The organism is Vibrio sp. 1167 (assembly GCF_033340375.1).
In the GTDB taxonomy this organism is placed as follows: Bacteria; Pseudomonadota; Gammaproteobacteria; order Enterobacterales; family Vibrionaceae; genus Vibrio; species Vibrio alginolyticus.
In genome coordinates, this window is the sequence record NZ_JAWOWK010000001.1 from 472,013 (window position 1) to 529,683 (window position 57,671).

Below are 57,671 nucleotides of genomic sequence, written 5' to 3' on the forward strand. Positions count from 1 at the left end.
CAACAGCAACAGCAACAGCAACAGCAACAGCAACAGCAACAGCAACAGCAACAGCAACAGCAACAGCAACAGCAACAGCAACAAAAGTCTCAAAACGAAGGGAAAGAAGCGCAAGGACAACAGTCACAAAATCAGCAAGATTCTGAAAATAAAAAAGAAAAACAAAAAACGGAACAACATCAACCGCAACGAGATGACAAGCAAGTGAAGGATCAAGGTGAACCAATACAGGCTAAAGCGCATCCCGAAAAAATGCATCAGGATGATCCTGAGTTTCGTCGACTAGAAGCAGTAGAAAGTGCTCGCGACCCAAGCTTTTTGATCCGTGCGCAAATGCAACTTCAAGCGCAACAAAAACAACCTCCACAACAATCTCAAAAGGAGTGGTAAGCCTGTGATGAACAAAGGCGTAAAACTGGTCTTTATTTTTGTGGCCAGCCTAATATCCAGTTTCTCGGTGATGGCACAGACACTTCAAGCTAGTGTGAATAAAACACAAGTAGCCAAGAATGAAGTGATTAACCTCAGAATCATTTCAGATACTGAGCTCAGCTCAGACTCAATCGACTTCAATGTTCTAGAGAAAGACTTCTTCTTAGGTCAACCTCGTTATGGCCGCTCTAGCAATAACATTAACGGAAGAAAATCAGTGCGTACCGAGTGGAGTATCTCAATTGCACCAATGAAAGAAGGTGTTCTGACTATTCCAAGTTTTTCCGCTGATGGTATGAGAACGGAGCCGATCAAACTGCGTGTCAACGCGAGCCAAACAGACCCCAATCTTGATGATCTATTTAGCTTCAATATTACGGTCGACAACAGTACGCTCTACCCTCAGCAATCTGCAACATTACGTATACAACTTCTAATTAAAGCGGACACTCGACGCCTAGATAACCCGCAAATAGTACCTCCGCAGATTAAAGGCATGAAGCTTGAGGCACTGGGTGGCTTACAACAAAGACAGAAGATCTTAAATGGGTTAGAAGTAGCGGTCATAGAGCAGTCGTTTCGCTTAACGGCCAATCAATCAGGCACTTATACCTTGATAGGTCCTAAACTGACCGGTTCTTATATTTATGGCGACAGCTTGACGGGCTCAACCAAAATAATGCCTATCAACACCAAAGCGGAACGCATGCCAATCACGGTCAAACCGATTCCGAGCGAATTTAAAGGTGAATGGCTTCCTGCTTCAGCGTTAGAAATGACACAGAGCTGGCAAGACGATCAAGGTAATCTACTGTCGACTAACGCGATCAACACAGTAAAACAAGGCTCTTCACTCACTCGAACCATTCAAGTTAAGGCTCGCGGTACACAAGCCGAATATCTGCCACGAGTCAATATTAGTTACCCGAGTTCACTGCGCGTGTATCCCGAACAACCTAAGTTCGATAGCGCGAGAGATGGCACCGTTACCATGACGGTGAAGCAAGTCATTATTCCTACAGAGGCCGGGAAATATACCTTACCAGGATACGACTTGAACTGGTGGGACAGTCAAAATGATGAAGCGAAGAAAACAACGTTACCAGAGCTAACATTAGACGTAGAGAAAAATGACACTGGGCTAATCACGTTGCCGGAATCGCCTCTTTCAGCGCCTTTAGTGTCAGCCCCTAGTCCTGAATCAAGCGGCGATGTAAACAGTCTCTGGCGAACATTAACCTTTGTTTTCCTAGGGCTTTGGATAATGACATTGGGAATCGCTATTTGGGCATGGAAAAAGCGGTCAATAACAGCGAGTGGAACGGTTTCAAATACTGAACAACCACTTTGCATCGACGCGCTAAAAAAAGTCATCGAAGAGGGCGATGCTGCGAAAATTGAACGCTCTGTAAATGAGTATTTAACCACTCATCAAGACAGGCTAAACCCTGGCGACGTACAAGCAATTAAGCAAGAGCTTAATGCCATGAATCAAGCGTATTTTAGTGCTAACCAACAACCTTGGAGCCCTGATTCGCTGCTAGCGAAAATTCAAAACCTTGGCAAAGCAAACGTAACAAAAACCGACCACCAGCTCGAAAAGCTATAAATAACTAGATAACAATGGCAGCTCTCATGAGCTGCCAATTCTCTTATCCGGCCAAATTTGCTTTAGCGGTTTTATCTAGAGCACCAACCGCCGCCCCCTTCCCTATCAAGTTGCTCTTATGAACATCACTCACTCAACAAACACTTGGGGCTCGTATTCGTATCGCCTTACACAATTTCGCCCATGATTCTTCGCTTGATAGAGTGCCTTATCCGACAACTGATATAAATGGTCGAAATTAAAGTCTTTGCCTTTCGCTTTATAACAGGAGTAACCGACTGAAACGGTAAGTAACTCCCCTTCTGGGTTATGTCGATGCTTTATCCCCTCGCCCTCGATGCACTGACGAATGCACTCTGCTCTCAGTCGAACCTCCTCTTGCTCAGAACCAATCATGAGCAATGCAAACTCCTCACCTCCGATACGGCAAAAAACTTCATCTTCACCTTTGGTATGATGATCCAAGATATAGCCAATTCGCATCAATGCGATATCGCCTTCGAGATGACCATAGTGATTATTGAATAAGCCAAAATGGTCAATATCAATCAGGATCAGGCCAAACGACATGTCGTCTTCATACTCTAGGGCACAATATTTTTGCATCACATGTTCTAACATGCGGCGATTACCAAGACGCGTCAAAGGATCGAGCTTAGAAAGTACCTCAAGCTGTCGATTGGCTTCCTCTAACTCTTTTGTTCGGTTCTGAACCTCCAGCTCTAAGTTTTCGTTTAGTTCGCGAATCGCCTCTTGAGCTTGAGTACGTTGCAATACTTCAGCTAAGCTGGACGCGAACATACGAATCACTTCACGTAACTGAGAAGTTAAGGGCGCACGTGTCAGCAAATTATCAACAGCGATAAAGGCGATAGGACCACTGCTATTTGAAGTCAATACCGTCATCGCAGCCCAACCAAAGCCAACAATATTACAGTCATGATAAATAGGCACTGATTCTTCAAATGCGACTTCGTTTGGCATTGAGCGAGCCAGATTTATAAGAGAGAAATCTTGGGTTTCGCCAAAGAAGTAAGATTCATCCACCACATTACCTTGAATATCGGTACCCCACGTTCCTTGCATGTAAGAGCAATTTTCATCAGTTAAAAACACCGCCATTCGATCAATACCAAGATTTTTAATGGCGAAAGTGACGGCCGATTTGCATACTCCACTGACAGTAGTGCAACGTGATAACTCAACCATGCTTGAATGCAGCATGCGTACGTTTTGTTCTTGGCGCTTACGAATGTAAATTTGAGAGAAGAGTGAACCAAACGAGTCCAACATCTGTTTTTGATATGCCGTTATCGGCTTACGATGAATAAAGTTATCTAGCGCGAACCACCCAAACGGTTCATTGCCATCGCGTAAAATCAACATCGCATTCCAGCCCTGCCCGATGACCTTGCCTGCTGTGTATATTGGCGCGTCTTCTACAATAACTAAGTTGCTCTCGAGGCTAGATAACGCGGTGATATACTCCTCGCTAAGTTGGTGTAAATCGTATTGTGTGTGAAATTCATCAATCGTAATTCCTGACTCATCCGTACCGTATGTACCACTGAAGCTGCGCTTTTTCATATCGAGAAGCATCAGTGTAGAGCGATCAAACCCAAGTCGTTCACGTAACGCTTCGACGGCTTTGTAGTACAAGTCCTTTAAAGAATCAGGGTTAGAGATTTCGAGTGCAACTTGCTGAACTAACTTCATATTTTCGATAAAGCGCTCGCGTTGGCTAATCTCATCAACATATTGCGCTTCACGAATATCTCTGTGCCTGATCTCTTTCGAGGCATTTTTTTCAGCACGAATACATTGCCAACGCGCCGCTGCGAGCTGCATTGCGTCGTAACTTTCTTCATAGATATTATGTGCTGTGCGAGCATGTACAGATTGAATCAGTAGGTAGGTACGTTTGATAGGCGTGTTGTCGAGCATCATGATGTAACTATCACCGCCTAAATCTCGGGTGTGATTCCAGTTACAAGTGTTGATCGCCAGAGGTATGATGCTTTCAGAGGTGTCAAACTGACTTGCCCACTCCCAGAATGTCTCAGGATAGTTTTGGGTTGGGTAAAGCTCTCCGCGAGAGAAGCTCATCGAATGACGAGGGTTAATTGAAGGATCTTCAAAAATAGCGAGGGCTTGAGGGGAGAACAGACTCTCTAAATGATCAAAGATTGCCTCCGCTAGCAACCGATGGTCCCTCGTTGAAGACACTTTTCTTGTAAAACTTCTTAAACTCACCCTACCAACCTAATCTACTTTTTTATCCTCGATAAAAAACTACTTAGGCCATGATATGCAATCAATACGTTCAAATTTGAGCTGTTAAGTCATTCGCAAAATTATCAGACTTAGTGTTACATTCGAGAGCTCTTCAGCACTTTTAAAGCCATGTTTCACATAAGTTACATGCTTTATAAACTGGGGAGGAAAGTTGTACTTATTTACAAGATTTTTGTGTTGGTAGATGTTTTAAGCCTACGACTTAAAAAGAAAAAGGCCCCTCATCAAGAGGGGCAAAGTTACCATCGCTTATAGTTATTTAGTTATGCTTGTAAATACGGTGGATTAACCGAAATCACCATTTACGTAGCCTTGAGTACGGTCGTCTTGAGGGTTGCTAAAGATCACTTGCGTATCGTTGTGCTCAACCAGTTCACCCATTAGGAAAAACGCAGTGCGGTCAGAGATACGACGCGCCTGTTGCATTGAGTGAGTCACGATAACGATGGTGTAGTTCTTCTTTAGCTCTTCCATCAGTTCTTCGATTTTGTGTGTCGCAATTGGGTCAAGTGCCGACGTTGGCTCATCCATCAGAATCACATCCGGCTCCATCGCGATTGTACGTGCAATACATAAACGTTGCTGCTGACCACCAGAAAGACCGAATGCGTGTGATTTAAGGCGATCTTTCACCTCATCCCAAAGTGCAGCACCGCGCAGCGAACGCTCTACCACTTCATCAATTGTCTTTTTGTCTTTGATACCTTGAGCACGTAAGCCGTAAGCCACGTTCTCGTAAATGCTCATCGGGAATGGGTTTGGCTTTTGGAATACCATGCCGACTTTGATGCGAAGGTCAGCAACATCAATGTTGCCGTAAATATCTTCGCCGTCCATCGCCAATTTACCTGTAATTTTCACGCCTTCGATTAGATCATTCATTCGGTTCAAACAGCGTAGAAGCGTTGATTTTCCGCAACCTGACGGGCCGATAAGTGCAGTTACTTGGCGAACTGGAATTGGTAAGTTGATCGATTTCAGTGCTTGGTTGTCACCGTAGAATAGGTCTAGGTTTTCAATATCAAATTTGTTCATTGTCTTAATCTCTTAATTCTTGAATTCGTGTCTTTTAACGTGCGTTCTTAATTAGTGTTGTTAGTAAGTTGCGGTGTTAAAACGTCTAGCAATCAGTTTCGTTACCATGTTGATCAAGAGAACAACTACGATAAGCACTGTTGCCGTACCGTAAGCCTGATTCCATTCTTCAACGGTAAACAGTTCGGTAGTCAGTTTGTATAGGTGAACGGTTAGCGTACGACCTGAATCCAATAAAGAGTCCGGAATACGTGCAACCATACCTGCTGTCAGGAATACTGGAGCAGACTCACCAATGACACGACCAATACTTAGAATGACCGAGGTTAAGATACCTGGCATTGCACTCGGAAGAATCAAACGCCAGATAGTGTAAATCTTAGAAGCACCGAGGCCATAAGAGCCTTCACGGTAAGTTTGTGGCACTGCCATCAGCGCTTCTTCCGTTGTACGGATGATCACTGGCAGGATTAGGATACTTAGCGTCAATGCACCCGACAGAATCGAGAAGCCAAGGCCAAGAATCGCCACGAAGAAAGTCATACCAAACAGGCCGAAAATGATCGACGGGATACCCGCCAATGACTCGGTACAGAATCGGATGATTTTCACCAAACGACTGCCCACTTTCGCGTATTCGGTCAAGTAGATTGCCGTCATGATACCGAGTGGCGCTGCCACTGCGATAGAAGCGATAACCATGTAAATGGTCGCCACAATCATTGGGAAGATACCATGCTCTTCACCTGTACGCGTATAGTTATCAGTAATGAAGTTCCAATCTACGTGTTGTAGACCGTTTGATAGGATGTACCAGATAATCCAGAACAAAAAACCTACCGTTAGTGCTGCCGAGATCCAGACAAATGCGTTAAAGACATTATCTTTGAACTGGCGTGCTTTTTTCAGTTTTGCGCGATCCATAATAGTCACCTTTAACGAGCGATTACTTCGCTTTTTCTCGGTTTAGGTACAGTAGTACAGCGTTCAACGACATGATGAAGACCAGAAGTACTACACCTGTAGCGTAAAGTGCGTTCGCGTGAACACCACTTGCGTAAGACATTTCAATAGCGATGTTTGCAGTTAGTGTACGAGCCGAATCCAAGATGCCTTCTGGCATTGCCGGCGCGTTACCCATAACCATGATAATCGCCATGGTCTCACCCAACGCACGACCGATACCCAGTATCACACCTGTCATGATGCCTGAGCGAGCCGCTGGAACGAGCAACTTAAAGATGGTGTAGATTTTCGATGCGCCCAGTGCCAAAGAACCTTCTTTATAAGTACGAGGGACAGCGCGAATAGACGTTTCAGAAACCGTAATTACTGTTGGTAGAATCATCACACCAAGAACAATAATACCGGCCAAGATAGTGTTACCTGCAGGTACATCAAATACTTTCTGAATCAATGGAACGATAATAACCAGACCGAAGAAACCGTAGACCACTGAAGGAATACCGGCTAGCAGCTCAACCGCTGGACGGATGATGTCTGCTAATCGCTTTGGTGCGATTTCAGCGATAAAAATGGCGGTCAGAACACCAATTGGAACCCCAACAATGACAGCACCAGCCGTCGATACGATAGATGCCACAATCATGGTGGCGACACCGTAAAGCGCAGGTGGTAACCAGTTTTGTCCTAAGACAATGCCCGATACGCCTGCTTCTTGGAATGCCGGAATACTCTCTCGAACGATGAAGTATGCAATAACGGCCAATGAAACAATGCCGATTACGGCACTCGTTAGGAACAAGCCGTGGAAGATGCGCTCTTTCCAGTCTACACGACGCTTCTCGCGTAGGCCTGACTTGCTGATAGCTCTAGCGTCAGTATTCATAAGCTTTTCACTATTTGTTGCGATGGTCATTTAAAAATCTCACGGTTCTGGGCAATGCCGTTGAACACAATGGATAGAAAAGGCTCAGCCCGAAACGTTGGGCTGAGCAAACTTTAGAGTCCCGATGGGATTAGTTAACTGAGATGTAACCTTTTTGGTCAACTAGCGCTTGCGCTTCATCAGTTAGCATCCAGTCTAGGAATTTTTGCGTTTCTGTTGATGGCTTGCCTTCTTTGTAAAGAACAAGGAATGGACGCGCTACTTTGTAAGAACCGTTTTTAACGTTAGCTACCGTTGCATCAACGCCGTCGATTGCTAGCGCATTAACAGTGTTGTCTACAGTACCAAGAGAAATGTAGCCGATTGCGTATGGGTTAGATGCAACCATTGTTTTCAGTGCGCCGTTACCGTTTGCAACTTGAGCACGTTGAGAGATAGCTGATACCTTCTTACCAGAAATCTTCATTTTTAGAGACATGATGTCTTCAAATGCGCCACGAGTACCAGAAGCTGTGTCACGAGTAATGGCTACGATTGGCTTGTCTGCACCACCGACTTCTTTCCAGTTTGATACTTCGCCTTTGTAGATTGCAGTCACTTGCTCGGCTGTTAGACCTGGCAGTTTGTTTTGTGGGTTGACAACCACTGCGATACCATCACGAGCAACCACTTCTTCGATTAGTGTTGATTCTTTTTCAGAGTCTTTTAGATTACGAGAAGACATACCAAGGTCTGCTGAACCATTTTTCGCTGCTTTTACACCAGCTGAAGAACCAGGACCTTGAACTTCGATAAATACGTTAGGGTTCTTCTTCATGTACGTTTCAGAGAAAACTTCCATCAGTGGAGTTACGCTGCTAGAACCCACTGCAGAGATAGTTTCTTTAGCAGAAACAGGAGTCACTGCCATTGCGCCTAGAAGTGCGATTGCACCGATTACTGTCTTTTTCATCACAATTTCCTTAAGTGGCTTTATTGCCGTTGTGTTTCACTTGAACGGTGCTCACTTTAGAATTTGAATATGACAGTTGTGTTTCACTTAGTTGAACCCTCTATGACACGTTGTCATTTCTAACTATTAATTCCGCGACTTATCCCTCTCTCAATTTGAACGTAACGTTTTTATAAGTTGCCTCATGTTCAAGATGATAACCCCATCGATTTTGGTACATTTCATAACAATTAGATATGAGTAACTCATTGATTTGGCAAATATAACAATTAAAATCGAAATACTTATTTATAAAAAAGATAATAATTAAACCGATAGAGGGTCAATCTCATGCGTCAATTTCTTAGTACGCTTTCTATTAAACTTCAGGTTTTTCTGCCTGTTCTATTCACAGTTATATTACTCATCATTGGACTGAGTGTCGGAATCGGTAAACTCGATCAAGCATTCAATAAGGTTTCGGCTTCCACCCATAAGCTAATCATTCACAAAGAGGAACTTAGCGGCATCGTAGACAACACTTACGCCATGCGCATCAAAGCCATTTATAGTCTATTTAGAGCCGAAGATGTTCAGTCTCTCAACCAAGAGCTTTCTGAGCGACAAAACAAAAACCGCGATTTTCTTAACTCCATCGACAATCTCCCTGGCATTCAAAATGAAGTCAATGCTATGCGTAAGGCCATGAATCACTATGTTGATTTCACTCGCGTTACCATGACACCTCTGCTCACCACTAAACACTCTTCTGATTACACCACCTCTGATTTCAATCAAAAGTACGAATCTGCAATGGCTGAGTATCGATTAGCTGGCGAAGCGATGATCAACGCCATCGACAAACTATCTAAACAATTGAATCAAATCGTCACCGATGAAGTCGAAACGAATGGCGAACAACATTCAACCACGCTCACTTACAGCACCGTCTCGCTTGCGGTGATCTTGAGTGCTGCTTCACTTATTAGTTGGGTACTCGCCAGCTACATCGTTGCGCCGATTCGTAACCTTCAAGTAACGATGCAGGAAGTCGCGAAGGGAAACCTACTAGTTAAGGCCGAAGCCATCGGGAAAAACGAAGTGTCTCAGTTGGCTCGAGATGTAAACCAGACCATAGAAAAACTGCGTGAAACTGTAAGCGCATTGGTTCGCATTAGTGAAGATGTGGCATCAGCATCAACCGAGTTAGCAACTGTTATGACTCAAAGCAGCGTCAACTCGGATCAAGAAAAGCAAGAAGTTGAGCAAGTAGCCTCGGCGATCAATCAGCTAGAGTCGACCGCAGCTGAAGTATCGACCAATGCACAAGAAGCAGATAGTGCATCAAATCAAGCACGTACGTTAACCTCACAAAGTATAAGCATGTTTGGGGAAAGTACTCGCGCAAGTGAAAAGATGGCGGAACAACTTAACGAAGCCGCTGCCGTCGTGACTTCGCTAAAAGATCAATCAGAACACATTGGTCGCGTGATCGAAGTGATTGAAGGTATTTCTGAGCAAACGAATCTCCTTGCACTGAATGCAGCGATTGAAGCTGCACGAGCGGGCGAAAGTGGCAGAGGCTTTGCGGTAGTGGCCGATGAAGTACGTATGCTGGCAGCGCGAACTCAGGAGTCCACCAAAGAGATCCAAACCATTATAGAAGAGCTACAGCAACAATCTGGTCACGCAAATGAAAGTATGCATTCCAGCTTAGCCATGTTGTCAGACAACCAAGCTCTGACACAAGAAGTTAGCCAATCACTTGCTAATATCAGTAATGCTATCGCCGATCTGAACTCAATCAACACTCAAGTTGCGACCGCATCAGAAGAGCAGAAACAGGTCACGGCTGATATCAACAACAACTTAACGAACATCTATGAACTAGTGAGCCAGAACGTCACTGGTATCACTCAATCAGCCGCGGCAGCGCAAGAGTTGTCTGGTTTAGCAGAAAACCAAAAACATCAGCTTAAGCAGTTCCAAGTTTAAATTCTCTGCTCAACACGATAAGTTCCAAAGGTTAGAAAAGAAAAAGCTCCGCACTGGCGGAGCTTATTATAAAGGCAAAGCTATCAACCCTTATTAACGTAATAATTATTATTCATCTGTCACTAACAAGAGAGAACTTTTGAAACTTGAGTTTAACGGATCTCTATTGAAAACCTCACCATTAGTCGTATCAAAAGTTGCAACATGCTTACCGTCGCCATTAGGTGTGTTGCTCCAGACATAACGCCCTAGAACATCATCTCCATCTGTCAGACTATAGCCGCTAGCAAACCCTGTACTATTTATGGCTGGGCTGTGGCAAGCTCGCTCAGTTAGAGATACTAGCTCTTTGATATTTGCTAGTCGCCAATTTTTTTTGTCAGCAAAATTGTGAAGAGGATGGTTGCCGTCCTTATTACGAATTTGTTTGGCTGTGGAGAGAGCGAGTTGCCATGACATTGTAGATCGCGTCCCCTGGCATTCTTGGTTTCCTACATTCCATGTCATACCAACTGGACAGCGCATCCATGTTAGACCTGTTTTCAGGTCAGTTACGGTACCGCTCTCAGAATATGTATAACGCGTGTTAGGTGCCGTTTTAGCAAAGTCAGTAGAACACTCTTGTGCAGCTATTGCAGTTTGAGAAGCCAAAGTAAGAGATAGTACAGTTATTAATTTCTTCATCTTATTGCCCCTTAACTGCGACTAGACGGATTGGGAATTGGTAAGAATCATCGGCACCCGCACTTGTGTTGCTTGATCGAATCTCGACGTATGAAATAGTGCCTCTATCTTTGCCCCGGGAGACAATCGCAGGGAAATAAATCTCGCCATCAATAAGTTGTGATGATGCATTCGTAAACTTAAAGTCGCTATGCCAAAACGCACCATATCCTAAATAAGGGCTACCTATGGTTTGCTGTGGAAAGTATTTAACATTAAAACCATAGACGTTGTATTTTGCATATTCATCGTTCGGAGCAAACAGTGTTTGTTCACCAAAGTCTAGTAAGTCATAAGTCTCACGGTAAGTAGGCAAGCGCCAACCAGTGATTCCACATAACGATTGTTTGTTTATGTACTCAACATATTGGCTAGTGGTACAAACTTCATCACCAGCGTCTTTACAGCCTGCAAGCTCTACATCTTTGCTAAATGGCTTAAATGCTTCAGACTCAAACGCAAACAGGCGATCTTTAAATTGAACCGAGCTCGCATCCGCACTCTTATTTTCCCAAACAAGACCAGTACGTTCGTCCATAGTACAAGCCCACTCAGTCGCATCTGCAGCTAAAGCTGCACCTTGTGAATCTAGCTTAACGAACTTAAAGCCAGCGCCTGTCGACGTTTGCTTGTCCTCTTTGTCGAAGCCGTATTCCGCATCTTGACCAGGGTAAGACGCTTGAACCTCTGCTACGTCTGCTGCTCCTTCAGCAAAATAAAGAACGGCGCCCGTATCGTTACTACCAACCGTTTGTTCAGCAACCGCTACAATTTCTTCAGCAAATGCACTCACTTCCACTTCAGACAGAAGATCAGAGGCCAATGATTTACCCTGGAAGCTAAGGCTTTGAGCAAGCAGCGCTACGCCTTGGGTCATTTGTTGTGGCTGCATTGCAGCTAATAGTGCAACCGTGTTTTGCTCTAGCTTGTCTAGCTCGCTGGCTTCTGCGTTAGACATCACCGTACCAGAAAGAGAAACGCCAGCATCGGCGAGTTGCGCTTTCACAATCTCTTCAGCTTGAGCAACGGTTTTACCGTCAACCACAAGACCCGCGAGCAACGTTGTTACACCATTGATTGTGTTACCCGTTGCTAAATTTTGGCCTGGAGCCGCAAGACGCAACGTTTGGTTTGAACCTTGCTCAACTTGAGCAAGAATGGTGCTAGTTAGTATGTTTTTGTCGCTTGAAGTCAGGCTAAATTTACCGGCATTATCCGTTTTAGTGCTCGGTTCAGTCGTATCACAAACGTAGTTTTGGTTTAAATCGATGCACACTGGCGTATCAAGAAGTGTACCTGCAGAAACGATGGTGCCAGCTACATCATAGGTCGGTGCCGACGTATCACCACCAGAACCACCGCCACAGCCAGCTAGGGCTAGTGACATAGCAACGAAAGAATATTGAAACTTCATAGATTTTATCTTCTTTTGATTTTAATTAACGAGAGCGAATCACTCTCACCATTGAAAGCAGGAAAAGTCCTAACAAGGTCCAAGGCGAACCACTGCCACCTGAACCACCGCCACTGCTTTCTTTAGTGGTATCAGCACTACACTGATACTGAGCAAAGTGACTCACACCCCACTCTTTCAACACCCCAGAGTTCCCTGACACGCGGTCAGACACTTCGAGACGCCAAGTACCCCAACTCGGTTGACCGACAAGTGCTTGTAACTCCTCGTCATACTGAGCGGTGAAGTAACCTTTAAATCCTTTGGTATTGCTTGATTGATGGCTAAGTAGCACGACCGATTTGCCTTGTGGAGACACTAGCGTCACTTGCAGATCTTGCAGTGAGTCATGTTCGATGTTCAGGTAAACCGCAAACGAATCATCAATCGTGCGTGACTTGTCCGATAGCGTCTGAGAGAACAGTCTGTCGCCCTGCTCCGGTAAAGCGGAATTCACTGATTGAGGCTGGATATCAAGCTCTGGCGTACCATTAACCAGCATCACCTTTTCACTCCACTGGTGAGTCTTTAGGCCTTCAGCAAATTGATAATCCAATGAAATAGAGGAATCGAATTGCGTGCCACATGTTAGACCGCTTAGTAACGCCACCTTCATTGAGGTCAAGTCAGAAAGCGTTTCATCAAAGTCGAAAACAGATGCGTTGTTTAGCTTCCATTGCCCTTTGATGCTCGCTTCACGGCCAGTTTGGCTCAGGCTCAAACCAACGTCTTGACCTTGTGCGATGTATCGAGCGTCATAGCGAACACGAAGAGGCGCTTTAAGTAAGTTGTGTCTGTTGAAGCTGTCCGTCAGGAATTGGGCGTAGTCTTTATTTGGGAACAAGGTGTTTGCGGCAAACACGGTCGACTCCGCCAGATCATGCATTTTCACGCCACGACCAATGCCGTACATGCCTTCAAGAACAATGGCGTCAAACTCGCGGAACACCCTATCGGTATCATCACCGTATCGTTCAACCGATGCTTTAAGCGCTTGAAACAGCGGCGTTGACCATAGCTCGTCACCTAGTTCACCGCCCACACTGACGTGCGCTGGGTACTCTGAGCTCTCGAAGTAACGTGCTCTTTGGTTCCATAAGCTACGAGTTGTTTTGCGTGTTCCGAACACACCGTCCCAGTTGAACACCGTATCTAACTCGAATTCTTGACCACGACGCGAAGCATCCAAATATTGAATGCGGTAGCTCGCGCTGCCCGCCCAGTAATCAGCAAAACCCTCTGCGATAGCACCAGTGTGACCGTACGCCCAATCCGGTACGATTTGGTAAAGAATGCCATGCCCAAGCTCGTGTATCACGACATCAGCATCGACTGCATCCGGAGAAACACCACCGACACCCAGCATGAGTGCTTTCGGACCGTAATAGTAAGTAGAGTTATCTTTTGATAAACCGCGAGCATCAAAACGAAGCGGTTCATCAAACAAGTCGTAAGTCAGGCTTGTCAGATATTGGATCGAGCTATCAAGATGATAAAAAGCCATCAACTGTGGGAACGCATTGTCACCAAACTCGGTGCTTTGCATCTCATCAACACTGTCAAATGCTTGAACCCCTTCTGCGCTGAGGAAGTCCAACGTATCGAGTACAGGCGATTCACCAGGTGCTGGGGCTGAAAATAAACCCGTCGCATCCACTTGCTTTAATCTTGGGTTAGAGAGATAGAACTTACCTCCCGACTTTAAAACCTCAATCGACTTGGTGACGTACTCGATCGGCTGAGGGTAATCGGACAGTGCTGACCATGTCGATTCTGGTGCCGCTTGCTGTTGCATGGTACGAAGATCTGGGTTGAATAAAGAAACCTCAACATGAACCAGACTTCCAGAGCTCAGAGCAGGTGGCTCTTGTGCCTGCAGTTGGCGAGGCGATTCCAATTCCATTGCAACCGTTGGTTTACCGTTGCGAATGATCGTATCTTCAAGGCTCTTAAACACTCGCACAACGTGATGATTTTTATCGGTTGTTACTACTAGGGCACGCTGTGCTTGATATTCACCGTTTACCCAAACATCAAAATTGTAATGCTCACCAAGCTGAGACTGGGTTTTGTAACGGAACTTAAACTCGCCCGCTTCTGAGTAGTGGCTGTCTAGATAAGTTTTCGCTTGCGCTTCATTCGTTACAATAGAGTCCGTTGCAGGATAATCCCACTCTGCAGCCTGCGCCGCAGGGGTACAAGCAATAAGCAGTGAAAACGCCAATGGTTTTAGCTTCATGATTTCGTCCTAGAATTCGTATTTTGCATTTAGCGTGAAGTAGCGCCCAGGCTCAGTTGAGTAACGCTTACTTTCCTCAGCGATACCCGCTACGTCTTGGTATCGGATGTACTCTTTGTCGAACAAGTTGACGATGTTTGCGCTAACACGAAGGTCTTTGGAAACGTAGTAAGTTGCGCCAATATCAAACGTATTCCACGCGCTTGTCTGCGCACACTCTGTCGCTAGGCCAAGCGTGGTCTGGCATTTAGGAACGCGATCCATAGCAGCGGCCCAGTTCCAAGCCACGTAAGCATTGAAGTCTTGGTTGGCGTATTTCAGTTGAGCATTACCTTCGAATGGCGTAATGCTTCGAACGTATTCGCCTTCCGCGTCTTTGCCATCTACGTAGCCAAACTTAGTGCTGATGTCCCATTGTTTGGTGAGCGCGTAACCCGCAGAAAGCTCTGCGCCATAAGTCTCTACGCCATCAAGGTTTTGGTACTGTTTGACGTAATTACCAGTGCTTGAGTCAAAGCCTGTGGTCACAACATCGATGAAGTTTTCAAACTTGTTGTAGAACACAGACGCATAGACATACGCACGACCGTTATCGAACTTGTTACCGATTTCAAATGAGTCCGAAGTCTCAGCTTCTAGGTCTAAGTTAGGCGCGATAACAAAAGGCGTTAGCGGTACGAAATCATGGTTCACGAAGCCATATGCTTTGTCGTATTCCGGAGCTCGGTAACCGTGGTTGTACGACACATAAACGATGTTGTTGGCAAACATTTCACGAGAAACCGACAGGCTTGGAGACACCTCTGAGCTATCCATGTCTTTTAATGGGAAGCCGCCTACTTCGCCCTCACCGTCCGGTGTTAAACGGTGCGCATCAAAGCGCAGGCCGCCTGTGATGGTCCATTTATCCAGTTCCACCATGTCTCGAACGTACAAACCAATGTTATAAGCACGAGCAGGAGCGAAAGGTTGTTTGGTCGAAGGTGTTACGCCGTTCCAATCAATCTTGGAATCGCTATCTGTGCGTTCGTAGTAGTCAGTAGAAAGCTCGACACCGTAAGCCAATTGGTGCTCTGCATTTGCTGCATAAATCGTATTGGTGAAGTCACCACGGAAGCCAATTGTCTCGTCAATGAAGGTTTTGTGTTCCAGCTCGCGACGTTTGGTGATCAAACCATTGTGATCCACTTGACGCATTAAACGGTTGGTGTCTTCCACGACTTCGGTGTGACGCCAGTAAACTTTGGTATCCAACTCTTCGAACCAAGTTGGATTAATCGGTGTCACCTCTGCACCAATGTAAGCGCTGTACTCTTCGGAGGTTTCATCTTCAGCAAAGTCTTCAATATGCCAGATGCCATCAGGTTGAATGGACGGTGAACCCTCCAAACGCTCTTGATTCTGGGTGTAGAGTTCCGCTTTGGCTTTCAACATCACCTCTTCATTGAAAAAGTGGTTGATCGTATAAGCACCGCTGTAACCATCTAGGTCGCGGTTATACAAATCTTCATCAAAGTTACGTGTCTCTTGCCCTTGCCAGTATGAAACATTAAACAAACTCTCTGTATCACCGGAGCGGAAAGCTAGGTTACTCGTACCTTTGTACTTGTTGCTGATATCGGTGTAAGTACCGGAAACATCGGTGTAGAAGTCTTTGTCTTTTAAGAAATCACCCGGCTGACTGGATTCTAAAATCACCACACCGCCGATTGCGCCAGAGCCATGCACCGAAGAGCTTGCACCCTTAATGATTTGAAGCGATTCAAAATTGGATAAATCAAAAGTATCTCGCCCAACTGCATCATTAATGTCATTCGCACCGAAGCCATCCGCAGAACGAATGCCATCACGAACGATCATAATGCGGTTACCTGTCATACCACGGATGGTAATGTTTTGCGGACGTCCTGCACCGCCCGTCACGCTTACACCAGGTTCGTTACGCAGCACGTCATAAAGCTCGGTTTCGCCTCGTTCTTCGATTTGCTCGTTTGTGATAACTGCGACACTACCTGCCACTTTTGACAATGGCTGATCGATTTTATTGGCGGTTACCACCACCTCTTCCATTGAGAAAACCTTAGATTCGGCGTGCACTTGACTGGCAGCAAGTACCGAAAGTACTGCCGCTGACACTGGGGTAAGCTTCATTTACTGCTCCGCTTTAGATGTTTTAATGAGTGATAGTAGAAATGCGTATTCTTTTGCTTGTTGTTCTTGCGCTTGTCGTGGGTCCATTTGGTGGCCCGAATTAAAATCAGTTTGCAACAAGTACGGCCCGTTGCGCTCACTTAACGCTGAAACTTTAGCCAGATACTTTGCGCCTTCCCAATATGGCACGCGCTGATCAATTAAACCGACTTGAACCAACATGGGTGGGTAAGCGTTTTTATGGATATTGAGAATCGGATCGTACGCCTTCATTAACGCCAATTGTTCAGGTTTGGTTGGGTTACCCCATTCGCCATACTGCTGTGTGGTAAGCGGAAGTGAGGTATCCGACATACTTGCAACCACATCAACAAAAGGCACTTTAAGTACGACACCTGAAAACAATTTAGGATCTTGATTAACCGCTCCGGCCACCAACGTACCACCAGCACTAGAACCGATGGCGAAAACCTCTCTATTGCCACGTTCGAATGTTTGCAGCGCCTTCGCGGCCGCGACAAAATCACCAATAGAATTGGCTTTTCGCACACCACGGCCTTGCTCGTGCCATTCATCGCCAAAGTACCCACCGCCACGGACATGGGCGATAGCGTAAATCACACCTTGGTCGAGTAAACTGATAACCTGAGGCATAAAGTACGGTTTCATCGTAAAACCATACGCGCCGTAACCGTAAATCATCACAGGAGATTGTGGGTGCAATTTGTCTTTGCGATACGCCAAAGAGACCGGGACAGAAACGCCGTCGTGCTTAATAAAAATACGTTGGGATACATAACGCTGACTATCAAAGTCTTGGTAAGCATCTTGAGAGTACAAGGATTTATTCAGCGTTTTTACATCGAACTCTTCCCACTGAGGAGGCGTAGTCATCGACATGCTTCGGATACGAATTTTGTTTGATTCAAAATCGCCCAATGTGCTTAGCCAAGCGACATTACCATCGTGTTCCAATGGCAGTATCACTTTTTCCTGCCCTTGGTAAGAATACACCGTCAATGTCGACAAGTTGTTTGGCTTACTAAGTGCCACAACTCCTGCATCATAAAGGTAGAACTGTTCAAGCGGCTCACGAGGATTGGTAAAGCGTTGCCATGTTGCGCCAAGCGGTGCGAGTTCGGCTTGGTAAAGGGCGAACTTTCCTTCCAGGTTGCTTTTCAGATAAATGTAACCTTTCGCCACATCCGCGTAATATTCCACACCCACTTCAGGCTTTCGCAATGAATCTGAGACAGTGCCCGTTTCTAGGTCGACAAGCTTCTGCTCTGTTGTTGACTCGTTGTTGCTTTGCAGCACAGCATAACGGCTATCTGCCGCACGATAGAAAGAAAGTAACCAATCTGACTTGGGTTCATTCCATAGGACTGTTTTTGCCAAAGATTCAGTGGAGATACGTAAGATCTGATGAGGTCGCTGGGTGCGCTTTTCTTTTGCAACGAGGAATGCCACTTTCCCGTTAGGTGACAACAATACGCCACTATCGACGTGCGTCGCCAGTTCCGTAGATTGACCGGAGAGTAAATCAACAACCACAGCACGATATTGTTCGCTGCCGTCGATATCTTCCGTGAAAAGTAGCGTGTCACCATTCACTTGCCATTGACCAAGTTGGTAGTACTGATGCGCAGATTGTCGTTCATCGAAATCGAACACCACGTTTTCTGGTGCATGTTGACTCGCACGGGATAATAGTAAGTAACGACCATCGCGACGCATTAGCGTCCACTCTCTTCCACTCACGATCGACCATGGCTTATCACCTTTGTCTGCCACAATGGTATCCCACTGCGTTAGTAGGTTTTTTGTCAACGTCTGATAACTTTTTTGGTGCTGTTCAGTTTTGTGGTTTTGTTCTGTTAGGTAGGTAAGAACTCGCTCATCTTTACGAGCATCATCTCGAAGCCAGTTGAAATCATCAGCAGCAAAGCCAGAACTAGAGGTAATTATGAGCCCTAAAAAAACATGAGTAAATTTCATATAGAGAGCGAATTCATTTATAGGATTAATACAATGGCGCGTATTCTGCCCTTAAATAAAAATGAGATCAATTATCATTTTCATAATCATGTTAGATTTTTATCTAGTGTGTGAGGAAAAACGTTTGCTTTGACCGAGGTTATAAAACTTAATAACTTCCTAAATTAGCGTTCTATGCTGTTTATATACAACCAGACAGATATAAAAGCTGACTAACGAGTGAGTATGGAAAGACGCTATTTCACCTAGCGACAGACATAAAAAATCCGAGTGCGAACACTCGGATTTTTAAGAACTAAAATCAATGGGAAACTACAGCAGCTTTTACTCTTCAGAGCTCGGTGCCGCTGGTTTTTTCTTAGGGATGAAGACATCATCACCCACAGATACGTTTTTGTAGAAGCTCTTGTCACGCTTAGCTGGTTTTTTCGCCGATTTTTTCGCTTGAGGGCGAGCTTTCTTTGCGGTCGCTTTCTTATTGCGGAAATCTGGTTTAGGTGGCTTAAGGCCTTTAAACTTACCTTTCAAATCTTCGAACAATGAAAACTCAAGATCTTGTTGTAGGTATGCTTCTACACGTTTAAAGCTATCCCAGTCTTTTGGACCAACAAGAGAGATTGCATCCCCTTTGTTTCCAGCACGACCAGTACGACCAACTCGGTGTACGTATTCTTCGGTATGCTTTGGCATATCGAAGTTGATGACGTGTGTCACAGTTGCAATATCCAAACCGCGGGAAGCAACATCAGTCGTTACAAGGATCTTAAATACTGCGCGCTCAAACTGACTCATAATGGTGTTACGTTGAGTCTGGTTCAAGTTACCACTTAGTGCTACAGCCTTCAGTTTCTTTTCGTTCAGCTTTTCTGTTAGTCGCTCAGTATCATCACGCGTTGCCGTAAAGATAATAACTTGACGGTATTCAGCCTCAGAAAGAACACGATCTAAAATTGCCTCTTTATGATCCAGGTGATCACACAAGTAAAATTTTTGCGTAATATCTTTATGTTCTTCGTTAGAAACGCCGATAGCAATACGCTTTGGCGCATTGAGCATTTCAGCCGCGATTTCATTGACGTCTGCATGATCTAATGTCGCAGAGAACATCAACGTTTGACGACGACGATGCTTGGCTGCTTTATGAATGCGACGAAGCTCTGGTGCAAAGCCCAAATCCAACATACGGTCTGCTTCGTCAAGAATCAGCGTTTCCAAACCATCCAGATAAAGCGAACGATGATCTAAGTGATCAGCCAAACGTCCTGGTGTCGCCACGATAAATTTCGGGTAACGACGCAGAGCTTTTACTTGATCGTTAAAGTTCTCACCACCCAAAATCAGTGCTGCTTCATAAGATAGGCCAGCTAGCATAGAACGAAGCTCACCATATACTTGTTTCGCTAGCTCACGAGTAGGAGCAAGGATTACCGCGCGAGGGTCTTTCGCAGAAAACGATTTTGTCTTTAAAGACTTATGAAGCATTGGCAATACAAACGCCAAAGTCTTGCCCGAACCTGTTTTCGAAGATGCCAATAGATCCTTGCCTGCAATCGCAACAGGAATCGCCTGCTGCTGAATGTCAGTCGCTTTTTTAAAATCGTAGTGTTTTAGGTTCTTCAACAATCGGTTGTCTAGGCCTAGATCTTTAAATTGCAAAGTATTCTCCAATAAATCAGTCAGCGTCTGAGCGCTCTGTAGTGTCGTTTCCGCTCTAACGCAGCAAAAAAATAAAGCTCGGTATAATACCGCAAATCATAGGAGTATAGATAGAGATCACACAAACTAATTCCCTGTGGTAACGGTAAAACATCATTTGTGGCTCAGTTCAGAGTAAAGACTAGCCTTTTTGATGAGCAGCTGGACAGGAAGTTTAGAGAAAAGCCGTTCAAATATGCCTTCTATCCATCAACAAAACGACTTAAATAGCAGTTATTTGGGCCAATAAACTTTCATTTGTGTCAATATCGTCTAAATTATTGATATCAGGAACGTGGCAAATACACCTGCTATGAAAACTGTTGTGAGAACGAAATAAAGGATAGGTAGTTAAACTTTGTTAAGTTCAGGTAAAAGTTGACGTCAGGTACTCCATGAAATTCTTGGGTTTTTTTGACTTTTGCTACATCATGTACTGATAAAATGTAACCACATTTAACCTCGCTACTGTATAAAATAATAGTTAGTGGCGAGACTTTCACTATAAGCAAGGAGTTCTTATATGAACAAAACGTTGATCGCAGCTGCAGCAACTTCAGTACTTCTACTAGCCGGTTGTGCTTCTTCTGATGACGCAGCTACAGCAAATGCAGCAAAATTAGACGAACTAAGCAACCAAGTTAGCCAACTAAGCCAAGACGTACAAGCTCTTCAATCTGACGTTCAAAAATCAGGCGCAGCAGCAATGGCTGCTCAAGAAGAAGCTGAGCGTGCTAACGAGCGTATCGATAACATCGCTCAGTCTTACACTAAGTAAGATTTGATACCGCGTCTTAACGCCCGTTAAGGCGCGGTTATTTCGACAGGAACCCCATTCTGTGCAGCGATTGCTGCTTTAGCCTTCACGTTTTTCATACCGAATTCATCCAGCCACCACTTTAACTCTTTCGGCACTTTGAGTTCATCTTTCTCGCCATTACTACGAGTCAAAGGCTCATGTGCTTCTAAGAACACACTTCTGTCAGGCTCAAGTGTCATTTTGATAGGCTGGTTAATGATGTTAACGTCTTCGCCGTTACGAACCTTGTCAAATAACCACTCAATGTCACTTGGGTCCATACGAATACAACCCGCGCTGACTCGCATACCAATCCCAAAGTCCTTGTTGGTACCATGAATTAGGTATTCGCCATTCCCGTAAGCTAAACGCAATGCAAACATACCAAGTGGATTATCAGGCCCCGCAGGAACAACGGCTGGTAGGTCAATGCCCTTTGCTTTGTACTCGGCACGAATAGAGGCTGGAGGAGTCCATGTAGGGTTCGGTCGTTTTTGGCTGATACGCGTTGTCATTACTGGGGTATCGCGCCCTATTCGGCCAATTCCGACAGGAAATACATGGACAATATTCTCTCCTTTCGGAAAGTAATATAAGCGCAGCTCGGCTAGATTAATAACGATACCTTTATAAGGTACGTCTGGGAGGATTAGCTGTGTCGGAATAGTAAGAACATGCCCCTCTTCTGGTAAGAAGGGATCCACGCCTTTGTTTGCGGCCATTAAACCTAGCATACCCACATCGTAGAGCTTAGCGATATTTGCCATGGTTTCGCCTTCTTGCACGACGTGGTTTTCAAGGCGACCAATTAAACGGCTTCCATCCTCTGGTAATTCGTACATCTTAGCGAATGATAGACCACTCACTAAAGATAACGACACAGATAGCAGGGTACGTTTTGCGAAACTCATTGATCGCTTTTTGCTAAGCATTTCACTCTATTCCTTGGCACTTTTAAAGAGCTGTAAGGTTATCTCTCTTTCTGTCTTGTGATCAACCATCGGCTTGTGATATTCCAGTAAAGAAAAGCCCTCCCAAGTCCAAGGTTTATGGATGTATTTGTTCGGTACACTTTTGATTTCTGGTACCCAGTGGCGCACAAATTCACCATTAGCATCGAACTTTTCGCCTTGGCTTATCGGGTTGAAAATACGAAAGTATGGCTGCCCGTCACAGCCCGTAGAAGCAGACCATTGCCAGCCACCATTGTTCGCTGCAAAATCGCCGTCCACCAGCTTACTCATGAAGTACGCTTCTCCCCATCGCCAATCAATATGTAAGTCCTTGGTAAGAAAGCTCGCGACAATCATACGTAATCGATTGTGCATCCAACCTGTTTGATTGAGCTGACGCATTGCTGCATCAACGATTGGGTATCCTGTTGTTCCTGTCTTCCATCGCTCAAAGGCCTTCTCATCATAGGACCACTGGATTTTATCCTCCCAATCGATAAATCCTTTGCCTTTGACGAGTTTTGGTTCGAAAACCAATAGGTGCTGATAAAACTCACGCCAAATGATCTCACTTAACCAAGTTGCTTTCCCTTCTGTAAGGTCATTTTGTTGATTTTCAGCATACAAACGAGCAATACACTGCCTTGGTGATAGCGCGCCAATCGCAAGGTATGGAGACAGTTGGCTAGTGCCATCAATAGCTGGAAAGTCTCGCTCGCTTTGATACGCGTCACTGCGCTCCCGTGCAAATTCCCTAAGCTGCTTCAAAATATCATTAGTCGAAGCCAGCCAGTCTTCACTGGATTCTCGAGGATAGCTAAATGTGAAGCTTGAATTAAATCGAGCCGACTCTAATTGTTCGAGTACCTTTTTATTGAGTAGCGCTTGCTCGTGAGGTTTTACTACCGTCGGCATATGGAACTGCGTTAACCAAGCACGCTTGAATGGCGTAAATACCTTAAAATATTCGCCTTGCTTATTAAGAACCGTCGTTGGCGCGTGCACACATTTGTCATGAAACAGTTCAAATTCGATATCGTGAGAAGCTAACGCTTCACTTACTTGTGTATCGAGCTCTCGTTCGTTCACCTCATAGTGAATGTTTGCCATGACAGACGTGGCTTCAAGTGTTTCCGCCCACCCACTAATCACATCTGTACAATCGGAAAACGACGGTACCTCTTTGTACAAAAAGGGAATATTAAGGCTTTCAAGCTCCTCGTTAAGACAAGCTAAGCGACGAGCAATGAGGTCTGCCTGCATCGGCGCCATGTGATGCTCCCGCCACTGCTCTGGCGTCGCGATAAAGCAAGCGACGACAGGCTGCCCTGAATCCAATGCCGCTTTGAGTGCCGTGTGGTCTAACGTACGCAAGTCACGTCGAAACCATACTAAAATCATGGTAGCTCCTATCTTTTGTCTACTAAGTTAGGTGTAATTTCTCTATCACTTCAGAGCACCCCATCCGATCACCTAGCTGTGCGTGAAGCATTTTGATGGACGCTACTTGTTTAGCAGCTAGTGCTTTATTGGAGAAAAGGTAGATAAACGAACCATTTTCAATGACCTCATGATCTAGTAGACCAGAAACATCATCAACCTTATCGATCAAAGTCGTGTGATACCCTTGTTCACAAAGCTTCGCTGCTTGAATCCAACTCTCAGATTCTCTGTTTTGTTCAAAGCTAATGAGCAGACACTTTCCTTTGGAAGCGGCTTTGTTTTCAGAATCGATAACAAGGGCAAGTCGAGTAATCAAACAAGTCTGAAATAACCCTACCTGCAAGGATCGCAACGATCCTTTTACCATGTCTAGCGCATCAAATACTGGGCTAATAAACTGATCAATAACGAGTTTTAGTGGGTACTCTTTAAGAACAGAGGCAAGTAAACTCTCTGCTTTTCCTCGATTCAGGGTAGACAGCGCAAGCAGCATGTTTTCAACTTCTTCGAGTGTGCGAACCTCGTTTTTGACTTCGACATCGGCGCTTTTTCCTAGCAGCCCCTTCACTTTACCAATCGAAATCCCCTTCGCGAGCCAGCTCTGGACTTCGCGAATCGTATCGAGATCTTGCTGGCGATAAAGTCTGTGTCCTTTTTCAGTTCGCTGAGGTTGGATCAAGTTGTATCTTCGTTGCCAAGCTCTCAGCGTAACTGGTTTTACACCCGTGATTTCTGCGACATCTCGGATCGCGTATAGTTTTTCTTCTGAACTACAAACCATAGCGTAATCTCATCTCCTGCGGATACGGTTCTAAAAACTTCTGTTTTGATAAATACTCGTCTGGGTAAGTATTTAAGTAATGCTTAATCAACGTAAGTGGTGCTAGCAGAGGCAGCATTCCAATACGGTAGTCGTGAATCACTGTCGCTAACTCTTCTTTTTCTTCTTTAGTTAGTGAGCGTTTGAAGTACCCTTGTAAATGCATCAACACATTTGTGTTATTTTTGCGGCTAGCCCGATTCGTTAACGCCTTCATCAGTCCTAAACGATACTCTTGGTAAAAGTCTTCAATTTCATAATTAGCGACATCGGCAACTAAGCGGCCAAGGGATCGGTATGACTCTGGGTGGTGTGCCATTAACGTCAGTTTGTAGCGCGAATGAAAGTCGATGATTTTGCCACGAGTAGGCTCACCATCCATCGAGTCGTAAAAGTCATTTAGACAAAATACTCGAGTAATAAAATTTTCTTTCAATACAGGGTCGTTAAGTCTGCCATCCTCTTCAACAGGCAACCAAGGCATTTTTTGCATCAATGTTTGTGTATACAAGCCAACACCTTCTTTCGCAGCACTGTTCTTGCTGTAAACCTTGACTCGCTCCATGCCACAAGTTGGTGACTTGGCACAAACGATGTAACCACAAAGCTGCTCGCTTTGAAGTTCATCTACTTTATTGGCCGAGTAAGTGAGCATATTGTCGGTATGATCATTTTCTGGATTTTTGGTTTCAACCAATGCAACACGCTCTTCATTAGAAACAAGACGAATTGTTGGACGGGGTACTGGCATACCTACGCCGACTTCAGGGCATACCGAAACAAAGTCAAAATACGGGCTGAGCTCTTTAGTCACAAAGTTGCTCACCTTATGACCAGAGTCAAAACGCACTCGTTCACCCAAAACACACGAACTGATACCTACTTTGATTGAAGATTCCATGATGACGCATCCCTATACAAAAAGTTTTGTTGTATAACTTATAGCAAGCCTTTCCAGATTGTACAAGAAAATAAGTTGTACAATTTAATCGTTTTACTTCACTCGAAAGTATTTCGATCAACCAGCTTTCAGAAAAAAGTTTGGCCCAAAAACAAAGAATTTGTGCGCGCAATCGACAAACTGCTCAAAAGCAAATCGATTGCTCTTTTGGTTTCAACAGATTTAGTTATCAATAGGAGTTGCAGTTTCTAAATGCGTGGTTTTTGTGACTAAGCTCTCAAGGGGCTACTGTACGTCCCGATATTATTGCCTCAACGAAAACGAACAAGTTCAACAGAATTGGTAATAGCGTTCTATAATAGAGGCGTTTTATCAAAACAAAACTTTGGAGAGCACTTATGGCAACCCCACACATTAACGCACAACCAGGTGATTTCGCTGAAACAGTTCTGATGCCAGGCGACCCGTTGCGCGCTAAATACATCGCTGAAACGTTCCTAGAAGATGTGAAACAAGTTTGTGACGTTCGCAACATGTTCGGCTTTACTGGCACTTACAAAGGCAAAAAAGTTTCTGTAATGGGCCACGGCATGGGTATCCCGTCTTGCTGTATCTACGTACACGAGCTAATCGCTGAATACGGCGTGAAAAACGTTATCCGTGTGGGTAGCTGTGGTGCAGTACGTGACGACGTGAAACTAATGGACGTTGTTATCGGTATGGGTGCTTCTACAGACTCTAAAGTTAACCGTATCCGTTTCAACAACCACGATTTCGCAGCAATCGCTGATTACGGTCTTCTAGAAGAAGCAGTTAACCAAGCACGCGCTCAGGAAGTGCCTGTAAAAGTAGGTAACGTATTCTCTGCAGACCTGTTCTACACACCAGAAGCAGACATCTTCGAGAAGATGGAAAAACTAGGCATCCTAGGTGTAGACATGGAAGCGGCTGGTATCTACGGCGTAGCAGCTGACCTAGGCGCGAAAGCACTGACTATCCTGACAGTTTCTGACCACATCATCCGTGGTGAAAAACTAAGCTCAGAAGAGCGTCAGAAGTCGTTCAACGACATGATGAAAGTTGCACTAGAAACTGCAATCAACATCTAAGAACAAATAGTAAGTAATAATTTGCAGCCAGAGTTATGCTGGCTGCCCGAATTATCCCGAGGGGGCGATTGTGTCTAACGGCGAACTGCCAAAAGACGCAGATGGGTTACAACTCAACTTTTGTAAAACATTGGCGTGTGACAACTTTGGATTGAGTGATGCAAAGCGTTACGTTCTGCAACATGCGAACCCTAAGCGTCCGGCGATGGTATGCCGTGAATGTGGAGCTTTCCCCCCCTTACTTAATAATCGCGATGTCGTGAACGAACTTCATCGCCTGCGGCACGTCCACAGTGACGGGTTGCCTGCTTGCCGTAATGATGATTGCGACAACTTTGGACTTTCTGTCCACACTCACAAACACCTCTATCACGCTTTCGGTTACAGTGGCGATCGCCAACGTTACCGCTGTAAAGTGTGTCAAAGTACCTTTGTCGACAAGTGGTCTGGTGCCAACAAGAAGCTTCAGTTTCAAGAGAACTTGATGGGCTTGTTGTTTACGGGATATTCCGTACGAGAAATCTGCCGTAAGCTTAGTATTAACCCAAAAACCTTTTACGACCATGTTGACCATATAGCTAGCCGCTGCCGCCGCAAGCTTGCAACCATTGATGCGCGCTGGGTAAACCACGCAACGCATTATGAATTGGCCTCAAACTATATTGCATTGCAACCGAACAGCAATAACGGTGTGTATTGGATTGTTTCTGGCGAAGCGCATTCTGGCTATATTCTTTGCCAGCACGTCAATTATTCCGCTGATGAAGAACCAATCGCAACGCTCGATCATAATCCTTACGATGAGGTGTCTCGTTTTGTTTCCCAGGAGTATGTAGCGGAAGCAAGTGAGCCGCTTGCGGAACCTTCTTATCACCTCAGAGAGCGAATTGACCAAAAATACCAAACAATTTTGGCTCGCGGTAACGTAGAAGACCCTCTTGGTAATCTATCTGTATTTCATTACCCTTCAAAAGGGGCATTAGTCCGTCCGCCATACACCTCGTATGCACACTATTTGCACGTACTTGATATGTGCTGCCCAAACAAACGTGTATCTCTATACATGCCTCAAGATCCCCTACTACGTTCAGCTGCACTGAGCGTTTGTTTACCTCGTATTAAAGAGAAAAGTGTCGACTTGATGTACGTAGAAGAGGACGCTAGTTGGGACATGAGCACTCCCTTTGGCAAAGTCGATATCGCCTATATGAGTTGGTGGCGCGATCGTTGGGCAATCTCTAGTCAAAACGAAAACCACAAAGGCATTTGCTACCTCGCTGGCGATCAAAATGAGCCTGAAAAATGGTTTAACGTTGCGACAACTCGTCATGTGAAGTTTTATCAAAACCGCTTTCAGATTCTTTTCGAAAGCTTCATTAACGAGCCACGTCGCAAATTACGACCTGCTGGTATTTTACCTCTTTTAGATATATTCAGAGCTTGGCATAATTTGTGCTATCAGGATAAACAAGGTCTTACCGCTGCACAAAGGTTAGAAGTCTCTGATGCACCTTTGACAATCAAACAGCTCCTATCGTAGCTATTCTATTGGTAATTTAGATGTAGTAATTAGGGGTTGTAACGGTATACATTACGGCCCCTGATCGTTTACCAAAACGTTATCCGCATCGCTTTGGTAAAGAAACATGCATCTAACCACTTAATATTAGGTGTGATTTCCAGTTCGATAGTCATGGATGTGAACGTTGGATAAAAACCAAATTCAGCTAGAAGATGATCTCACTAAGCTTAAAGGCCAAATAAAATCGGCCCCTAAACATACCTTTAATATTGCGCAGCAATATCGTATCCGCGCGGAACAAATTTTATTTGTGGACGGAGAGATCAAAGCCTTACTCATCATGGCGCAATGCTGTTGGTGCCTAATGGATTACCGACAAGGCTTAAAACTCGTCAAAGACGCTTACAGCAAACAAACACAGCTTGAAACCGACGATCATCTCCCGGAAATTCTCCATCTTTTTGCTCTCCAATATTGGGGCCAAGCAAAGTATTATTCCGCGCAACAATATTGGATTAATGCGCTCGAACAATCTGCTCTTGTTGATGATGTTGAAATTCAAATCGAATCTCTAATTGGGCTTGGTAATGTATGGCGCATCACTAATGAACACCAACTTGCCGCTTCAACTCATGAGTTAGCCGTTAAAGTGGCAAACAATGTTCGTATTGCTTGGTTAGAAGGCAAAGCGCGCATCCTATTAGCTTGGGACTATTACTTACTAAATAAGTTTGTCGAGATGCTTACGGTACTGGATGGAGCAACCGAAGTATTAAAAGATCATGATGACAGTACGTGGCAAGCCGAGATCTGGGACTTTAAAGGGTTAGCACTGCTTGGACTAGAACGCCTTGATGCGGCCGAAGAAGCCACCCAAAAAGCCCACCAGCTCGCCATTGAGCATGACCTTGTTTGGATGAAAGCACACTCTTTTATTAGCCGAGCAAGACTTGAGCTTTTGCGCCAAAATACAGACAGCGCTGCCAAGTTGCTACTTGCAGCAGAAGAGTCTGCACTCAGTTTCGACCACGGTGAGCTACTCAGCCAAATTTGCTTCCAACAATCACGAGTCGCTGAAGAACAAGGTGACTTTGAGTCTGCGTTTAACGCGTTCAAGAAATACCGTAAGCACGCACTCAAAATGCTCAAAGAACAAACTCATCGAATCAGCATGGATAAAGCAAGAGGCTCTAAACGCCAACTAGAGCAGCGAGCACGTAAGCTGATCAATCATATTCGCTCTCAACACGAATACGACCCTGAAAAACAGTTCTCTAATGTCGTTTCTGAGACCTACTGGTGGGAACAGTTAGTTTTGTTTAAAACGGAGCTCAAACGCTCTAACCACGCCATCATTATGATTCAGCATTCAAACCCCGAAGTTCTCGATGTTTGTACCGAGCTCGTTCATGCATTGACAACCTCCAGCGACCTCATCTCGAGAATTTCCAGTAACAGGCTAGCAATGTTAATTGCAGAAAAAGGTCAAGCAGCAGAAGAGGTCTACCGCACTGTCCAAGCGATGTTAGACATCTATCCATGGAAGCGACGCGGAATCAAAGGCCCGAAACCGATACTGTATTTGCAAGATATCCTGACCTTCCCATTCACGTTAGAACAGCTCGAAGAAAGTTATATTGAGGTAATGAAGAATGGAACAACTGCTTAGCAAGGTGACTGACGCAGGTATCGATCCTTCTTCCGTTTCAGGTGAAGAAGCGATTACGCTATGGGAACACATAGGGTTACATATTGCGTCAACAAACCGAGATAAAGCGCATTGCTATATCATTAGCGCCGAGTATCGAAGAGAGATCAAACAGCTCAACGACAGCATTAGTGAATTGAAACAAGCCCTTGAGTTGCTTGTTTTACCAGAAGATGTGGAAGATATTCTTTCTGTGAAAGCAAGCTTGAGTGAGCGTTTAGTTGAATTAGGTGACTACAATGCGGCATTAACCGAGTATGTTGCTTCAACCAATATCGCCGTCGAGTACGGCTATATTGATGAGTACGTATTGGCCATTATTGGAATGGGTAATTTGTGCGATGCCTATGGGGATCACCAACGTGCATTACGTTATTATCAAAAAATAGATGCTATCGATCACGCTATTGGCAGTCGATCCCTACGCCTTCGTTACAAGCTGTACATGCTTGCCTGTTATATCAGCTTAAACCGTACCGCAGACGCCAAAGAGCTGCTGAGTGAATGTGAAGAACTGAGCATTCTCGTCAGTGATAAAAACCTCGCCGCACAAATTCACCTCTACCGAGCCAAATTACATCGTCTGCAAGAAGACTACCCCAATGCGTTGCTGGCTATTTCGAATGTTCAGTATACAACGGGTAGTGCCACTACATACTGGTTATCCACGATGGTCAAAATTGAGACTGCGTATTGTCTAAACGGTGTAGGGCACACTTCTTTAGCTAATTTAACGTTGGACTCCATCAGTAAAAGGATTCAAAAGCAGCTATCTCCTATCGTTACTCAGCATTTTTATAACGCGATGAGTCAAGTTTACGCCTCTCAAGGGTTGTATCAAGAAGCATTAAATTGTGAAAAAAAAGCGCATAGAATCGAATCTGATCTTGTAAAACATATTCCGATCGGTGAGTTAGGGTCTGCTCAACTACGCCGACTTTCACGCTTTGAGTTACAACTCAAACTCATTTTGTCAGAGCTAGAAAACAAAGAACTAAAAGAAACCACCAAGCAGCATAAAAATACTGTTGCTCAGCTACAGCAGGACGTCTTTACCGATCCACTTACGTCTTTACACAACCGACGCTGGTTAGAAGTTAAACTAAAAGATCTACTTCTGCACGATACTGCATTTGCATTGATGGTCATCGATATCGATCACTTCAAATCCATCAATGACGAACTAAGCCACTTGGTGGGCGACAAAGCGATCAAAAGTGTGTCACAGGAACTGGCGTCCTACTTCAGATTTAAAGGCGCATCGTGCGTACGATTTGGTGGTGAAGAGTTCCTCGTGATCCTTGAGAATACCCAACTGGAACGCGCAGAAATGCATGCCGAGAATTATCGTGAACGGATTTATCAATATGGTTGGGACGATATTCTTGGTGAACGGGGGCTGACCGTATCCATAGGGATTACCTTGCATCGAGAAGGCGAGAATACTCAGCGAACTTTTTATCGTGCAGACAAAGCTCTTTATCGCGCCAAAGCCAATGGCAGAAACCAAGTCTGTACCGAACTTTAAACCATGCCCCCGGTTGATATCTGGGGCTTTAGTATACTTGTTACTTATCCTTCCTATATCACTTCACTGCTTGTTTAAATAAGTACTCAGCAACACCTTAACTGCCAATAAACATCAGTGGATACTTACATCGCATAAACATAATTCCTACATAAAAACCGCTTGATTCATCTGTAGTTAAGACAAATACTTAAATTGTTAATTTACGTAGATTTTCCATTTCGCAATAAGCACAGGTAGGTAAGATGTTTCTAGACTATTTTGCACTTGGGTTACTCATCTTCGTTGCTTTAGTGATCTTTTACGGAATCATTGTCATCCATGATATTCCATATGAAATCGCCAAAGAGAGAGAGCACCCGCACCAAGACGCAATTCACTACGCTGGCTGGGTCAGCCTTTTCACTTTGCATGCGCTGTGGCCATTTTTATGGATCTGGGCAACATTATGGCGCAAGGAACGCGGCTGGGGTTTTAAACAACTAGAACAAGAAACACACGACATTCATCACCGCCTTGAAGAACTCATCGATGAAGTCAACGAACTCAAAAACGAAGTATCGATGTTGAAACAACAAAAGATTCAGCAAAAGCCTTTGCCTGAACAAAGTAAAGAGGACGAATAATGGACTTATTGCTGATTCTGACTTACGCAGCTCTTTGTATTGCCATTTTTAAAATTTTCAATATTCCTCTAAACAAATGGACCGTTCCAACCGCCGTACTTGGCGGCGTAGTGTTAGTGGGCACACTCGTGCTGCTTATGAACTACAACCACCCATTTACTCAATTGGGTAACCAAGTGTTCCCGACTACGCCTATCGTCTCTGGCGTGCGTGGCCGCGTGGTGGAAGTGCCAGTCCAGGCCAACCAACCGCTCAAAACGGGCGATATTCTTTTCAAAATCGATCCTGTGCCTTTTGAAGCAGAAGTTGCTCGCCTGGAAGCGAAAGTCAAAGAAGCAAGCCAAGGTGCGTTGGGCTTAGAGTCTGATCTAAGAGAGGCAGAAGCTGCTGTATTGAAAGCGCAAGCGGACAGAGATAAAGCACAAAGGGAATTTAGCCGATATCAAAGGGGCTTTGATCGTGGCGCGTTTACTGAACAAGATTTGGATACTCGACGCCAAGCGTATAAAGCGGCAGAAGCCATGTTAGACGTTGCGATTTTGCAACAAGAACAAGCGCAAATCGCTCTGGACTCTGAAATCGGAGGCGAAAATACCCAAGTCGCGCAACTTCTTGCCGAGCTGCGTAAAGCAGAGTTTAACCTAGAGCAAACCGTCGTTCGTGCGCCAACCGATGGTTACGTTACGCAATTGGCTTTGCGTCCTGGTGTTATGGCTGTGCCGTTGCCACTTGCCCCGGCAATGACCTTCGTACATACCGAAGACATTACGTACACCGCGGCATTCAGACAGAACTCATTACAACGCTTGAAGCCAGGCTTTGAAGCAGAATTTATGTTCCGCGCAATTCCGGGCAAAGTGTTCCGTGGCGAAGTCATTGACGTGATTCCAGCCATTGGTGAAAGCCAAATTCAAGCGCGAGGCGCTCTGCTTGGGACTGATGCCTTGCGCACGAGCGGACGTGTTTTTGCGAAGCTGAAAATTGCCGACGACTTGAGTGGATACCACCTACCAATGGGTACTGCGGTTGAAGTTGCAGTTTATTCAGACAGCTTTACTCACGTATCAGTGATGCGCAAAGTTCTTATTCGTATGAAGAGCTGGCAGAACTATTTATACCTCGACCATTAATGAACATATAGCGCATTCATTTATCGGTAAAAATAACATCAAACAGTGTAATCAGGGGCTGACGATCAGCCCCTGATTCATTCTAGCCATCCAGATAGATAGCATTCCCACTTTTATTAATATTCTGTATAATGCGCGCCTTATTTTTAATGCTTGCTAAAACCAAAGCCAGTCAAAGGGATGCGTGAATCAAATCACACATTTCCTGAAGAAAAATAGAGCAAACAATAAGCAGCTTGGTTGTTTTGAATATATGTTACACAATCAAATAACTAACGCTTTCCGACAAAACAATTAAACGTTCTTTAAAATCGACTATTGAACTGAGGTTATCTATGAATCTTTCCGCTAAAACTGTTGTGGTTATTGCAATCGGTGCTGCTCTTTACGGTATCGGCGGCTTACCTATGTTTGGCATCCCTGTGTTTGCAAACACAACGCTAAAACCAGCAATGGCAGTATTAGCATTGTTCTCAGTACTATTTGGACCACTTGTTGGCTTCTTGGTTGGTTTTATTGGTCACTGGGTTACTGACCTATTTGCAGGTTGGGGCGTATGGCTCACTTGGGTACTTGGTTCAGGTATTGTTGGTTTGATTATCGGTCTATTCCCTTCTCTAACGCGCTACCGTTTGGAGAAAGGTGATTTCAATATGAAAGACTTCGCGTTATTCGTAGTACTTGCGCTATTAGGCAACGTATTTGGTTACGGTTGCTCTGCATTCCTCGACACGATTTTATACGCAGAACCGTTCACTAAAGTGTTTACCCAGCTTTCTATTATCGCGATCGGTAACACCATTCTTATTGCTATTGTTGGCTTCTTCATTCTTAAATCTGTCGCTAAACGTAACAAGCAAAGCCGTAACTTAACAGAGGCTTAATGTCGAATGACAATCGAATTTTCTAACTTCTCTTTTAGATATGAGTCGCTGGACAAACCGACGCTAAAAAATATCAATCTAAGGATAGAGAAAGGAGAGAAAATCGTCATTATCGGTCCAAGTGGTAGTGGTAAATCTACCCTTGGGCAATGTCTTAACGGACTGATCCCACACGCAATCAAAGGGGAAACCAGTGGAACATTGACCATCAATGGTCAAGACACCGCCCCTTTCGACATGCACCAATACACTGAGCAAGTTGGCACCGTACTGCAAGATACGGACAGCCAATTTGTCGGTTTGAGCATTGGCGAAGACATTGCATTTGCGCTGGAGAACCAGCTAACTTCAAATATCGACATGTACCCATTGGTCAAAGCCACGGCCAAAATGGTCGACTTGGAACAGATGCTAGAACGCTCACCCCACGATTTATCTGGCGGGCAGAAACAGCGTGTTTCTTTGGCGGGCATTCTCGTCGATGATGTCGATATCCTTTTGTTTGATGAACCACTAGCTGCGCTTGACCCTAAAACGGGAAAAAAAACCATCGAGATCATCGATGATCTACACCGCGAAACGGGCAAAACCATCGTAATCATTGAGCATCGTCTTGAAGACGTTCTGCATCGCTCAGTTGACCGTATTATCTTGATGGAAAGCGGCGAAATCATTGCCGATACAACGCCAGATGAAATTTTAGCGTCGCCTCTGCTAGAAGATTACGGCATCCGCGAACCGCTTTATATTTCGGCTCTGAAAGAAGCAGGCTGCGCGATTGAGGGCGATGCAAAACCTTCTAGCTTAACTACCTTACCGTTGGAGCAATATAAACCAGCAGTACAAGCATGGTTTGATGGTTCAACAGCACAACCACCTAAAACGCCAGCCGAGACTTTGCTTGAAGTCCGTGGCCTCACCTATTCTTACGACGGTGAGAAAAATGCGCTAGAAGACGTGAGTTTTGACATCAAGCGTGGCGAGTTTGTCTCTGTACTTGGCAAAAATGGCTCGGGTAAATCGACCATCACCAAACTGATTATGGGCGTTATTGAAGCGGATAGCGGCTCAATGGGCATGAATGGTCAAGATCTAAACGAACTGACCATCTTCGAGCGCAGCCAGAAAGTGGGCGTGGTGATGCAAAACCCGAACCACATGATTTCCCATCACATGATTTTCGACGAAGTGGCCTTCGGCCTCCGTAATCGTGGCGTTGAAGAGAAACAAATCGAAGCTAAAGTACTTGAAGTCCTAGAGCTGTGCGGTTTGAGCAAATACCGTCACTGGCCAATCGAAGCATTGAGTTATGGCCAGAAAAAGCGCGTAACCATTGCGTCAATTTTGGTCTTGGAACCAGAGCTTCTGATCCTTGATGAACCGACGGCAGGTCAGGACTATCGAAACTACACGTCTATGCTGAGTTTCATCGAAAAGCTCAATCGCGAGTTGGGCGTAACCGTAATGATCATCTCTCATGACATGCATTTAGTGCTGGAATACACCTCGCGCTCTATCGTGATTGCAGACAGTAAATTAGTCGCGGATGCACCAATGACGCAGGTATTCAGCAGTCCAGAGCTACTAGACCAAGCAAACCTCACTACCACAAGTTTGTTTGAGTTGGCTACGAAAGTTGGCATCGAAGACACCAATGGATTTATGCAGCATTTTATCAATGTAGAAAAAGCGCACCGCCAACAAAAAAGCGACGAAGTAAACCAACCAGAGAAAGCAGTGGCATGAAAGACAACAAAATGAAGTTTGGTATCAACTACATCGATACCCAATCGCCACTTCATAAGTTGAATGGCATTACTAAGTTCTTGCTTTTCATTGCTTGGGTAACGGTGGTATTGACCACATTTGACTTGCGAATCATCGCTCTGTTGATCGTGCTGGGTTTGGGCTTATTGAAAATGACCAAAGTGCCCTTTCATGTCTACAAACCGCTGTTATTCGGTACAGGCACGGTATTACTGATCAATGCCCTGTTTATGTTCGCGTTAGCACCGCAACAAGGTACTGAGTTCATGGGTTCATCAACGGTTTTACTCTCGTTACCCGGTAATTACTCGCTCACTCAAGAGACATTGTTTTACCTAGTAACAGTGACGTTGAAGTACTTCAGCATGTTTCCAATCGCGTTGGTGTTTGTATTTACCACTCACCCGACGGAGTTTTCAGCCAGCTTGAACCGCTTGGGTGTGCCTTACAAAATCGCCTATGCCGTAAGCTTAACGCTGCGCTACTTGCCGGAAGTGAAAAAGGACTTTGTTAACATCATGCACGCGCAACAAGCACGCGGAGTAGAACTGAGCAAGAAGGCTCCGTTGTTCACTCGTATGAAGAACGTCGCGAAGATTCTTGGACCTCTGATTTTCTCTAGTTTAGACCGAGCCGATCAAATCTCAAACGCGATGACGCTACGTGGTTTTGGCCGCCACTCCTCTCGCACTTGGTACAGCTTAAAACCACTGACCAAAGCCGATATGATCTGCATGGCTGGGATTGCGGTGATAGTGATTGCGGCGATCAGCAAGCGTGTTATCGACACACAACTGTTCTGGTATCCGTTCTAAATTCTTAAGCTTCAAACAGAAGATAACGTGCTTAGTATTGCGAACACGTTATCTTCCGTCTTTCCCCTCGATAACTCGCCTGTTGGCTTCTTGCTTGCAAGTATTCAAAAGAAGCGGTAATTTCAGCGGCTCGCTGATGTGCCAGAAAGTTGCTTATTCAAACGACCAACATGAACTAAACTCATCAGTTTTATCAGGGGCTTAATGATCAACTGCGCACTGCCCACGATGAAAAGCCAAGTACCACTTTCAATCAACGAATCATTCAAAAAGAAAAAGCTACCAATTAAAAACCAAATAGCAATGAGTAGGTCGTTTGCAGCACCTAACGCCTCATAGCGGCGCTGAATAACGATGTGACGGCTTCCTAGATCTAAATCCAACTCTCTGCCATGTATCTGCACTGTATAGCTCCCCTCTTATTGTTTCGCGTCAGTTATGCCCAAGTTATTTCGAAATACTTAGTTCTAAACCCTAACGGACGTGGCATGCATTGACAACCATTGGAGGGATTATCTATTTGCAATAAAAAGAAAAGGGCGCATAAGCACCCTTTTTAGCGAGTCTAATTACAGGTATTCGCTTTAATGATTAGATAGTGAGTACCAACTTAACTCCACTTCAACAAGCGAGTTTCGTTGCCTTCTTCCGGCTTCGCTGGAATATTGAGTGACAACAGCAAGCTCACTGCTGCCATACCAGCGCCGATGTAAAATACGCTCGCAGGTGAAACAAGCCAGATGACACCAAACGTAACAGGTATTACAACTGCAGCAATATGGTTAATCGTAAACGCAACGCCTGCGGTCGACGCCATATCGGCAGGATCGGCAATTTTCTGGAAGTAGGTTTTAATCGCAAGCGCTAACGCGAAAAATAAATGATCGACAACATACAATGCTGCCGCCCACTCTGCCGTTTGCACCAAACCGTACCCGACGAACACGAAGATCAAACCGACGTATTCAAACATCAACGCTTTGCGCTCACCAACAACGCCGATAAAACGGCCTATTCGCTTCGCAAACAAGAAGTTAAAGACATAGTTAATCAGGAACAACAACGTAATATCTGCGGCGGAGTAACCAAACTTTTCTACCATCAAGAAACCAGCGAACACCGTAAAAATTTGACGGCGTGCTCCACTCATAAACGTAAGCGCATAGTATAACCAGTAACGTTTACGCAGGATGAGCTTCTTGTTCTGAGGTACTTTTGTCTTAAATTGTGGGAAGGCAAATGCCATCACCAAAATGAGCACAAAACCTAAACCACCAGCCATTAAATAGACCGTTTTAAAATCAAGTTTGAGCTGTTCGAGCGAAACCCAAATGGCGCCGTAGGTAAACAGAGAAGCCAAAGCTCCAACAGAAATAAACTTACCCAGCATTTCTGGCGCTTCTTCTTTAGATAGCCATTGTAAAGACAAAGACTGCTTGAGTGTTTCAAAGTAATGGAAGCCGGTGGACATTAACAAGGTTGTAAAAAGTAGACCGTACAAAGTGGGAAAATAACCTGTTAATGCCGTACCAAGCGTAAGCATCGCCAAAGAGACGAGCATAAAGCGTTGCTCTCGGATAAACAGCAATACAAACACGGCGGTAAAGGCCAAAAAACCCGGAATTTCACGCACACTTTGCAATAAGCCTATGTCGGCACCATCAAAGTTTGCTTTCTCGATAACAAAGTTGTTCAACAACGCCATCCAGGTAGAAAAAGCAATGGGCACGATAATGGAAATTAACAGGAGGAAATTTTGCGGCGTTCTCCAGCCGTGCGATGAGGTAGTCATGATGTTTCCTTTAAATATGAAGGCATCATCATAGCTTTAAATGTAACAAATTCGCAATATCATTATTATTTTCAGCCCAGAGCAAGCAGATATGGCTGAGGGATATTGTTATGAAGACAAACATCGCACTTAACTCCTTGGCGAAGCGCGATGTTCAAGTATCAAGAGAAATAAAGCATGAGTAAATGTGCTCAGTGGCTTAATCAATGACTTTTACTGATAGGCGATTTTTAAATTCAAACACATGTTCTGGACACACATCCAAACAACGGCCACAGCTAATGCAGTTTTGATCCATAACTCGACGATCTCCCTCTTTCAAAGGCTGCCGAAGCACTTCTGGTTCTGGGCAAACGTAAAAGCAATCCATGCATTTGGTGCAATCTTCGCGCCGAACAGCAGTAACGCGCAACAGGCTTTTTCGGCCTATCACGCCATAGGTAGCCCCCAGTGGACATAAGTGCCCACACCACCCATGCTCAACCAAGAGTAAATCCAACACAAACACTAGGGCGATTAGCACCCAACCTGCGCCCATACCAAACACCAACCCGCGATGCAGTGCCGCAACTGGATCTAACCATGTCCAAAGAATCGCGCCAGATAGCGCACTGCCCAACATCAAAACAGGGATCAGCCAATAACGAATCATGGGAGACCAACGATAGCTCGCTTTAATGTTGAACTTTCGACGCAACCACGCCGCCAAGTCTGTCACGATGTTCAACGGGCACACCCAAGCACAAAATGCGCGCGGCGCCAAAATCGCGTAAAACACCACGACAATCACTACGCCTAACAACGCATTAAACTCCGGAACATGCCCTGTCGCCAAAGCTTGAAGCACAATTAACGGGTCACTTAACGGCACGTTATCGAGCAACATACTTGATGACAGATTACCAGTTAGAATTCCCAGCGTCGGCCCAGCCATAAATAGCGCAATGATGGTGAACTGACATAGCCGACGTAAAATCAAAAACCGATGCGCGCGCCACCAACCAAGCTTTTCAAGCGCTTCTTTGCCAGCATTTTGAGCTAAATTCTTTGCCATTACTTACCTCCTTTTAGCGATTCAAGCGCACCTTCCGGCACAGGCGTCTCACTAGGGAGGATATTTTCGAGTGGTTTGTCGATCTCTTTCCAACCAAAATTGTAGTGGCTGCCCACTTTGCCTTTCGCCAAATCCGTCGGGACAACTTTAATAGCAGCGACATCCAACACGCACGCTTGTTCACACTTACCACATCCGGTACACACTTCGGAATTCACTGTAGGGATAAGTTTGGCGTGATAGCCGGTTCGGTCGTTGTGAACCATCTCTAACGTGATGGCTTCATCAATCAGCGGACAAACGCGATAACAAACGTCGCATCGTAACCCTTGCCAGTTAAGGCAAGTTTCATGGTCAATAAGAACCGCTGTACCCATTCGAGCATCATCAATATCGGTTAGTTTCGGATCCAGCGCCCCACTCGGACAAGCGACAACACAAGGAATGTCTTCGCACATTTCGCAGGGAATATCGCGTGCAGTAAAGTAAGGTGAGCCAGTCGCGACGGGTGAAAGTAATGTCGCAAGTTTCAGGGTATCGTAAGGACATGCCTGAACACACAAGCCACATCGAATACAAGTTGATTCGAAATCGCCTTCCGGCAATGCACCAGGCGGACGAATAGGCACACCTTTGGTTTCTCGAGCTTGGCTTTGTAGCGATTGTAAGCCCAATACACACGCAGCTGCGCCAACACCAGCCGCAATCCGAGCTGTATCACGCAAAAATCGGCGCCGACTTTGCGATATTTTAGGCTGAGAGGATTTCATGCTATTTCCTCAACAAAACTCCCTTATCAAGTTAAGCATAAATAGCCCTAAACGTGTCGTTTCCCTATACCTCATAGGAGGTAACCCCATCCTCTATTGATTCAAGTCAACTGACGCACAGTGCCGTCGTCACAGTTTGACTAAATGCGTTTATTTACTGCGACATGAAATTCACCACGATACTCTGCAGTACGCGCCATTCTCAGTACAATAATTCAACACCTTTGCAATCTACTCGTTCAATTCGATGACAAATCACTACTAAAAATTCAAAAAAACACATCATAACAAGCTAATTTAAAAGGCATTTATCCATTAAACATAAAAAAACACTATCCAAATAAGAAAACTGTGGTTAGATTAAAAATTAAAACTAAAAAGCGAAGGAGAGAGGCATGGAAATTATCGTACGTCCAACGACCGTCGAAGACGCAGCGGCACTCGTAGAAATCTATTCACAACCAAAAGCACAACGTGAAACCCTGCAACTCCCAAAGCCTTCGCTCGCGATGTGGGTGGAAAGGTTGTCAAACATACCTGATGGTGTTTATAGCTATGTCGCTGAAATTGATGGTAAAGTCGTCGGAAATATTGGCTTTCACCACTCTCTACGTCCAAGAACGATGCACACGGCATCGTTTGGCATCGGAGTACATGATAGTTTCCATGGACTCGGTATTGGTAGCAAATTGATAGAAACAGTCACTGAACTAGCAGATAACTGGTTAAATGTGAGAAGAATTCAGATAGAGGTCAATGCCGATAACGACGCCGCCATTGGGCTTTATAAAAAGCATGGATTTCAAATTGAGGGTGAAGCGATTGACGGTTCCTTCCGTGATGGTGAATTCATCAATACCTATTACATGGCGCGCATCAGACCAGGCCAAAGATAAAACAAAGCCTCCTACTAATTGGAGGCTTTTCTTTTTAAACTTCGACTCACTTTCGTAAGTAAGCCAACGCTCTGCGAGTCAATGCTTCTGTGTAGGGATTGATCTTCCAGTGGTCGGGACTCCAACCTTTCACAAATCGCTGAAAGTCTGCCCAAGCCACAGCAAACAAAGGACGCCATTCACGCTCGACTTCATTAGGGTCAAGATTCGGTTGATAGACCATTAGCGCGTGTTGCAACTGAGCAAAATACGTATCCAAAACCCAAACTTCCATCTCTGCACAACGTTCTGGCTTAACGGCGCTACTCATAAACAGTGCCACATCTTTCATGGCACACCCGCATCCAATGTATTGAAAGTCAACCGCAGCAACGCTTGATTCTTCTTCATCAAAACAGAAGTTCGCCAATTTGGCATCACCGTGTATTAGTGTTTTAAACTTAGCTTGCGAAAGCGTTTGATCAATCAATTGAGCCGCATTTTGTAGCTCAGTGTCTTGCAATGCTTTAAGCTCGTCGGGTCTGGTTGCTAAGTGCCAGTATGTTCCGGTATGCCACAACTTATCCGAACGAACATCGATGTATCGCGCATGAAAGTTCGCCAACCAAGTGAGGCAGGCTTGTATATGCTCTAGCTGTGCATCTGTGATGACTTTTGGAAAGCCCACCTCGGCGAGATCTTCCATCACAATGAGCCATTCATTCTCCGATTGGAACGTTTTTAGACCTTGTGGTACTCGGCAGCGAGTATCCACCCCTCCGGAAAAATACTCATACCAATTCACTTCCACCTGATAAGAGTGCAACTTTCTTTGATGAGAACGGTCCGTATTCCAGCCTCTAGGATGCTCTGAAGGCTTAGGGAGTTTTACATGCTTAATGATCACCGAACGAGTAGAATAAGTAACTCGGACTAACTCTCCATAGCCTCCCCATAGCGATTGTATGACTTCTACAGAGCGGTAATTACCTAGATTGAGTTCCTGGCCAATAGTTTGGTAGCGTTGGTGGTTGTTACTCATCATGCGAGCAGATGTGACCACGTTTGGTTCTTCTCCATGTAGTGAATAACATATGGGCAAACTGGTTTTATTTGATAACCGAGTGACTCAATTTCTGGCAACACCGCTTCCATCATCACTTTTCCGTACCCCTTACCTCGCAGTGCTTCAGGAACAACCGTTGATGTAATGTGCATGACATTACCCTTAAGCTGATAAATTAACTTGGCTTTATAGCCCTGCTCTAAATCAACCCAGAATGTACTATTCGTGGCTTCATGAGTTACTTTATGCATATCTTGCTCTCTAATTTTTGTTACAGATTGATTGAATCAAACTATATCACTGAATAAAATCGATACCATGCGAGAGTGCTGCTTCGCCTCACGCGATTACCTTCTTACATCAGGTACGACAATTATAATGAGAAATATGAGCCCAATTGCCAGAGACGGCAAGCTACCTCTGCAAAGCAAGAAGGCACCAGAACGTCAGGCAAGTACATTAAATAGCACCGATGCAATGGCAATGGTCGAACATGGCAGTGAAGTGAGCTTAAACGTCACCACCCCCGTTGGTACAAAGTTTATTACAACCAGCACATTTGTTGGCTGTCACTCAAATAATACTGCATTGATAGAGGTTCCGAACATCTCCGATGAAGACTTGAAGTTCTATTTTCAAGAAGGCTTTTGGGTCAATGTAAAAGCCTACTCTCATCGAGGTGAAGGGGCCGTTATCCCATTTCGGGCCCAATTACAGCATCGACTAGGCGATCCGTACCCAATTTTGGTGCTAGACCTACCCAACACTATGCAGGTCTTTCAGCTTCGCAAAGAAGTGCGTTACGAAGTAAATTTGAGAGCGCGTGTTTGTTTAGAAGCCTATCGAACTGAATGCGAAATAAGAGATTTATCTCGTAGTGGCTGTCGTTTTGTAACATCACCAATGAGCCGGCCACTTCAGGTTGGTGACCACGTTTCATTGGATCTAACGATGCCCGGAGAAAGTCGTATGCTAGCGCCATTGCGAGGTCGTATTTGTAATTTACAAAAATCAACGCACTATGCTCGCTACGGAATGGAGTTTGATGAGGTTGGTAAAAACAACGCTAAAAACCTCCTCAGTCACCTCAAATTTGATGGTACTAAGCTCACACTAAAAAGATAGATTTGATAACCCCTATCGCTTATCAAGAAGCTTTGAAGTGCTAGAAAACAAGAAACCCCTTACTTTTCAGTAAGGGGTTTTTATTTACTAAGAATAAGGCAGTATCTTAGATAAGAGTCATGACTTAGAAGTCGTAACGTAGACCTAGCGCTAGCTCATCTTTTTCAGCCGCGCCTTCGTTATCCATTAGATCGAAGTTGTATGATGCGTAGCCACGGAAGTTAGGCTTGAAGTAGTAAGTTACATCAACAGCTAGGTTTTCTACAGTATCTGCGTCTTCTAGTTCACCTTTGTTGAACGTAGAAGTGAATACAGTTTGACCCATAGTGTAAGCAGCGGCTAGTTCGTAGCCTTTGTAATCAAAAGTCTTACCTGCAACATCCATATCCGCGCCAGTGTAGTTACCAGCGAAGTAGAAGTCACCTACAGAGTATGCAGCTACCAGCATGAACTCATCGCTGTCGTTTTGATCTGCGTAACCAGCACCTAGTTCAAAACCAGTGTTAGCAAACGCGTAAACACCAGATAGAGAGAAGCCATCTTCCTCGTTGTCTGTAAAGCCTTGTGCATCTGTTGTGCGATCAGCAAAACGGTAGCTTGCGCGTACAGCTAGTTGCTCGAATTGGCCTTTGTAAGACAGCATGTTATCTGTACGGTCAGAAACAGGCAGTTTAAGTGCTGCTGTGTTACCGTGGTAAGCCATAATGTCAGTAAAGTCAGTAAGAACCACTAGTGCGCCGTCGTTTTTACCGTAAGTTACTTCACCGTATTTGCCACCCAGACCCGCATAAGCGTAACGAGTTTCAAGATCACTATTGTTATCTACGGCACCTTCTTCTTTTGTTTTGAACTCACCTTCCCAAAAACCAACGCCGTATAGGTTTTCATTGATTTCCTGTTTGCCTAGGAAGTTAAGACGGATGCGAGTACGGTCTTCTGCCTTACCATCCATCATAGAAAGACGCGCTTCAGCGCGGCCGCCCATCTCAAGAGAAGTGCCATCTTGGTTGTATAGTTCTGAAGCGACAACTTGAGATCCTGATGCCATTAGCGCCACTGCTACAGCTAAAGTTTTTAATTTCATTGTTATTTTCCATATCATTGTTTTATATGTGTTTTCTCACCAGAAAAACAGGACTTTTCTGTACCAACGAGAAAACTGGCGGCATAGTAGCAGCTGTTATTTTTCACGCAACGTGTTGAATAAACAGCGCTTATAGAAGAAAACACCACTTAAAATGACGATATGAATACCTCTCAACCATCAAGTTATCGGTTGAGTTAAAAAAAATGTTCGCGTCAAAAAAAAATTGACGAAAAAAATGTAAAAACAATATCACAAAACGTGATATTGCCCGCAAAAAAATCTTGTTAACTGACTGTTTTAGATAGACTTATTGATAATAAATCCGATTATTACAAACAAAAAAATCCCTGAGCATTCACTCAGGGATTTAGAGATTTGATAAGTAGATGATGAATTAAAGCTTAAAGAAACTTAATTGCTCTTTCTGCTTCTCTGCAAGTAATGAAAGCTCAGTACTCGCACTTGCACTCTGGCTGATGCCCGCTACATTTTGGTTTACAAGCTCCGACATGTTAACCACGTTGCGATTGATATCTTGAGTAACTTGAGACTGCTCTTCGGCTGCGGTTGCTACTTGCGTGTTTGAATCGTTGATGTTGGCGACCGACTCGGTAATTCCAACCAACGCGTCATTCGCTTGTTGCGTCAGCTCGTTGTTGCGGCTAAGCATATCAAGGCTGACTTGCATACTGTCATTCGCCAGCCCAGACTGCGCTTGAAGCTCTTCAATGATCGTTTGGATCTCTTGTGTCGAGTCTTGAGTACGCGCTGCTAGCATGCGTACTTCATCAGCTACTACCGCAAAACCACGACCAGATTCACCAGCTCGCGCCGCTTCAATCGCAGCATTCAATGCTAGCAAGTTGGTCTGCTCAGATACGCCGCGAATCACTTCAATAACATCGTTGATCTGTACAGATTGCTCTTTTAGACGCAAAACAACTTGCGCTGCATCGTTCAATGCTTGAGACATTTGCGCACTTGCTTCCGCACTTTCTTGGAAGATAGCCAAACCTGATTGAGCAAGTCCATCAGCTTCACGCGCGGTTGCGTCAGCAGAGGTCGCGTTATCACTCACATTATTCGCAGTGCTTGCAAGCTCGTTAACCGCAGATGCAACTTGCTCGATCTCCGCCAACTCTTGTTGAGCGTTCGCTTCCGCTTGCGTCATTACCGCAGCCAATTCGGTCGATGCAGATGCAACTTCCTCACTAATACGGGTTAACTGGTCCACAGTGTTGTATAACTGCTCTGCGGTTTGGTTTACATCTTTGCTCAGCTTAGAGATCTCATTGTCCCCATCGACATCTGCACGTACTGATAGATTACCCATTGCTAACTGACGCATCACTTCTTGCAGTTTTTGGATTGGTGTAACAATCATGCCAGATAGGAACCAAGCGCCTATCAGTGAGAAAGCAAATACCGCTAAAACCGTCAACATAGCGTTATTTTGCACACGTTCATTTTGCTGATGGCTTCTGATAGTAGATTGTTCAGCTTGCTCGTTTACATGCTTTGATAGCGTGTTAATTTGTTGGACCATTTCTCGGCCAACATTGCGATACTCTTTGACAAATGCACGGTACTCGCTATCCGATTTCAAACCTTGATCGTATTGGTTGAAGAAAGCAACTGAGCGCTCTGAATATCGCACATAGGATTCAATTGCTTGGCGAACTTTAACGGCATCGTCACGGAATAGATTTCGGGCTTCAATTGCGCTTAAATCGGCATCAACTTGCTTTAAGCCTTCTTTCAATTCGGTTAGAAAATTCTCACGAAGAGAAGCATCGTAAATAGCGTAAACCGCGCTTATGCGCAGAGGGTAAATTTGGTCGTCAATACTCGCCAATGTGTCTTTGTGAAAAACCAAAGATTCTTGGTTGGAAGCAATAACATCTTGCTCTGCTTGAAGATTGTTTTTAGTAATCCAAAGAGCAATAAACAAAACAATCGCGGTAAATAATACCGGAACCAAAATTTGCGTTCGTACTGACAAATTTTTCAGTGATAACTGCATGACAGGGCCTCAGTTGTATGCGTGATGTCTATATCCAAACAAACTCGAGCTGTGCTTATAACAACGTTACTTTTCGGCAGTTTGAATATCTATGCTTCCTTGCGACGGGATAAATCCCAGACGAATAAACAAGTGGCGAATATTAGAGGTCGATCACACTTTTGTCTAGTACAAAAACTCTCCATTTTCAATCTGTTATTGACAATATCCCGACAGTGGCGTCGGGATATTGTCGTTATGATAAATTATGATCACTTATGATGAGATACATTCACATTTAGGACGGTTTCAGCCTATTTTCTCAACGAATTGAGCTTGGCTTGGGCAAGGCCAAAAATGGTATCGATTGGATAAGAGCCTTCATCGGTTGGCTCACCAGCAACTTTCCCCGTAAACAATTCGATAGCTTCAGTAACATGGTCAATCGCCCAAATATTAAACTCGCCTTTTTCGACTGCTTTCACGATGTCGGAACGAAGCATTAGATTGTGAACATTAGAGCGCGGAATAATGACCCCCTGCCCGTCATGACGACCTTTAATTACACACACATCATAAAATCCTTCGATCTTTTCGTTTACGCCACCAATAGGCTGAGCTTGGCCAAATTGATTCATCGACCCTGTTATCGCAATGTCTTGTCGGTTTGGTTGCTTTGAAAAAGCAGACACAACCGCACATAACTCAGCCATGCTGGCACTATCACCATCAACACCACCATAAGATTGCTCAAAGGTAATGGTTGTAGTTAATGGCACTCGTGCCGTTTTACCAAATACGGAAGATAAGTAGGCAGACAAAATCATCACGCCCTTAGAGTGAATACTGCCTCCCAAATCCACGCTTCGCTCGATATCGATAACATCCCCATCACCGTAACACGTCGTCGCTGTGATGCGATTCGGTGCACCAAACATGTAGTCACTAGTGCTCAATACCGAAAGTGCGTTCACTTGGCCTACGGCTTCTCCTTCGGTGCGAATCAGCGTTGTGCCGTTAATAAAGGTTTCCATTACGTTATCGCGTAATCGGCTTACTCGCATTTCTTGGTTATTGAGCGCCTCTTCAACATGCCCAATACGGATCATGTTAGAGTTGGCTTGACGAGCAACGTAGTTCGACTCTCGAAGCAAGTTGGCGATATTAGCCGAATGTAGAGATAGCTTGGATTGGTCGCCAGACAAACGTGAGCTGTATTCGATGATCCGAGCAATGGCTTTACGATCGCAATGCAGCATATTGTTGTCATGCACCACGCTAGAGATAAAGCGCGCGTAATGCAGCTCAGACTCCGGCGTACGTTTCATTTCATCTTCGAAATCTGCCGTCACACGGAACAGCTCGCTGAACTCTGGATCGTAATGTTGGAGTAATTGGTAAGTTCGGTAATCACCAAATAAGATAATTTTGATATCAAGCGGAATCGGTTCAGGATCGAGTGATACCGCCCCCGTCAATGTGACTTCTTTTTCTAGAGACGTAAAACTCAATTGACGAGCACGCAATGCGCGCTTCAAACCATCCCAAACGTAAGGCTGTTCAAGTACTTTCTGAGCATCCATTAATAGAACGCCGCCATTCGCCTTATGCAAGCTCCCTGCACGAATCAGCGAGAAGTCGGTAAACACCGTTCCCTTGAAAGTGGCAGTCTCAATCGACCCGAAGAGTGAATGATAATTGGGATTTTCTTCAACAACGATAGGAAATTCGCTGCTTTTACGGCTTACCAAGACGTTCACTTTATAACGACGTGGCAATTTTTTATCCAAGGATGCCGTCGCAATTTCGCCTTGCTCGCCACTTTGGTCAAGGAAGATATCTGCGTTTTCAACAATATCTTTTTGCAGCTCAGTTAAGTAGGTTTTGATTTCGGAATATTGCGCGTAATCCACTTTGAGTTTTTTGATGAAGTGAGTAATCACATCAAGTGTCACTTCATCATTGAGCTTTTTGATTTTATCGCTGTATGTCTCTTCCCACTCCGTAAGCTCACGAACCATCGAGCGCAATCTCACTTCGAGTTCATCAATAGCATCGCTGAATTGCTCTTGTTCTTTTTTGCTTAGTACATCAAAAGACTCTTCCGTATGAAGCTCATCACCGTTCATGGCGACAAACTGATAATCCCCCTGCGTAGTCAGTGTTAGGCTGATGCCCTTTTCTTTTGCCTCTCGACTAATACGATCCAGCTCGTTTTGTTGCTTAGCTGCCAATTGATTTTTTAATCGCTCAGCGCGGCTAAAGTACATTTCATTGTCGAATGCTAGGGGTAAAGCATTCAATAATTTGCCCATTAAAGCTTCAATATCAACACGTAGCTTATTTCCGATACCACAAGGCAACTTTAATACCTTTGGTGTACGGGTATCCTCAAAGTTCGCAACGTAACACCAATCAAACAGGGCTGCTGCATCGTGCTGGTGACGATTCAGATAGCGCAAGATCATGGTGCGTTTACCTAGCCCATTCTGACCAATGGCGTAGATGTTATACCCTTTCTCTTTGATGGACATCGCAAACTCGACCGCTTTTTGCGCGCGCTCTTGGCCCACGATTTCATCAATTGGAGGTAACTCCTTGGTCGACTTACATGGCATATTCTCTAGATCTGCTACAGAATATAGCTGCTTAGCTTCCAATCTTAGTATTGCCATATCCACTTCCTTTTTTCTTATTTTCGTTATTTGAGTGTAGAGATTATTTGCTTAATTTTAAGTGATTTACCTTCCACCCTAGATTGATTGGACATTTTATGAACACATAAGTGATATTAACACGCACTTGCAATTGATAATCAATTTCATTTAATATCTAAACAAATCAAATGTTGTGGAGATGGATATGAATATTGAGCAATGCTGGATGCGCTACTTAAAAGCGGAGCAACTGATGGAACAAGGCCATTGGCCAGAAGCTCATCGTTTATATGACGACGTGCTCAACAATCTACCCAACCACATTCATTTAGCGCTAGAAAATGCACAAACTAAACCTTGCCAGTTTGTATGTCTCATTACGGGACTTAGAGATGCTAGCGTGACGCAATCAGAGATTCTCAACAAACTCGGCTTACAGCATGATGCGTTCTCAATACTCAATCAAACTTACGCGCTATTTCAATTTTTGCAGCTAGAGAGCCATGAACTGATTGAGCGCGTAGGTCACCTACTTGGTCAACAGAGCGAAGACTTATTAGCTCACATGGCGGCATTTTGCTCTGCCCAACGTAATGCTCAATGGATGATAGAACTCGAGCACGTAACGCGCGCGCATGAGCAGTTCTTACATTTGCAAGCAATGAGTTCGGCAAAAGCTTCGCCTTCTCACCTGTATAATTAATCTAAAGCTCAAGCATTGAGGCCAGCTAGGTTTGTACTGTCCATTGCTTGAGTATCATTTGCTTTATCAACCACAAGGATCTGTGATGTCTTCTAAAACCATTCTTTCGGTGAACAACCTATCAGTCAGCTTTACGACAAACGATGGGATCGTCGATGCAGTAAAGAATGTTAGCTTCGATTTAAAAGCAGGCGAGACGCTGTCCATCGTTGGCGAATCTGGCTCTGGCAAGTCAGTATCAACCAATGCACTGATGAAACTACTGCCAGACAACGCTATTTTGCATGAAAACTCATCCATCATGTTCGAGGGTAGCTCCATCTTGGATAAAGCAGAGCGTGAAATGCAAAGTATTCGCGGTGATCGCATTGGCATGATTTTTCAAGAGCCGATGACCTCACTAAACCCGTACATGCGGGTGGGTATCCAAGTCGCTGAGGCCATCATGTGTCACCGCCCGGTCGACAGACGAACAGCAAAAGCAAAGGTGTTAGAGCTGTTTGAATTGGTTCATATGCCAAACCCAGAAAAAGCGTACAACAAGTACCCACACGAATTTTCTGGTGGTCAATTGCAACGCATCATGATTGCGATGGCACTGATTAACGAGCCCGATATTTTGATCGCCGACGAACCTACAACAGCGTTGGATGTCACGGTTCAAGCAGAAGTGTTGCACCTGATTAAAGAAATTCAGGCTCAGATGGGCATGGCAATCCTATTTATTACTCATGACTTAGGCGTCGTAAAACACTTTGCAGACCGTGTCATTGTGATGTGTAAAGGAGAAGTCGTCGAAGAAGGCGAAACGCAAACACTCTTCGAGGACCCAAAGCACGAATACACACGTATGCTAATCAACTCGATTCCTAAAGGCAGTAAGGAGCCTATTAGCGAAAGTGCTACACAGCTTTTAAAGGCCGACGATATACGAGTCAAATTCTTGGTAAAGTCGCATTTTATTGCGAGCAAGAATGAGTACTTCGAAGCGGTAAAAGGCATTTCTCTTGAGCTTAAACAAGGAGAGACCCTCGGGATCGTTGGGGAGTCCGGTTCAGGTAAGTCTACACTCGGCCGAGCTTTGATAGGTCTACTGCCCTCAACTGGCAAAATAGAATATAAAGGCCAAGATATGGCCTTGCTGACAAACAAAGAACGTTTTGAGCTGAAAAAAGACGTTCAGATGGTATTCCAAGACCCTTATGGTTCGCTTTCTCCTCGTATGACTATCGGCGAGATCATCTCAGAAGGATTAACTGTCCACCAACCAATGTTGAGTAAAAAAGAACGTATGCAGAAAGCGCGCGACGTGCTCCGTGAGGTCCGCTTAGATCCCGCGTCCATCAACCGTTATCCGCACGAGTTTTCAGGAGGCCAGCGTCAGCGTATTGCTATCGCGCGAGCACTGATCCTTGAACCTTCGTTTATTCTGCTTGATGAGCCAACCTCTGCATTAGACCGCTCGGTGCAACTGACAGTGATTGACCTTCTGAAAGATTTGCAGAAAAAACACAATATTGGCTACTTGTTTATTAGCCACGATCTATCAGTAGTTAAAGCACTCTCTGATCGTGTTCTAGTCATGCAAAAGGGCGAGGTCATGGAGCAAGGTACGGCCGAAAAGATTTTCCAAAACCCTAAAAATGACTACACGAAAAAACTGATAGATGCCTCATTTGATCTTGAAAACAATGAAAATCAGCACAATGCGGCTTAGGTTCATCACAGTTTCATATTCATAAACTAGGATTAAGAAAAGGTGATAAATTCATCTTGTCTTAAGAATGGCGTAGCTGCCTTTCGGTTTGGCCGCCGAGACTGGTTGGTTCAAGAGTCAGACTTAGTCAACCTGGCTCAAATACTGGCAAACAGTATGAATTGAGTTCCCCCAACCATGAAAAATGCCGCGACACTGTCGCGGCATTTTTTTATTCTCAGAAGTTTCTAACAACTAGGGCATTAAATCGACTCAATACCCATATTATGTAACGTAAATGCATACACGTCTGTGGTGAGGTCAATTTGCTTACTCAGCGGCATTCCTGCACCATGACCGGCATTAACATCAATGCGTATCAATACTGGATTAGCGCCTTGCTGTTTGTCTTGCAGCTCCGCAATAAATTTGTACGAATGTGCTGGCACAACTCGGTCGTCGTGATCAGCAGTTGTCACCAAGGTAGCAGGATATTGCACGCCTTCTTTTACATTGTGAACAGGAGAGTAACCAAGCAAGTATTGGAACATCGCTTCGCTTTGCGAAGACGTGCCATAGTCATACTTCCAGCCTTCTCCAGAAGTAAACGTGTGATAACGCAGCATATCAAGCACGCCAACCGCAGGCAGCGCGACTTTGAATAGTTCAGGGCGTTGCGTCGTACACGCTCCAACTAACAAACCACCATTAGAACCACCGCGAATCGCTAGGCGATCCGAGCTAGTGTAGTCGTTTTCAATCAGGTATTCCGCCGCCGCAATAAAGTCATCAAACACGTTTTGCTTTTGCTGCTGAGTGCCTGCGTTGTGCCAGGCTTTACCGTATTCACCGCCGCCTCGCATGTTGGCGACAGCGTATATACCACCCAACTCTAGCCAGTTGGCTACATTGCCAGAAAACATTGGAGTGAGGCTGATGTTAAAACCGCCGTAACCATACAACATGGTTGGTGATCTACCATCAAGTGCAACGCCCTTCTTGTATGAAATGATCATCGGAACTTGCGTGCCGTCTTTTGAGGTGTAAAACACCTGTTTTGATTCATACTCATTACGATCGAACGGTGCCTTTGATTCCTGAAACAGTGTGGATTCACCAGATTCGACATCAAATGAGAAAATCGTCGGAGGCGTCACGTAGTTAGTGAATGTGTAATAAAGTGTGGTTTCTTCTTTTTTACCCGCCAGACCATAAGCCGTGCCTTCTCCCGGCAATTGTACATCTCGAATCCACTCACCTTGGTAGTTAAACTGCTGCACTTTAGAAAGCACATCTACCATATAAGTCGCAAACAGATAACCGCCACCTTTGCTGATTTCTAACGGCTGTTCTTGTTCAGCAATCACGTCAGCCCATTGTTCTGTCTGAGTGTTGTAGCTGACAACTTTGCCATTCGGCGCGTCTAGGTTGGTGTAAAGCAGCAAGGTTGCGTCTTGGCTATCAATTAAGTAGGTGTCGCCTTGCGTTGTCTCGCGCAGCGTCACAATTGCCTGTAACTCAGACTGTAAATCAATATAAAACAGACGATTACCCGATGTAGATTCTGCGCCAGAGATAATAAGGAAGCGATCATCTGTCGTCGTCGTACCAGACACATAACGATGAACTTGCGTATCCAACTCACCAAAAATCACTTTATCTTCAGATTGAGGGGTACCAAGTTCATGATAATAAAGCTTGTGATGCTCAGTTCGAGCAGACAACTCGCTGCCTTGCGGCTTATCGTAGCTTGAGTAATAGAAGCCTTTGCTGCCCAGCCAAGAAATCGACGTAAACTTCGCATCAACAATCTCAGGCTCTAACTGTTCTTTGGTTTCCGTATCAATGACAAAGATCTTACGCCAATCACTACCCCCTTCTGAGATGGAATACGCGACCAAACGGCAGTCTTTAGAGAAGCTGACTTCGCCAAGAGAGGTCGTGCCCTCTTCGGAGAAAGTATTTGGATCAAGGAAAACCTCGGCTTCTCCCTCGCCTTTACGTCGATACAATACGCTTTGGTTTTGCAAACCGTCGTTTTTGTAGAAGTAGGTGTAGTCACCACGTACAAATGGCTGGGAATATTTTTCGTAGTTTTGACTGTTCGCCACTAAGTCACGGATTTGTTGGCGGTACGGTATCTGACCAAGGAAATCGAAGGTGACCGAATTTTGACCCGAAACCCATTGTGCGGTTTCTTCACTGCGATCATCTTCTAACCAGCGATAAGGGTCGGCAATGTCGTGACCAAAATAAGTGTCCACGACAGAATCTTTACGTGTTTTTGGGTAATGCATAACGTCCGTGTTACTCCGTTGTTTTTATTAAATTGTTTATCTTCAATCGTTTTATTGCGGTGATTACCTTAGAGCACCCAATTTTGATTTCAACGACATTGTTTTAAATCTATGAAGAACCTAGAAATAATGAGATATCGTTAAGTACCGGTCACGAATGTGCTCAATAAGCAGCTTCACTTTGTTCGGTGGTTGACGAGTAAACGGATACACCGCGTAGATACCCAACTTTTTACCTACTAGTTCAGGAAAAATATCCACCAGTTGGCCATTGCGAATATCATGATACACCAAGCATCGCGGGACGTAAGCTATACCATGGCCGCCCAGAGCGGCTTTACGTAATGCGGTCGCGTTATCAGTAGAAAAGCAGCCCGATACTTTGACGATGTAATTGCCATCTTCTCCTTTAAACTCCCAATCCGTTGCACCTGTGGTTTGGTAAGCGTATTGCAGACAATTGTGCGTGGTGAGATCAATCGGCTCGATCGGTTTCCCATTTTTAGCGATATATGAAGGGGACGCGCATACCACCCATTGGGAATCGAGAATATGTCGTGCGATCAAACTGGAGTCGGCTAGGTAGCCAGTTCGAATGACTAAGTCGTAACCATCAGCCACTAAATCGACAAAGCGGTTATCCAATGACATGTCCACGGTCAGACCCGGATGAAGGTTACAAAACTCGGCAACAGCATCAGCAAGTATCAAATCTCCAGAGATACACGGCACGGACATTTTTATATGACCGCTCACATTCTCTCCAAAGCCTGCAACAGCATCCATAGCCTCCTGAGTGGCCTGCTTCACATTTTTAGCACTGTGGAGTAACACCTTACCTGCCTCGGTCAAGGTTAATTTGCGCGTTGTTCGATATAATAGCTGAGCCCCTATTTCTTCCTCCAACCTCGCCATTCTTTTGCTAACTACCGAATTTGTAAGGTTATTTGCCTCTGCAACCTTACTAAAGCTGCCAAGTTCGATTACTTGAGAAAATAGGATTAAGTCGTCTGCTCTCATACCATTATGTCACTTTTGGAATTAATTATTTTCATTATTTCCCTATATCAACAAAAAATAAAGGAGTAAATTCACGCCAAATTAACAAAACCATTACAACAAAAAGTCACCTCTACAGCGGATTGACACCGTTCGAGAAGTCAGCGTACGAAGGATGTACAAATGAGTGAAACCCTACTTGCCCTAGTGGCATTTTCGCCAATTGTTGTTGCCGCCATCTTATTGGTTGGTCTCAACTGGCCTGCTAAAAAAGCCATGCCTGTTGCGTTCGGTCTAACCGTCGCTATCGCACTTATGTTTTGGGATATGTCAGCCAATCGCGTACTGGCTTCCGTATTCCAAGGACTCGGCATTACTGTCTCTGTTCTATGGATCGTGTTTGGTGCCATCTTCTTGCTCAACACTTTAAAACACACTGGAGCGATCACCACAATCCGTAATGGATTTACCGATATTTCGGCTGACCGCCGTGTACAAGCCATCATCATTGCTTGGTGCTTTGGCTCGTTCATTGAAGGCGCATCTGGGTTCGGTACCCCGGCAGCAATCGCTGCACCACTGCTGGTTGCAATCGGCTTCCCTGCGCTAGCCGCTGTCCTAATGGGCATGATGATTCAGTCTACGCCTGTTTCATTCGGCGCGGTAGGCACGCCTATCATCGTAGGTGTAAACAAAGGTTTAGACACCCATAACATCAGTGAGTCGTTGGCCGCACAAGGTGCAACGTGGGAAATGTACCTGCAAGATATCACAGCGCACGTTGCTGTCATTCACGCAGTCGTAGGTACGATGATCCCAGTATTAATGGCGATGATGTTAACACGCTTTTTCGGCAAGAACAGAAGCTGGAGTGAAGGCCTGGATATTCTACCATTTGCGCTATTCGCTGGTGTCTCTTTCACCGTTCCATACGCGTTAACCGGCGTATTCTTGGGCGCAGAGTTTCCTTCACTTATCGGTGGTTTGGTTGGTCTGTCTATCGTTGTTACCGCAGCGAAAAAAGGCTTCTTAGTACCAAAGACTAAGTGGGATTTCGAAAGCGAAGACAAATGGCCTGCAGAGTGGTTAGGCTCGCTAAAAGTCGATCTAAACGACAATCCGGGCAAGCCAATGAGCATCGTAAAAGCTTGGGTTCCATATGTAATGCTGGCAGTTATTCTCGTCGCAAGCCGCGTTAGCCCTGAGCTGAAAGGCTTTGTACAAAGCGTAAGTTTGTCGTTCAGCAACATTCTTGGTGAGACTGGCGTTAGCGCTGCTATTCAGCCGTTATACCTTCCTGGTGGCATTCTGGTGTTTGTCGCACTACTTGCTGCAATGTTACAAAGCGGCAGTGTAAAGCCATTGCGTGAAGCGTTTGGCGAGTCAAGCAAAACACTGATTGGGGCGGGTTTTGTCTTGGTATTTACCATTCCGATGGTTCGTATCTTTATCAACTCAGGCATCAACGGTGCTGACCTAGCAAGTATGCCCGTCACAACCGCAAACTTCGCCTCTGACCTTGTTGGTTCTGCGTTCCCAGCGCTGAGTGCCACCGTTGGTGCACTGGGTGCGTTCATCGCTGGCTCAAACACGGTATCAAATATGATGTTCAGCCAGTTCCAATTCGAAGTGGCACAAACGTTGTCTATTTCGAGTGTGATTGTTGTATCACTCCAGGCCGTCGGTGCTGCTGCAGGTAACATGATTGCGATTCACAACGTTGTTGCCGCATCAGCCACGGTAGGTTTGCTTGGTCGAGAAGGCGCAACATTGCGTAAAACGATTATCCCTACGTTCTACTACATTGTAATGACAGGCATTATTGGATTGGTGCTGATTTATGGCTTCCAAATGACAGATGTCTTAATGAAGTAACGCGAAATGCAGGGTTTACAGCCCTGCCTAATTTGACACAGCTGTCTGCACTACTACCCCGACATGTTGATTTAGCTTGCTACATCAATTCCCCCGACAGCTGTGTCACCCTTTCCAGTTTGCATAACTGATTGAGTGATTTAATAAAATTTTTCAACCAATTATGTAAATGGGTTACCAACATCACCGATTCAAACGTAAGTGAACCATAGGTAACTATACTCATTTTGATGTCTTCACTGCTTTGCGATGAAGGCTCAACGAAAGAGCAAATTGCTCCACAACTTTGCTTAGAATAACCGCTAGGACACCATTATGATTATCTCAGCTTCTACTGACTACCGCGCTGCCGCGAAAGCCAAGCTTCCCCCGTTTCTATTCCATTATATTGATGGCGGCTCTTACGACGAACGCACGCTGAAGCGTAATACTGACGATTTAGGTGATGTCGCTCTTCGCCAACGCGTCCTACGCGATATGACAGATTTGAGCCTCGAAACCGAGATCTTCGGTGAGAAACTGGCAATGCCAATCGCGCTAGCTCCTGTTGGTCTAACTGGTATGTACGCGCGCCGAGGCGAAGTGCAAGCAGCAAAAGCAGCCGAGAAAAAAGGCATCCCGTTTACTATGTCGACTGTTTCGGTTTGTCCGATTGAAGAAGTCGCACCTGCAATTGAACGTCCAATGTGGTTCCAGCTTTACGTACTTAAAGACCGTGGCTTTATGAAGAACGTACTTGAGCGTGCAAAAGCAGCAGGCGTAACAACGCTGGTGTTTACCGTTGATATGCCAGTTCCTGGCGCACGTTACCGTGACATGCATTCAGGTATGAGTGGCCCTAACGCGGCCATGCGTCGTGTATTCCAGGCGATGCGCCACCCAAGCTGGGCGCTGGATGTGGGTCTACTTGGTAAACCGCACGACTTAGGTAACATCTCAACTTATCGTGGCGAACCAACAAAGCTAGAAGATTACATCGGCTGGTTAGGCGCAAACTTCGACCCTTCTATCTCCTGGAAAGATCTTGAGTGGATTCGTGATTTTTGGGATGGTCCAATGGTTATCAAAGGCATTCTAGATGAAGAAGACGCGAAAGATGCGGTACGTTTCGGCGCGGACGGCATTGTGGTATCTAACCATGGTGGCCGTCAGTTAGATGGCGTACTTTCAAGCGCTAAAGCACTACCAAGCATTGCGGATGCGGTAAAAGGTGATCTTAAGATCTTCGTAGACTCTGGTATTCGTACTGGTCTTGATGTCGTT

At 44.9% G+C, this 57,671-nt stretch carries 44 protein-coding genes and 1 pseudogene (1 of these 45 cut by a window edge); 19 read left to right on the forward strand and 26 right to left on the reverse strand.

Annotated features, from left to right (window positions below; all coding sequences use genetic code 11):
* Positions 1–390, forward strand: a pseudogene (locus R7Z78_RS02080) (hypothetical protein); the annotation flags it as partial.
* Positions 391–394: 4 nt separating this feature from the next.
* Complete coding sequence (locus tag R7Z78_RS02085; protein WP_169644579.1) at positions 395–2,041, forward strand: BatD family protein; 1,647 nt, start codon at positions 395–397, stop codon at positions 2,039–2,041.
* Between the two features lie 129 nt (positions 2,042–2,170).
* On the opposite strand, the gene R7Z78_RS02090 is transcribed toward R7Z78_RS02085, so the two are convergent.
* From R7Z78_RS02090 to R7Z78_RS02110, 5 genes are all read right to left on the reverse strand, one after another.
* On the reverse strand, positions 2,171–4,294 hold the full coding sequence (locus tag R7Z78_RS02090) for a GGDEF domain-containing protein (RefSeq protein WP_049812045.1): 2,124 nt from the start codon (positions 4,292–4,294) through the stop codon (positions 2,171–2,173).
* Positions 4,295–4,621: 327 nt separating this feature from the next.
* On the reverse strand, positions 4,622–5,371 hold the full coding sequence (pstB, locus tag R7Z78_RS02095; RefSeq protein ID WP_005375156.1) for a phosphate ABC transporter ATP-binding protein PstB: 750 nt from the start codon (positions 5,369–5,371) through the stop codon (positions 4,622–4,624).
* Between the two features lie 60 nt (positions 5,372–5,431).
* Positions 5,432–6,295, reverse strand: coding sequence for a phosphate ABC transporter permease PstA (pstA, locus tag R7Z78_RS02100; protein WP_005383923.1), 864 nt, complete (start codon positions 6,293–6,295; stop codon positions 5,432–5,434).
* 22 nt (positions 6,296–6,317) lie between these two features.
* Complete coding sequence (gene pstC / locus R7Z78_RS02105) at positions 6,318–7,250, reverse strand: phosphate ABC transporter permease subunit PstC (RefSeq protein WP_005375154.1); 933 nt, start codon at positions 7,248–7,250, stop codon at positions 6,318–6,320.
* A gap of 100 nt (positions 7,251–7,350) precedes the next feature.
* Entirely contained in the window at positions 7,351–8,172 is an 822-nt protein-coding gene (locus R7Z78_RS02110) for a phosphate ABC transporter substrate-binding protein (protein WP_005375153.1), read from the reverse strand.
* Between the two features lie 330 nt (positions 8,173–8,502).
* Here R7Z78_RS02110 and R7Z78_RS02115 point away from each other — a divergent pair, with 330 nt between their 5' ends.
* Positions 8,503–10,146 carry a methyl-accepting chemotaxis protein gene (locus R7Z78_RS02115; protein ID WP_104976448.1) on the forward strand — a complete coding sequence of 548 codons (1,644 nt, stop codon included), beginning with the start codon at positions 8,503–8,505 and terminating at the stop codon, positions 10,144–10,146.
* A 108-nt stretch (positions 10,147–10,254) separates the two neighbouring features.
* Here the strand turns inward: R7Z78_RS02115 and R7Z78_RS02120 are convergent, their stop codons facing one another.
* The 6 genes from R7Z78_RS02120 to R7Z78_RS02145 all read right to left on the reverse strand — a co-directional run bounded on the left by R7Z78_RS02120 (position 10,255) and on the right by R7Z78_RS02145 (position 20,378).
* A complete protein-coding gene (locus R7Z78_RS02120; protein WP_017635423.1) occupies positions 10,255–10,830 on the reverse strand; it encodes a DUF1566 domain-containing protein in 576 nt (191 codons plus the stop codon).
* Between the two features lies 1 nt (position 10,831).
* Positions 10,832–12,283, reverse strand: a complete 1,452-nt coding sequence (locus R7Z78_RS02125) for a DUF1566 domain-containing protein (protein ID WP_053303854.1) — start codon at positions 12,281–12,283, stop codon at positions 10,832–10,834.
* A 25-nt stretch (positions 12,284–12,308) separates the two neighbouring features.
* Entirely contained in the window at positions 12,309–14,561 is a 2,253-nt protein-coding gene (locus R7Z78_RS02130) for a proprotein convertase P-domain-containing protein (protein ID WP_104976447.1), read from the reverse strand.
* A gap of 9 nt (positions 14,562–14,570) precedes the next feature.
* Positions 14,571–16,712 carry a TonB-dependent hemoglobin/transferrin/lactoferrin family receptor gene (locus R7Z78_RS02135; protein ID WP_054702620.1) on the reverse strand — a complete coding sequence of 714 codons (2,142 nt, stop codon included), beginning with the start codon at positions 16,710–16,712 and terminating at the stop codon, positions 14,571–14,573.
* Positions 16,713–18,710 carry a prolyl oligopeptidase family serine peptidase gene (locus R7Z78_RS02140; protein WP_017635426.1) on the reverse strand — a complete coding sequence of 666 codons (1,998 nt, stop codon included), beginning with the start codon at positions 18,708–18,710 and terminating at the stop codon, positions 16,713–16,715. It lies immediately after the preceding gene.
* Between the two features lie 324 nt (positions 18,711–19,034).
* Positions 19,035–20,378 (reverse strand): DEAD/DEAH box helicase, encoded by a 1,344-nt coding sequence (locus R7Z78_RS02145; RefSeq protein ID WP_031812859.1) that lies wholly within the window; start codon positions 20,376–20,378, stop codon positions 19,035–19,037.
* A gap of 550 nt (positions 20,379–20,928) precedes the next feature.
* Between R7Z78_RS02145 and R7Z78_RS02150 the strand changes: the two genes are divergently transcribed.
* Positions 20,929–21,183, forward strand: coding sequence for an Lpp/OprI family alanine-zipper lipoprotein (locus R7Z78_RS02150; protein WP_005375145.1), 255 nt, complete (start codon positions 20,929–20,931; stop codon positions 21,181–21,183).
* Positions 21,184–21,209: 26 nt separating this feature from the next.
* Here the strand turns inward: R7Z78_RS02150 and R7Z78_RS02155 are convergent, their stop codons facing one another.
* From R7Z78_RS02155 to R7Z78_RS02170, 4 genes are read right to left on the reverse strand one after another with little or no spacing between them, the layout of a single operon-like run.
* The gene (locus R7Z78_RS02155) at positions 21,210–22,136 is read right to left on the reverse strand and encodes a L,D-transpeptidase family protein (RefSeq protein WP_017820509.1); all 927 of its coding nucleotides are present in this window, start codon (positions 22,134–22,136) and stop codon (positions 21,210–21,212) included.
* 6 nt (positions 22,137–22,142) lie between these two features.
* The gene (phrB, locus tag R7Z78_RS02160; protein WP_104976446.1) at positions 22,143–23,558 is read right to left on the reverse strand and encodes a deoxyribodipyrimidine photo-lyase; all 1,416 of its coding nucleotides are present in this window, start codon (positions 23,556–23,558) and stop codon (positions 22,143–22,145) included.
* A gap of 22 nt (positions 23,559–23,580) precedes the next feature.
* Entirely contained in the window at positions 23,581–24,381 is an 801-nt protein-coding gene (locus tag R7Z78_RS02165) for a MerR family transcriptional regulator (protein WP_005375142.1), read from the reverse strand.
* A complete protein-coding gene (locus R7Z78_RS02170; RefSeq protein WP_005383935.1) occupies positions 24,371–25,321 on the reverse strand; it encodes a YbgA family protein in 951 nt (316 codons plus the stop codon). Before R7Z78_RS02170 ends, R7Z78_RS02165 begins: the two co-directional genes overlap by 11 nt.
* A 398-nt stretch (positions 25,322–25,719) precedes the next feature.
* Here R7Z78_RS02170 and deoD point away from each other — a divergent pair, with 398 nt between their 5' ends.
* The 9 genes from deoD to R7Z78_RS02215 all read left to right on the forward strand — a co-directional run bounded on the left by deoD (position 25,720) and on the right by R7Z78_RS02215 (position 36,410).
* A complete protein-coding gene (gene deoD, locus R7Z78_RS02175; protein WP_005375140.1) occupies positions 25,720–26,430 on the forward strand; it encodes a purine-nucleoside phosphorylase in 711 nt (236 codons plus the stop codon).
* Between the two features lie 70 nt (positions 26,431–26,500).
* A complete protein-coding gene (locus tag R7Z78_RS02180) occupies positions 26,501–27,970 on the forward strand; it encodes a hypothetical protein (protein ID WP_005375138.1) in 1,470 nt (489 codons plus the stop codon).
* A 166-nt stretch (positions 27,971–28,136) separates the two neighbouring features.
* The gene (locus R7Z78_RS02185) at positions 28,137–29,621 is read left to right on the forward strand and encodes a hypothetical protein (RefSeq protein WP_005375137.1); all 1,485 of its coding nucleotides are present in this window, start codon (positions 28,137–28,139) and stop codon (positions 29,619–29,621) included.
* On the forward strand, positions 29,605–31,188 hold the full coding sequence (locus tag R7Z78_RS02190) for a GGDEF domain-containing protein (RefSeq protein WP_033906722.1): 1,584 nt from the start codon (positions 29,605–29,607) through the stop codon (positions 31,186–31,188). Before R7Z78_RS02185 ends, R7Z78_RS02190 begins: the two co-directional genes overlap by 17 nt.
* Positions 31,189–31,433: 245 nt before the next feature.
* Positions 31,434–31,814 (forward strand): DUF3302 domain-containing protein, encoded by a 381-nt coding sequence (locus R7Z78_RS02195; RefSeq protein ID WP_005375135.1) that lies wholly within the window; start codon positions 31,434–31,436, stop codon positions 31,812–31,814.
* Entirely contained in the window at positions 31,814–32,944 is a 1,131-nt protein-coding gene (locus R7Z78_RS02200) for an HlyD family secretion protein (protein WP_017635479.1), read from the forward strand. The genes R7Z78_RS02195 and R7Z78_RS02200 overlap by 1 nt, the downstream gene beginning before the upstream one ends.
* A gap of 335 nt (positions 32,945–33,279) precedes the next feature.
* Positions 33,280–33,828 carry an ECF-type riboflavin transporter substrate-binding protein gene (locus R7Z78_RS02205; RefSeq protein ID WP_005375133.1) on the forward strand — a complete coding sequence of 183 codons (549 nt, stop codon included), beginning with the start codon at positions 33,280–33,282 and terminating at the stop codon, positions 33,826–33,828.
* 6 nt (positions 33,829–33,834) lie between these two features.
* Entirely contained in the window at positions 33,835–35,574 is a 1,740-nt protein-coding gene (locus R7Z78_RS02210; RefSeq protein WP_104976445.1) for an ABC transporter ATP-binding protein, read from the forward strand.
* On the forward strand, positions 35,571–36,410 hold the full coding sequence (locus R7Z78_RS02215; protein ID WP_104976444.1) for an energy-coupling factor transporter transmembrane component T family protein: 840 nt from the start codon (positions 35,571–35,573) through the stop codon (positions 36,408–36,410). Before R7Z78_RS02210 ends, R7Z78_RS02215 begins: the two co-directional genes overlap by 4 nt.
* Positions 36,411–36,532: 122 nt before the next feature.
* Here R7Z78_RS02215 and R7Z78_RS02220 read toward each other — a convergent pair whose 3' ends face one another.
* The 4 genes from R7Z78_RS02220 to napG all read right to left on the reverse strand — a co-directional run bounded on the left by R7Z78_RS02220 (position 36,533) and on the right by napG (position 40,026).
* On the reverse strand, positions 36,533–36,814 hold the full coding sequence (locus R7Z78_RS02220) for a YrhK family protein (RefSeq protein WP_025768568.1): 282 nt from the start codon (positions 36,812–36,814) through the stop codon (positions 36,533–36,535).
* Between the two features lie 206 nt (positions 36,815–37,020).
* Positions 37,021–38,202 carry an MFS transporter gene (locus R7Z78_RS02225; RefSeq protein ID WP_005375129.1) on the reverse strand — a complete coding sequence of 394 codons (1,182 nt, stop codon included), beginning with the start codon at positions 38,200–38,202 and terminating at the stop codon, positions 37,021–37,023.
* 199 nt (positions 38,203–38,401) lie between these two features.
* The gene (gene napH, locus R7Z78_RS02230; protein ID WP_104976443.1) at positions 38,402–39,256 is read right to left on the reverse strand and encodes a quinol dehydrogenase ferredoxin subunit NapH; all 855 of its coding nucleotides are present in this window, start codon (positions 39,254–39,256) and stop codon (positions 38,402–38,404) included.
* Positions 39,256–40,026 (reverse strand): ferredoxin-type protein NapG, encoded by a 771-nt coding sequence (napG, locus tag R7Z78_RS02235; protein ID WP_104976442.1) that lies wholly within the window; start codon positions 40,024–40,026, stop codon positions 39,256–39,258. Before napG ends, napH begins: the two co-directional genes overlap by 1 nt.
* Positions 40,027–40,421: 395 nt before the next feature.
* Between napG and R7Z78_RS02240 the strand changes: the two genes are divergently transcribed.
* The gene (locus R7Z78_RS02240) at positions 40,422–40,922 is read left to right on the forward strand and encodes a GNAT family N-acetyltransferase (protein ID WP_017820512.1); all 501 of its coding nucleotides are present in this window, start codon (positions 40,422–40,424) and stop codon (positions 40,920–40,922) included.
* 46 nt (positions 40,923–40,968) lie between these two features.
* Here R7Z78_RS02240 and R7Z78_RS02245 read toward each other — a convergent pair whose 3' ends face one another.
* Both R7Z78_RS02245 and R7Z78_RS02250 read right to left on the reverse strand, forming a co-directional pair.
* Positions 40,969–41,946: a phosphotransferase gene (locus tag R7Z78_RS02245; RefSeq protein WP_104976441.1), complete on the reverse strand. Its 978-nt coding sequence runs from the start codon at positions 41,944–41,946 to the stop codon at positions 40,969–40,971.
* Positions 41,943–42,218: a GNAT family N-acetyltransferase gene (locus tag R7Z78_RS02250; RefSeq protein WP_104976440.1), complete on the reverse strand. Its 276-nt coding sequence runs from the start codon at positions 42,216–42,218 to the stop codon at positions 41,943–41,945. Before R7Z78_RS02250 ends, R7Z78_RS02245 begins: the two co-directional genes overlap by 4 nt.
* Before the next feature lie 127 nt (positions 42,219–42,345).
* Here R7Z78_RS02250 and R7Z78_RS02255 point away from each other — a divergent pair, with 127 nt between their 5' ends.
* Positions 42,346–43,092, forward strand: a complete 747-nt coding sequence (locus R7Z78_RS02255) for a flagellar brake protein (RefSeq protein ID WP_104976439.1) — start codon at positions 42,346–42,348, stop codon at positions 43,090–43,092.
* Positions 43,093–43,216: 124 nt separating this feature from the next.
* Here R7Z78_RS02255 and R7Z78_RS02260 read toward each other — a convergent pair whose 3' ends face one another.
* The 3 genes from R7Z78_RS02260 to R7Z78_RS02270 form a co-directional block, all read right to left on the reverse strand.
* Entirely contained in the window at positions 43,217–44,176 is a 960-nt protein-coding gene (locus R7Z78_RS02260; RefSeq protein WP_064354918.1) for a porin, read from the reverse strand.
* Positions 44,177–44,573: 397 nt separating this feature from the next.
* Complete coding sequence (locus R7Z78_RS02265; RefSeq protein WP_104976438.1) at positions 44,574–46,202, reverse strand: methyl-accepting chemotaxis protein; 1,629 nt, start codon at positions 46,200–46,202, stop codon at positions 44,574–44,576.
* Between the two features lie 293 nt (positions 46,203–46,495).
* Positions 46,496–48,856, reverse strand: coding sequence for a Lon protease family protein (locus R7Z78_RS02270; protein WP_005375118.1), 2,361 nt, complete (start codon positions 48,854–48,856; stop codon positions 46,496–46,498).
* Between the two features lie 187 nt (positions 48,857–49,043).
* Between R7Z78_RS02270 and R7Z78_RS02275 the strand changes: the two genes are divergently transcribed.
* Both R7Z78_RS02275 and R7Z78_RS02280 read left to right on the forward strand, forming a co-directional pair.
* Complete coding sequence (locus tag R7Z78_RS02275; RefSeq protein WP_017635485.1) at positions 49,044–49,541, forward strand: hypothetical protein; 498 nt, start codon at positions 49,044–49,046, stop codon at positions 49,539–49,541.
* Between the two features lie 85 nt (positions 49,542–49,626).
* Complete coding sequence (locus R7Z78_RS02280; RefSeq protein WP_104976437.1) at positions 49,627–51,258, forward strand: ABC transporter ATP-binding protein; 1,632 nt, start codon at positions 49,627–49,629, stop codon at positions 51,256–51,258.
* Between the two features lie 242 nt (positions 51,259–51,500).
* On the opposite strand, the gene R7Z78_RS02285 is transcribed toward R7Z78_RS02280, so the two are convergent.
* Together R7Z78_RS02285 and R7Z78_RS02290 are read right to left on the reverse strand one after the other, a co-directional pair.
* Entirely contained in the window at positions 51,501–53,534 is a 2,034-nt protein-coding gene (locus R7Z78_RS02285; RefSeq protein WP_104976436.1) for a prolyl oligopeptidase family serine peptidase, read from the reverse strand.
* A 120-nt stretch (positions 53,535–53,654) separates the two neighbouring features.
* Positions 53,655–54,554: a LysR family transcriptional regulator gene (locus tag R7Z78_RS02290; RefSeq protein WP_005375112.1), complete on the reverse strand. Its 900-nt coding sequence runs from the start codon at positions 54,552–54,554 to the stop codon at positions 53,655–53,657.
* Between the two features lie 162 nt (positions 54,555–54,716).
* Here R7Z78_RS02290 and R7Z78_RS02295 point away from each other — a divergent pair, with 162 nt between their 5' ends.
* Both R7Z78_RS02295 and lldD read left to right on the forward strand, forming a co-directional pair.
* Positions 54,717–56,408: an L-lactate permease gene (locus tag R7Z78_RS02295; protein ID WP_005375111.1), complete on the forward strand. Its 1,692-nt coding sequence runs from the start codon at positions 54,717–54,719 to the stop codon at positions 56,406–56,408.
* Positions 56,409–56,723: 315 nt separating this feature from the next.
* On the forward strand, positions 56,724–57,671 hold the 5' portion of the coding sequence (gene lldD / locus R7Z78_RS02300) for an FMN-dependent L-lactate dehydrogenase LldD (RefSeq protein WP_005383962.1). 192 nt of this gene lie beyond the right edge of the window; only the first 948 of its 1,140 coding nucleotides appear in the window; the start codon lies at positions 56,724–56,726; its stop codon lies beyond the right edge, outside the window.

Bases quoted from the DNA above. Each gene is read 5' to 3' on its own strand.
- pstB (WP_005375156.1), bottom strand. From the start codon at position 5,371: ATGAACAAATTTGATATTGAAAACCTAGACCTATTCTACGGTGACAAC.
- pstA (WP_005383923.1), bottom strand. From the start codon at position 6,295: ATGGATCGCGCAAAACTGAAAAAAGCACGCCAGTTCAAAGATAATGTC.
- pstC (WP_005375154.1), bottom strand. From the start codon at position 7,250: ATGACCATCGCAACAAATAGTGAAAAGCTTATGAATACTGACGCTAGA.
- R7Z78_RS02110 (WP_005375153.1), bottom strand. From the start codon at position 8,172: ATGAAAAAGACAGTAATCGGTGCAATCGCACTTCTAGGCGCAATGGCA.
- R7Z78_RS02115 (WP_104976448.1), top strand. From the start codon at position 8,503: ATGCGTCAATTTCTTAGTACGCTTTCTATTAAACTTCAGGTTTTTCTG.
- R7Z78_RS02120 (WP_017635423.1), bottom strand. From the start codon at position 10,830: ATGAAGAAATTAATAACTGTACTATCTCTTACTTTGGCTTCTCAAACT.
- R7Z78_RS02125 (WP_053303854.1), bottom strand. From the start codon at position 12,283: ATGAAGTTTCAATATTCTTTCGTTGCTATGTCACTAGCCCTAGCTGGC.
- R7Z78_RS02130 (WP_104976447.1), bottom strand. From the start codon at position 14,561: ATGAAGCTAAAACCATTGGCGTTTTCACTGCTTATTGCTTGTACCCCT.
- R7Z78_RS02135 (WP_054702620.1), bottom strand. From the start codon at position 16,712: ATGAAGCTTACCCCAGTGTCAGCGGCAGTACTTTCGGTACTTGCTGCC.
- R7Z78_RS02140 (WP_017635426.1), bottom strand. From the start codon at position 18,710: ATGAAATTTACTCATGTTTTTTTAGGGCTCATAATTACCTCTAGTTCT.
- R7Z78_RS02150 (WP_005375145.1), top strand. From the start codon at position 20,929: ATGAACAAAACGTTGATCGCAGCTGCAGCAACTTCAGTACTTCTACTA.
- R7Z78_RS02155 (WP_017820509.1), bottom strand. From the start codon at position 22,136: ATGCTTAGCAAAAAGCGATCAATGAGTTTCGCAAAACGTACCCTGCTA.
- phrB (WP_104976446.1), bottom strand. From the start codon at position 23,558: ATGATTTTAGTATGGTTTCGACGTGACTTGCGTACGTTAGACCACACG.
- R7Z78_RS02165 (WP_005375142.1), bottom strand. From the start codon at position 24,381: ATGGTTTGTAGTTCAGAAGAAAAACTATACGCGATCCGAGATGTCGCA.
- R7Z78_RS02170 (WP_005383935.1), bottom strand. From the start codon at position 25,321: ATGGAATCTTCAATCAAAGTAGGTATCAGTTCGTGTGTTTTGGGTGAA.
- deoD (WP_005375140.1), top strand. From the start codon at position 25,720: ATGGCAACCCCACACATTAACGCACAACCAGGTGATTTCGCTGAAACA.
- R7Z78_RS02190 (WP_033906722.1), top strand. From the start codon at position 29,605: ATGGAACAACTGCTTAGCAAGGTGACTGACGCAGGTATCGATCCTTCT.
- R7Z78_RS02195 (WP_005375135.1), top strand. From the start codon at position 31,434: ATGTTTCTAGACTATTTTGCACTTGGGTTACTCATCTTCGTTGCTTTA.
- R7Z78_RS02200 (WP_017635479.1), top strand. From the start codon at position 31,814: ATGGACTTATTGCTGATTCTGACTTACGCAGCTCTTTGTATTGCCATT.
- R7Z78_RS02205 (WP_005375133.1), top strand. From the start codon at position 33,280: ATGAATCTTTCCGCTAAAACTGTTGTGGTTATTGCAATCGGTGCTGCT.
- R7Z78_RS02210 (WP_104976445.1), top strand. From the start codon at position 33,835: ATGACAATCGAATTTTCTAACTTCTCTTTTAGATATGAGTCGCTGGAC.
- R7Z78_RS02215 (WP_104976444.1), top strand. From the start codon at position 35,571: ATGAAAGACAACAAAATGAAGTTTGGTATCAACTACATCGATACCCAA.
- R7Z78_RS02225 (WP_005375129.1), bottom strand. From the start codon at position 38,202: ATGACTACCTCATCGCACGGCTGGAGAACGCCGCAAAATTTCCTCCTG.
- napH (WP_104976443.1), bottom strand. From the start codon at position 39,256: ATGGCAAAGAATTTAGCTCAAAATGCTGGCAAAGAAGCGCTTGAAAAG.
- napG (WP_104976442.1), bottom strand. From the start codon at position 40,026: ATGAAATCCTCTCAGCCTAAAATATCGCAAAGTCGGCGCCGATTTTTG.
- R7Z78_RS02240 (WP_017820512.1), top strand. From the start codon at position 40,422: ATGGAAATTATCGTACGTCCAACGACCGTCGAAGACGCAGCGGCACTC.
- R7Z78_RS02245 (WP_104976441.1), bottom strand. From the start codon at position 41,946: ATGATGAGTAACAACCACCAACGCTACCAAACTATTGGCCAGGAACTC.
- R7Z78_RS02250 (WP_104976440.1), bottom strand. From the start codon at position 42,218: ATGCATAAAGTAACTCATGAAGCCACGAATAGTACATTCTGGGTTGAT.
- R7Z78_RS02255 (WP_104976439.1), top strand. From the start codon at position 42,346: ATGAGAAATATGAGCCCAATTGCCAGAGACGGCAAGCTACCTCTGCAA.
- R7Z78_RS02260 (WP_064354918.1), bottom strand. From the start codon at position 44,176: ATGAAATTAAAAACTTTAGCTGTAGCAGTGGCGCTAATGGCATCAGGA.
- R7Z78_RS02265 (WP_104976438.1), bottom strand. From the start codon at position 46,202: ATGCAGTTATCACTGAAAAATTTGTCAGTACGAACGCAAATTTTGGTT.
- R7Z78_RS02270 (WP_005375118.1), bottom strand. From the start codon at position 48,856: ATGGCAATACTAAGATTGGAAGCTAAGCAGCTATATTCTGTAGCAGAT.
- R7Z78_RS02275 (WP_017635485.1), top strand. From the start codon at position 49,044: ATGAATATTGAGCAATGCTGGATGCGCTACTTAAAAGCGGAGCAACTG.
- R7Z78_RS02280 (WP_104976437.1), top strand. From the start codon at position 49,627: ATGTCTTCTAAAACCATTCTTTCGGTGAACAACCTATCAGTCAGCTTT.
- R7Z78_RS02285 (WP_104976436.1), bottom strand. From the start codon at position 53,534: ATGCATTACCCAAAAACACGTAAAGATTCTGTCGTGGACACTTATTTT.
- R7Z78_RS02290 (WP_005375112.1), bottom strand. From the start codon at position 54,554: ATGAGAGCAGACGACTTAATCCTATTTTCTCAAGTAATCGAACTTGGC.
- R7Z78_RS02295 (WP_005375111.1), top strand. From the start codon at position 54,717: ATGAGTGAAACCCTACTTGCCCTAGTGGCATTTTCGCCAATTGTTGTT.